Here is a 57,283-nt window from a genome sequence, read left to right on the forward strand (position 1 = left end):
CCCGCTTTTATCGTCCCAAGCTACACCGGTTTTATGTACAACACTTCCCGGGGCTTGGCCAATAATCGCAATTTTACTTTGGGCTGAAGCCGCCACAATGGGCCTGGGACCCAGGGGTAGATCTTCACATAACCGACAGGCCTTAATGTCTTGTAGTAAGGATTTCATCTAAAATGACTTTGGAATAGGATGATAAGACAACAGGACGGCCCTTTAAGGACCCTCCCGTTGTTAACAACCCATGAAGTTACTCATTTAACCTATAGACGGGCAAAGTGAGTTTTAACCCTTCTTTAAAGCGGTATCTTAGTTATAGGTCGCTTTAAGGTTTTTCCAATTGTTATTGGCCGTATTGACCAGTTTTTGGTGGTTCTTCTCGTTCAACCATAATTCTTGGGCATCTAATTCGATATTGTAGAGGTATAGAAAATACTTTCCATCCTTCACAATGAATTTATTGGGATCGGGCCTAAACTTGGCCCCGGCATACACCCCAAAGGCACAATAACCACCGTATTGGGGTAGGTACTTTTTCGGGTTTTTGTCAAAGCTAGCCTTCTGTTCGGCCGAGGTAAAATAGTACACCACTTTTTGGTACTCCGATTTGTAGGCCTTGTTGCCTTTTTGGGCAATGCCCAAATCTAGATAAGATACCGGGCTATAACCGGCCAATGCGATATTACTATTGTCGATATTGAAGGCTTTTTTGTCTTGGGCAAAAGCGGTAGAACCCACGAATACTAGTGCCATAATGGCAAATAAGGATACTTGTTTCATGATGAATTATTGAAAATTAAATGTTGAATTTTTGTTGGGATAATACCCTCCGTTAGGGGTTAGACTTCGCTACTTAGGGCTACTACCAAGAATACCACGGCAGCGTTTACCCAGTAGTAGTAGGCATCCAGACCTGAGAAACCGGCCGCAAAAGGTAGGATCATAAAGGTGATGGCTACCAAGAGATCAATAGCCAAATGACCTTCAAACGGAATGGTGCGTAGCAAACCTAGTTTATAATCGGTAAGTAGGCTGGCGGCTATTACGGCAATTCCTGTGAGGATCGAAAACCAAAGCGCCAAGGGTGCGCTAGTTCCTAGATTTAGCAGGAATGGGGCAGCTATAAGGCCTAAACCGGCCGAATAATCGGCTAGGCCGTGCATAGTAGGGTTAATAAAACGTAAGGTCATGATTAGGCTTTAAAGTAGGTTTCGGAGACAACTTTTCCGGCTGCATTCCATTGGCGTTTAATAATCTCGTGCCAAAGAATGTTTGAACCATCCTTCATTTCGAAATCGAAGGTGAACTCAGAGGTTGAGGTGTTTCCATGGACTAAGCTGTTATGATGGGTAATACCCCTTACCGTGGCTATAGCCCCTAAGAAGCCCTCCATTTTTTCAACCATTTGGGCCTTTCCCTGGGTCTTTACACCACTGAAATCGGAGGTAATGGCGTTGGCGTCGAAAAAGCGGTTTACGGCTTCTACCATGGCTCCTTCTGTTACCAAGGCGTCAATTTGTGTTACTTGTTGCTGTATGTTCATCTGTACATTGTTTTGATTTACAAGGCAAAGATGCGATGCTATAAGCGCTTAAAGGGTACACATTTGGAGCCGTTTCTGGTACTTTTTTTAAATCGGAAACCCCTGGCTATAAAAAGAAACCGTTTGATACTAGCCTATGTATTTTGTTTGATTTCTAAATACTGTGATGGACTTTTACCCATGTGTTTTCTAAAAAAAGCCGAAAAATGGTTGGCTTCGGCAAAACCCAAGGCAAAAGCTGTTTCTTTAACGGTGGCCCCTTGCGTTAAGAAAGACTTTGAAGCCGACAAAAGTTCGTAACGAATAAGCTGACCCAAACTGGTTCCAAGTTTTTCACGCACTTTTTTCTCCAAGGTTTTTACCGATATATGCATTTCTTCGGCATAAAATTGGGTTTGTCTATGTTGGTGGTAATGTTGTTGTAGCAAGGCCATTAGGTCATTAATAAAAGTGTCGCGTTGGGTATAATCGAATTGTTTGCGGAAAGATCGTGGACTCTGGCCCATAAGCTTTTTAAATTGGCGGTTAAAGTAAGAGGGGTCTTTAAATCCCATCTCATAGGCTACTTCCTGTACGTGCATATCGGTAAATGCCAAAGCTTTCTGACTTTCCAACAACCGTTTGTTGCCCAACATTTTTTTTACGGAAAGACCTATTTTGTCTTGAAACAGTTGTTGTACCGAATATCCTCGGGCCTGTATCAGGGCCACAATATCGGTCTGGCTGATGTGGTTGTTGAATTCGGTATCGATAATCTCCTTAACGTCGAATATAAGATGGTATTCCTCTTTTTCCGCTTCAAAGGGGTTTTGCCAAAACCATTGTTTGGTAGAAATATCGATTATATCACTGGGGCTGTGTTGTAGATCGACCATGTCTAAATACTTTTGGCAGTCTACACACTCGGCAAAATTGATGTAACCCAAAGAAACCAGATGTTTAAATAGTACCCGCACTTCCTTGTTCCTAAAGTATTCGGCTTCTTCGAATTCGATGCGCCTTAACACAAAACCTTCGGATAAAAACCTGATGTATTGCCCTTTTTCGAGATAGATGATCTTGTCTTGCCAATCCAGATAATTTTTAAAATCGACCTGTATCGGCCCTTTCCCTTCCAAAATATGAAAGAGCGTATAAGTATTGATAAAATATACGGTATGCGCCTTGGGCTCGAATTTGGTGACCATGCTTGGGTTTTCTATTTCCTTAGACGTGAATTTACCACGGGTATTACGTCCCAAATGAAGTATAAGGACTAGTCAAGTGTATTACTGGTTTCTAGAAAAAGCGCGTCACTTTAAGGGACTTTTCTGCCTTTGGTCGACGAACTTGTATGCTGCTACTAAGTTGTTTTTTTGGAAATTGGGACAAAAAACGTATTTGGTGGAAGAAGTGTTCTATTTCACCGGATCCATTCCTACATATGTAAGAAGCAAGCTAATTTTATGGGTCCAACGCTAACCTACACCAGTTATGAAAGATAAAACGCTCATGTACGGCCTTTATGGCATTTTTGCACTCTCTTTCCTCTCTTTGCTTTTGGCCACCTATAGACATTTAAATGGGGAAGATGCCATGGATGAGGGATTTATAGAGGCCTTTTTGTTCGCCGCCTTAAACATTGGTATAGCCGTTTTTCTCGCCATTGTTATAAAACTGTACTATAACCAAAAAAAATAGGGTATCCCTTATTTTGTGAATTGGAACCTTACCAATACAGGTAGGTGATCCGAAACCTGTAGCCCGTTCCCCCGGCGTTCGTCTATATGTGATTGTTGCAATACCTCAATGTTTTTCGAAGTGAAAATATAATCGATACGGGTAGCCGGACGAACCTTTTCCTTAAAACCATTGAACGTACTCGTGGGGCCGGATGCGATATTGTCTACAGCCAACCTACTGTCGCTTAAATGTTGGCTTAATAAACGTATGGCAGGTGAATGGGGTTTGGCGTTCAAATCGCCCATCACAATTACCGGTTGCGCCTCGGTATTTAGTGCGGTTACCTTATCTAAAATGACCTGAGCCGATTGTTTTCTGGCTTCGGCACCCCTATGGTCGAAATGGGCATTGAATACCCAAAAAACGATTCCATTGTTCTTTTCTTTAAGCTGGGCATAAGTACAAATGCGCTCCATGGCGGCATCCCAGCCAACGGAAATACTGTCGGGGGTAGGGGAAAGCCAAAACGTACCAGAGCTTTTTAGCTCGTATTTTTTAGGGTCGTAAAAAATTGCCGAAAACTCTCCTTTTTCTTTGGCGTCGTCCCTACCCACACCAACATAATCATATCCCAAACCGTTTTTTAAGGTCTGTACCTGATGTACAAGGCCTTCTTGAATACCTAAGACACCTGGGGCATAGGATTGGATCAAACTGATAAGCTCGGCTTTTCTTTGGTGCCAATTGTTTTCAGCATCTTTCGGGTTGTCGTAGCGAATGTTATATGACATTACCGAAATTTCTTGGGCGTAAACAGTACCCAAAGCAAGTAGTAAAATTGAAAGGAGTAATTTTCGGAACATAGTTTTGGTTTAGCTATGCACAAAAATAAGTAAGTAGCCCAATTATAAGGTTACTAAGGTATTAATTTGCCCGCTTTCAAAGGCTAGTCCTTCTTTTAGAAGGGAAGTGGTTATGTTAAAGATGCCTAAATATGCATACTGTTATGTATGAAAACCAAAAGGTCAATCTAATTTTTCATAGCTGAGCAATTCTTCTCCCCCTACATCCAAAAAGGCCAACTGACTACCCTGAATACGGTATTCGGTAATATGCTCGAGGGTTAGGGCATAGGTCTTTAGCGCTTCGGAATCGCATTCTTTTTGAGAGCTGATAAGCTTCCCGAATGCAATTTTAGAATCGCCTAGGCCCATGATTTTCCCATAGAGGTTTTGACAGGGATTTTGTCCTAGGATTTGCTTTTGAGGAATATTAATTTCCATGGACAGGGCTTCTTGACTAGTAGCTAAAGGCTTGCCTTTTATGGCTTTAAGCACCCACTTGTTATGTAGGGCCACTGCCGGATCTCGTTGCTTATCGACCACCTTGATCAATTTTAAACGAGTGTTTCTTTCGCCATAGGCATCCGTTGTGCCTTCACGTATTTCCCATAGCATAAGCTTGTATCTGTAGCCAGGTTCAAAATTGAATCCTTCTATGCTTTTGGGTAAGGCGTTCCATTGATCAAAGGCCCATCGATTACCTTTTTGATAGGCCAGGCAATTGCCATTTTCAGAGATGCTACAGTCCATTTCTTGGCTATTTACCCAATAGAAATGCTTGGTAGAAACATTTTGTAAATGTCTACCCGGAGAGCAACCCCAAAGAACGGCCATTACCAAAATAACGGTCATTCGGGTTAGGTTGTGCTTCATGATGTTTACATAATATAAAACTTGTCGGGCCTTATGGGTTCCGGCAGATCGTCTTCACCCAATAATTCCCTAATATTTATTTCAATGGTCCGTGCAATAGAGCTAACCGCCGTATCGGTTGGGCGGTTCTCAAACGGGTCCTGAATATCCATAGCTACCTGTTCCAATAAGAAAAACGGTATCGATATCAAGACCGATAACGGTATTTCCAGATCATAGGGCATACTCGTTAAAGAAAAGCCCAACAACAGCAAGAACAAATAAATGAAAAAGCGCATGGTCCATCTATAGGTTTTTGGAAAGGAGGTATTCTTAATACGTTCCGCTTTCCCCATAGAAGCACACAATCTAGTCAAGGTATCTTGAAGCGCGATTTCTTGAAAGGTATTGATTTTTCCATCACGTACCAAATGGCTTATTTCTTTGGCTTGTAGGTCTATTAGTCCAAGTGCCGGATGTTTGGCAGTTTTTAAGTGCTTCCACTCTTCTTGGTCTAACAGGGCTTTTTCGCCCTCTAAAATTTCAGTTTTACGTAATTGATGGCCTACGGTATAACACCAGGCTATCTGCCGGTACGACAATATTTTAATACTGTCGTGTTCTTTGGGTAAAAATGATTTTAGTTGTACCACCCAGGTACGGCTATCGTTCACAATGGCCCCCCATATCTTTCTAGCTTCCCACCAGCGATCATACGATTGGCTTAACTTAAAGGATAAAATTAAGGTTATGGCCGTACCCATAAATGCGGGCACCGAGAGGTTCAGTGTAATTTCTTGGAAATATTGAGATACCTTATCCAAAGTGAGGGTAAAGATGGTAATGGTCAACAATTCCCATCGGATCATTTTGAATAGATAGCTGATCGGTATGCGTTTCTCTAATATCATCTATCAAGCTGATGTCATAAATATACGGTATCCTATGAAAATCGACTAGGGCTTATCCAATAAAATACCTATCATGGTTTGTATCCCTTCCTTAAAATTGCCCAGTCTTAGGTTTTCGTTCGGACTGTGCTGGTTGTTGTCCTTCTGTACCGTGGGTACCCCAACTGCCGGGATGCCTAAGGTATTGACAAAAGGAGCAATGGGAATAGACCCGCCAGACATACGAATCATGACCGGAGGTTTCCCAAAAGTTTGTTTCAACGACCTAAATAACCAAGTACCCAAACCGGTATCGTAATCGGTACGGAATGCCGGATAGGATATCTCGTATTCGAACCGGGCGATTTTAGCAAATTGCAGCCTTTCTTCGCGTGTCGGTTCTTTGGAGGTTAGGAAATAACCTTGTGCTTTAATATAAGAACGCACTTTTTCGATAAGTATTTCAGGTTGCGATTCAGGAACCAGTCGAATATCGAGTTCGGCCTTGGCCCAAGCGGGTACAATGGTACGTGATTTTTCGTTGACCCAGCCCGATTGCAACCCTCGTATGTTTAATGATGGGTATTGTATTGATTCTTGATAATAACTACCCACACTATCAATAGCCGCGATCTGTAGTTTTTGGCGAATATAGTCTTCATTATCAGGTACGGCCCTTAAATGCGATTGGGTTTCGGGCGTTAAAGAAACCCCATCGTAAAAGCCGGGAAGTAACACGCGGCCATATTCGTCTTTCATACCGGCGAGTAATTTTGACATGCGCAAGGCCGGGTTAGGGGCGTAGTTACCAAAATGCCCGCTATGTTGGGGTACTATGGGACCGTATGTGGTAATACCCACCGTGGCTATCCCTCTGGCACCAAAAAGTAAAGTGGGTTGGTTAGAAACATGCCTGGGGCCATCGAAAATTACCATCATATCGGCGGCCAGTAGGGCTCTATTGTCCAATACGGCCTGGGGTAAACGTGGCGACCCCAGTTCCTCCTCAAAATCCATGATAACCTTAATATTGAACTTGGGGCGTAGGTTTTTTTCGGCCAATACATCTAATGCGGCTAAAAACATGACCACCGGCCCTTTGGCGTCGGAGGCCGAACGGGCAAAAACGCGCCATTCTTCGTCATAACCCTTATGGGCAGATTCCCATGGAATTTGTTCATACCCTCCCTGTCCGGTTGGTTTTTTTAGTACAGGTTTATAAGGGTTGGGTTGGTTCCATTGGGTAGTGTCTACGGGTTGCCCATCTATTTGCAGGTAAACCAATACGGTGGGCGCCTTTTTATCGTGTATATATTGGGCCAATAACAAAGGTGATACCGAGGTAGCAATTCTTTGGGTATGGAAACCGCGTTGCGAAAACTGGGCCTTACACCATACCACATTGGGTTCAATTTGCTCAGGATAGAGGGCATCATTAGCAATGGAGAGAAAATCGCGCAATAAAGGAAGCGATTTTTCACTGGCAGCTTGGGCATCAGATTCGTAGCGCGGTTGGGCCCAGAGTATACTTATACCTAGACAAAAAAATAAAATCCCCGATTTCATATATCTTTAGTTAAGAAGGTTTCTTACGGATAAAGATAAAAATGAAATCGGGGATTTCGAATGGATTTGTGTGAACGGATCAGTCTACGGTAACATAACCCCAGTTCTCACCTGTTTTGATACGGTATAATTGCATTTCGGAAATACCGAACTGTTTGGCGATCATTTTTAAACGGGTTCTACGGTTGGGATCGTTCAGTTTCTTTTTAATCAGTTTTACCTTGGTCTCGGTAAGTTTTGAATAAGAAACTTTAGAAGCCGCTTCGCGCCATGCCGGATTACTCAGTTGATGGTTTTCCTTTTCTTTTCGGGTAACCCATTTGAGGTTATCTACATGGTTATTCGTCTTGTCGTAGTCTTTGTGGATTACGTACTTCTGTTCGTCCGAATCTTTTTTGATAAAGTGTTGGGCCACCAGTTTATGTACATAGCGGGTAGTAGTCTTCTTTGAGACTTGGCGCACCGTAAGTTTAAGGTAACCACCTATGTACGAAGGTTTTGCCAAAGTGTTCTCGTCTGGGTCGATTTTGCAATTAAGCACTCGCCCGTAGTTCGAGATTTTGAATTTTTCGTGTTTCGAGATTTTCTCGTCGAATAGAATGGGCTTCCATTCCTCGTTCCAATAACTTTTGATCATTGTAATGGGTTTAGTGTTTAGCGTTATTTAATAACCAAGCTTCGGAAAAAGAATACATAAACGCCAATTCGTGTATCGCTTCTCCCAAAAACAGGGAACTTCAATATGTTGGTAGACGGGGCTTGGTTCGTATCAAATAGAATAGTTGGATTCGAAATAAATAAATACGCTCAAATCGTGTTAAAAGCTTCTTGATACGTGACTATTTATTGTAAATCGTAACCATTTTTATTGGATACGTGGCTAAAATAAATATTTTTTTAATAAAATGATTAAGCTTACCACCTATTTGTTATACCAAAGGCCAGAAATAGCCCAATAATTCAAATAAATGTGCGTAAATCGCGAATACTCGTATACAAACGTAGCATTTTCGTTATCACTTTGACTACAATTTTGATAAAAAGTAGGAAAAATAAGACAAAAAGTTGATTTTTAAGTTTTTAGGAAAAAAGGAAGGAAACGACGGCAAATGGCGATAACTAAGGCTGTTGGAATGTTAGGCTGGCATTACGAGTTATCTTTAGGGTATTTCCAATAGGCAATAACCCTACTTTGCCGTCATTTTTTTTCTCCTTCATTTGATGGGCGTACCATCTTATATTTTTAAGGCTTTCCGCTTACCGTAAAATTTGCGGTGCCCATTTCCGTTTCTAGCGGAATCGTTAATTCATATAATCCATCGGACACATTGGGAACCGAAAAAACCAAATCGCCTTTAGAGTCCTTGACCAAGGTGATAATCTCTTTCCCAAAAGTACCGATATAGGTTTCCCGATTAAATTTGGAACCTGTATCCGGAATGATCACAATTTCATACGGAAACACTTGTTTTTCAGTAGTCTCATGAAATAAAGAAACTTCACTGGCCATGGCCAGATTACGATCTTTCTCATGCGTACTACAAGAATACAGTGCCAACATACCTATTAGGAAAATGCGGGCCATGGGTTTGGCCATATTCCTTTGTGTGTTAAGCGTATCCATACTCCAGTGTTCATTCAGAAAGCCAAATTACAGTGGATTACTATGCGTGTCAATACCCATTAATGGGTATTTTTTGGCCGTTTTTGGCCTAAAAACCGTCTTATAAAGAAAAGTGGGCGTCGAATTCGGCTATGGCATAACCATTTTTTATAACCGTTTTGTATGGTTCGGACCCTGGCTCTAAAAGCAAGTTGGTATGGTTAAAATGAATAAAGTGGATCTTGCTTTTTTCGCTTGCATGTAATGTATGGAACCGTTGCATGCTTTCGATAATGAATGGATGGGGAATTTCGGCAATATTTCTGTGGCCAATTTCGGCGCCGTCATAAAAGGTGGCGTCCAAAAAAGCATAATCTACCTTTTTGATTAACGTTTCAATGGGGGTGTCCCACCGTTCCCATTTGTCTATGTCGGGAATAAACAGGGCTTTTTTGTTAGGCCCTTCTATGATAAACCCAACAGTTTCAGAATATTCATCCCTATGAGGTACTTTAATAGGGGTAACTTGAATGTTGGGGTTTAACCTAATGGCTTTTTCATTTTCTAATGGGACTATTCTAATGTTCTTTTGGTCTACCAACTGGCTCCAGGGGCCATTGGTTTCTAAGAATGATTTCATTTTTGGCATGGCAAAAACCGGAACTTCTTTGGCATTCAGGGCTTCCCTACCCAAAAACATAAGTCCCGTATAATGCCCAATGTGGGCATGGGTTAGAAAGATACCATCGGGTTCGGACTCTACACCAAAACCGGCCTTAACTTGCAGGTGTCTTAATTGTTTTGGAAAATCGGGTGTGGCTTCAAAAACATAGCGTTCTTGGTTGGTGTGGTCTATGAGCCCTAGGGAAACTACCCGTAGGCTGGGGTCTGGTGCCTTGAAACGATTTTGGCAACATTCTTTTTGGCAGGCTATTTGGGGTGCCCCGGCATCTTGTACCGTACCCAAAACCACAATTTCAATTTCTGGGGTGGCATGCTTTATTTCCCCAACTTTGGCCGCTATGGGTTCTGTGGTATTCTTTGTGGACTTGCTTTGTTCTTTACATCCCCATAGTATTAGTAAAAGTATAAGATAGCGCATAAAGGGGTATTATAAATGTTTGTAGACTTCGTTGAAAGGTACCCTAAACCGCGGTCCATAGATTCCTTGTTCTGAACGAATACCACAACCAATAACCATATTGATCTCTGCCTTGGCCGGTATACCCAAAATACGTTTTACCCTTTTGGTATCGCTGCCCTCCATGGGGCAGGTATCATAGCCGATGGCGGCCATGGATAACATAAAATTCTGTGCGGCCAATCCGGCACTTTTATGTGCAACGATACGCATATCTGAACGGGTAACCTGACGGTACATTGGCTTGAAAAGACCCATTATTCCGAAAACTACTTGCTTTATACGGCCCAGAATGCCCAAAAAGTCACTGTATAATGTGGGTATGAGTTTGCGGTAATAATTCAGCGCAAATTTTTCACGTTTACTAAAATCAGCTTCTTCTTTGTGCCCGTATTGGGCCTCGAGAAACCCAATATTGGCTTGGGCTCTTTTTTTCCATAAATCTTTACGCACCACCACCACGACCATTTGTTTTGCGGTTTTGGCCGCATTTTGGTCTAGGCAGGCAGTACTTAGTTGTTTAAGTAACCCAGTATCTTCGACATGGTAAAACTCCCATAACTGTAAATTGCTACTGGTTGGGGCCAAATGTGCATTTTCTAAACAAGTACGCACCTTTTCGGAATCTAAACTTTCGTCTGCTTCGAAAACCCTTACCGACCGTCTATAATGGATTGCTTCCGTTACCGTTTTTTCCATTTTGAAGTTTTCCCAAAGCTAACTATTATGTAGGTAAACAGGCGCAAAGCATCGTATAATTAGGCTCTCATTTGCTTTTAAGCACAACTTATGGTAACACTATGGGTATGACTATTGTCGGTAGAGCTTGTAACGGTTACACTTTTGTTCGATTTTAAATCGGTAAAATGGGCCGCAGTAACACGAATGGTATGATTGTGACCCGAACCCCCTTGTATGCTATAGGTTTTTTCGGAACCTGCCTCAACATCGGCCTTAGATACCGTTAGGGTATGGCCATGGTTCGAACCGATATTACTTGTGGTACCATTGGCTAAACAGTCTGCACCATTATTTCCTTCCCCATTTCCTGTGTTGGGTCCACTATCGCCACTATCACTGGAACAACTGATTATGGGTGCCACAGAAACACCTAGGGCAAGAACTGCCAATCCTTTTTGTAAAAATGATTTTCTATCCATTGCAATTGTTTTTAATAATTCAATGGCAGTTTGAAATGGTACTTAAATTTAGAAAAACCTATAGTAAAAGTGAGATTTACCTACCAGTTATACCATTTCAATTTTGAGGTTCAACCAATAAAAAAGCTGGAATTTTTTCTTTGGGCGAAAAAGAAATCGAAGATTCACGAACTCCTAGGAAAACAGACAAGATTGTGAGCTAATATCTAAGCATAGCCAAAGCTACGGTTCTATTTTATATTGATGACCAAAGGTAAAAAGAACCATTTTTTAGGTAGTATTTCAATGTTGAAATGGTATTATTTATAAACACAAAAAAGTGTCCTCAAAAATACTAAGGACACTTCAGCTAATGGTTAAATGAAAACCGCCGTGCGTAGCGGTCGGAATAGTGTTCACGTTTGCCACGATTTTAGTCGCGGAATGCCCTTGTTGGTTAGGACATGAATCATTTTTACTTCAATCCGTAGCGTTGGTCAACGGATTGAGATAAATGCGATCATCGCAAATGTGTAGGCTAAGAAGAACATGATTAGGGCAATGGTAAGCGTCGTTTTTGCTTTCATGATTAATGATTTTAGTGAAACAACAACTTAGCACTTCTTAGGTCTAATTAATTTACATTATGAAAGCGGTTTTCATACAATTGATAGTCTAATGTATCGATGAAATACCCAAATCATCGATATGTTGTGCTTTTTTATAGAATATTCCATAATATTTGAGGGAAAATCCCTTTAATAATATTGTGGGCGAATTCTGCTATGGTTTATATGATCCGGCTTTTACTTACATTTGAATATGGCCATATCTTTATTGTTCCTTCCTGATATTTCGGGTTATACCCAGTTCGTTCAAAGTACAGAAATAGAACATAGCCAGCATGTTATTGCTGAACTCTTAGAGGTGCTTATCAAAGCCAATACGTACGGAATGGAATTGGCTGAAATTGAAGGCGACGCCCTTTTCTTTTATTTGGAAGCTAAGGTATTGCCCCCAGCAGATATGTTACTTTTGGTAGAGCAAATGTTTACGGCTTTTCACAGTCATTTGGCCTTGTTACAACGCAATCGAATTTGCCCATGTAATGCCTGTAAAAAGGCCCCGGATTTAAAACTGAAGATCATCGCCCATGCCGGTAGCCTGGAGTTTCTGGACATAAGGGGTAACCACAAACCTTTTGGGCCCTCGGTAATTGAAGCACACCGATTAATGAAGAATTCGGTGCCCCACGATTCCTATTTTTTGATATCCGATGCCTTGGGTAAGGCCATGGAAACTACAATAAACGATACGGAACTATTTTCTTTTACAAGCGGTAAAGACGTGTATGATGGTGCGCCAATTGGATATACTTATGCCTTTATCGACGATCAAAGATTGAAACTTTACCCCCATGAATTGCCAAAATTCATGGCCTTTGATCGAAATGCCGACCATGTTTTGCATCAAGACTTTCCGGTTTCTGCCAATACGTTACTCGAATTACTTACCAATTATCGCTTTCGCGACGAGTGGTTGACAGGTGTAGATGAGTTTCGATATACGAATACAGAGGTTACCCGCTTGGGAACCGAGCACGTATGTGTAATTAATGGGAAGCACCTAAATTTCGTTACGGTTAGTAAGAAAGCCCCGGAAGGTGTTTTGGTATATGGCGAAGAAACACACGATACCCCAGTGGTAGATACCCTTTGGCAGTTCTACCTGATCCGTGCGGTCGATGAGCATAGTTGTGCGCTGACACTCGAGCTTTTTTGGGAGGTTCAGAACTGGGGGAAACGCCTGTTATTTAACTTGGCTTTAAAACGTTTGTTTAAAGCCAATGCAAAAAAAGCCCTAGCCGGTCTATTGTATTTTGCCGAGGGTTATAATGACTTGAAAATTGAAACGACCCTCAATTAAGCCCAGAAGCGTATTGAGGGCCGACACAACTATTTTTATTCACCGCCAATAGGAATTAATACCTCTAGGCTTTCCTGCCTAAAAGTGGGTTGGCCTGGCTCAAAATAGAAATCTAATTTTCTTCGGATGCCCTGAGTCATTATAGCTATCGAGATTGCACCTAGGTAGTTTACTTCTTGGCTACGACCACTGGAGATTCTGATAGTAAAAACCAATTTCCTTGACCATCCTTAACAGCAAGGATCAAGGAATTAAACTGCATTTGTTTACCGACAAATCGAACCTTGGCATAGGCGGTATTTCCATTTAATTTAGGTTCTTCAACGATAACTTTACGTTGATCGCCGCCAAACTCTTTACGTTTAATTTTATCTAGATAGGTCGATTTATCCATTATTGTCAATTCATGACTTCCGAATAAACGGTTCATAACAATGCGGTAATGCGGATGTAGATATTGGTCCAATTCGGCTGCATCTTGACGATCACCGGCTTCGGAAAAATTCTGGATCAAGGTTCTGATTTTTTCAGTATCCTGGGCATGCGATAGTGCTCCTAACATACAGAATACCAGTAAAGGGAATACAATTTTAAAATTCATAATGTGGATTTATAGGGTTATTTGAATAGAAGTTCTCATTATGGAATGATGTTTAAAATCGTCTTCTTGACTGTAAGCCAGAAGAAGGTGGTAGCTTTTACCCGGTTTTAGGTTTTTTTGATAAGGCGATTTAGGTTGATGCGGAAGTGAGAAGCGAACTGTCGAAAGTTTTTCGTTTTCGTGGCCCGCTGTTTCTGAAACCGAAATGGGTGCGCCAAAAGTTGTAAGGGGCCTGTAATCGCCCGGACGCAGGGTAAAATGCTCGACGATTTCGACTTTATGCCCATTGATACGACCCATGAGCAAGTAGGTACCCGATAAACCTGGCTTTTCATTGAAGCCAATAGCAACCCACCCCTGTGTTGGGGCTTGAATAACGAAATTAACACGTTCGGTTTCGTGGCTCCAATGTACCGTCATATTTTTGACTTGAACCGATTTGGGTTGTGCATATAAAAGAGGAAACGATAAACACATGAGTAATATGGTTTTCATAATATTGATATATCAACATATTGATTAAAAAATTTAAGTCATATTGTTGCGTATACGTTTCAAGTATTGACTAAGCTGTGTAATTTCCGCTATAGAAAAGCCGGCGATACTCTTTCTACGATGTCTTTGGATCATGTCTTGATGCTCTTTTTCGAAAGCCTTGCCTTTCTGGGTCAATACGATATGATGTATTCTTTTATTTTTAGCATCTATTTGTCTAATTATAAAACCCTTGCCTTCCAAAAGATCCAATGTTCTTTTAATAGAGGCGGGGTCGCGTTGCGAGCGTTGGGCCAATTCGCGTTGGTTAAGCCCGCTATATTGGGCAATAACCTTTAAAAGTACCCATTGATCAACCGTTATACCCAAACCCAAAGCATCGAACTCACGTTGTGAATATTTTTTGGCCACTTTTAAGGTTTGATCTATTTGGAACAATATGACTTCTTCTAGCTCTTGCATATAAAACGTTAACGCACTAAAAGTACAATTTAATGTTGATACATCAATATGTGTGTGTGAAATATTATTTCTAGAGTTTTAGTTTAGTATGTTTTTTTAATGGATACTGTCTTTGTACTGCACTTTTAATTCGTCCAATCTTTGGTGTAATTGGGTTCGGATGTCGGCAAAGGCTTCATTTTCGTACTCATTGCGCATCTCTTGGGGGTCTTTTTCAAGATCATAAAGTTCCCAATGGTCCATACCGTGGTAAAAATGGATCAGTTTGTAGCGATCGGTCCGAACCCCATAATGCCGGTGCACATTGTGTTCCGAAGGGTGTTCGTAATAGGTATAGTATAAGGCATCGCGCCAAGCTGTTTTGTCCCCTTTGGTAATATTACGTAACGAAAGTCCTTGGTTGTCTTCGGGTATGGGGGCACCGGCATAATCTAAAAATGTGGCGGCAAAATCTAGATTCTGTACCAAATCGCTCGAGCGGCTTCCGGCTTTGATCTCTTTGGGATACTTGATTAGTAGGGGCGTTCGGAACGATTCTTCATACATAAAACGCTTGTCGAACCAACCGTGTTCCCCCAAATAAAACCCTTGGTCGGAGGTATAGATGACAATGGTATTTTCTTCGAGTCCGTTTTCCTTAAGGTAATCGAGTACTTGGCCCACCCCATCGTCTACCGATTGAATGGTGCTTAAATAGTCTTGCATATAACGCTCGAACTTCCATTGGGCCAAATCGTCACCTTCAGGGGTATCGGCCAAAAATTTCTCGATAATAGGTTCGTAATGGGCATCCCAGTGGGCCCGTTGGGTACTGTCCATGCGGTCGTACATATTTTTGGCATGCTTACGACGGGGATCTTCGATGGTACCTTCTTTATCGAGCATTTTTAGATCATAAACCAAGCCCATATGTTCCATAATGCCCATTTCGTGTTGGGCGGCGGCAGGCCTACCCTCATAATCGTCTTTGTAATTGGCGGGCGGCGTGAAATTCTTAGTGTCGTAACGGTCTAAATATTTGGCCTCAGGCATCCAGGTACGGTGGGGTGCCTTTTGGTGGTAGAGTAATAAAAAGGGTTTGGTGGTATCGCGTTTGGTCTCCAACCAATCCAAGGCAATATCGGTGGTAATGTTGGTCACATAACCCGGTATACGCTTTTTTACCCCATTCTCTATAAAATCCGGATTGTAATACTGGCCCTGTCCGGGTAGTATATTGTAATAATCAAAACCCTGGGGGGTACCATGCAAGTGAATTTTACCTACCAAAGCGGTTTGGTAACCGTTGGCCTGAAGCTGTTTGGCCACGTTATCCTGATCCCAATTAAAAGGTTTGTGGTTATCTATTTTTCCGTTAATATGACTGTGTTTTCCCGTTAGCATAACCGCACGGCTGGGCGCACAGATCGAATTGGAAACAAAGGCCCTATCGAACAACATACCCTCTTTGGCGATCCGATCGATATGGGGTGTTTCGTTCAAGCCATGGCCGTAGGCACTTATGGCTTGGTAGGCATGATCATCGCTCATAATAAAAACGATATTGGGGGGTGGGCTCGATGGACTTGCTTCCTTGGGTTGTTGTTTACAACTCACCATAAAAGCGAGTGTTAAAACGATTAGGAATGGGTTGCAGAAAGTAGTAGCGGTGGTCATAGGGTTTGGAAATTTCTTAAAACTACACATTCCCCGTCTTTCCTAAAAATCAGTCCGCTAAATGATGATCGCACGGCCTTAAACATCGGTTTTTAGGCAATTTTCGGTTTTTTGGGTGACAAATACCGGTGCGTTTGTGTCTCAATGAAAAATAACTCACCAACATGGACACTATTACGCAATCTTTACAGAACTTTTATAATACCCTGGCCGAAGGCGCCGGGGATTGGGGGCTAAAGCTTTTAGGGGCTTTGGCCGCCTTGATCATCGGACTTTGGATTATCCGTATGGTCATGAAGGCTGTTTCTAAAGTGTTTCATAATAAACATATAGATGAAACATTACGCCCTTTTCTTTTAACCCTGATCGGATTTTCACTCAAAGTACTGCTCTTTATTTCCATTGCCGGTATCGTTGGGGTGCCCACTACATCCTTTGCCGCTATTTTGGCGGGTGGGGCCTTGGCCATAGGATCGGCCTTTAATGGTTCCTTGGGGCATATGGCCTCTGGGGTTATGCTATTGATCTTTAAACCCTTTAAGGTGGGCGATCTGATCCGTACCTCCGATGCCTTTGGCTTTGTTAAGGAAATCTCGGTCTTTGTGACTATAATCGAAACCTTTCAGAACGAGACCGTGATCATACCCAATTCAACCATTACCTCGGGTAAGATTACGAATTTGTCTACCATTGGCAACCTACGTATTGATATGCCTTTTGCCATTCGCTACGGGGCCGATATCCAAAAGGCACAGCAAGTGGTTTTAGAGGTGCTGAACCATGATCCCAATGTATTACAGGCCGGTGCCACTGCCCCTAGGGTTGCGGTGAATAATCTGGGTGAAAATGCCGTTGAATTAATGGCCATGCCCTATGTGGCCTGTGAACATTATTGGGACGTTTTTTGGGACACCCGACAAAAAATCGTGGAAGCTTTGGGCGCTTCCGGATACGAAGCACCGTTCCCGCAACGTGTAGTAACTATGAACGCATAACCTGACCCCCCTTTGTACTTAACCGCCACCAACACATTTCTTCCCCATTTTTAATAGAAAGGCCCGCTGGTAATTTGCCAACGGGCCTTTTCTAATAGAAGTATCGATTTTTTATCCCTTGGGCTTGCTGCGCATATATATATTGCCCGAAATGGTTTCCATTTTAACCATATCGCCCCCATTGTTTATGCTACCATAAACTTTGTTCCCATGATCGCCTTTACTGTTAAAGCTGATTTCTAGATCCGAGTAGATGGTTCCGGTGAGCGACTTGGCCCGCACTTCGGCCTTTTTTATAACTACATCTAAATTACCACTAATGGTCTTTAGTTTCAGTGGACCGTTGTAATTGGCCAGCTCTACATCGCCCGAAATAAGATCGGTAGTTAATTCCCCTTCGAAGGTTTGGGCACTTAAACTCCCCGAAATACTCTTTACCTTAAGTTTTATGCCTTTGGGCAGATAAACGACATACTCCAATTTGGTGGTGGAATGGCAATCGGTATAACTTCCCTTTTTCCCCTTTTTTTTGAAATAGTCGCCAAAATCGGAATAAATCTTTAACCCAGATCCCGATTTTTCGGAAACCAAGGAATATGAATCGTTTCCGGCGCCATCGTCTATATGTACCGTGGCCACTACCTTAATTTCCGATTGGTTCCAATGTTGCAATTGTATATCGCCGGCAAATTTAAAATCGACGAAGACTTCCTGTCCCCTGCTAAGCCTTTCCGTTTTTTCTACGGTGCGCTGTGCCATTACTGAAAGGCTTCCGAATAAAAGGGTGAGTGCGAATACGAATGAATTTTTCATAACTGTTCGTTTATTTAATGATGTAGATTGATAGTTTTAAAAGGCTATTTCTTCCTAAGGTATACATTACCAACACTAGATGATAGTTTTATCAAAACACCACCCCCGTTGATTTGGGTATCGATCTTACGATTGGCCCCAACTACTTTCATGCCTTCTTCTTGCTGGTATTTGACATCGAAATCGGTAAATACGTTCCCCATGGTCGATTTTAGCTCTAAATTGGCTTTGGTATTGGCCGGAAGACTAACGTCTACCGCCCCGGTAGAACTGCGTAAGGAGATGGGAGACGTTTGGTTTACCTCGGTAAAAACCACTTCAATGTTCCCTGTGGAAGTGCGGGCTGTAATAGGGCCTGTTACATTGGTCAAGACAACCCCGCCTACATTGGAGTTTACCTCTATATCCGAGTCGAAGCCGTTGACATCGGCGCTACCTAAGTTTCCGGTATCTATAGAAAGATCTATGCCTTTGGGTAGGGTAAACCGCAGTCCGCTACGCTGCATAAACGATTTTAAATCTTTCACTTTGAGTACATCGCCTTCTTTTTCAACAGAAAATCCAAAACCGTTGGTATTGTCGTTTCCTCCGGCATAAATAGGGGTAAGCCCCTTGGCGCGTTCGTCTATTTGATCGTCGTTATGGTCATGGTGTTGGTGCCCGTCTTTGGTTTCGATATGGCCAATGACAAGTTCGTTGCTGTTTCCGGTTTTGAATTCCATGGTGGTATTGCTACTTACCACAACTTTTTTGATCCCGGATAGGGAATGGGTATAGGACTTTTGTGCATGGGCCATTAGGCATACGGACAAAAATGCTATGAGGGTACTTACTTTTTTCATGATGCTAATTTTAATTGATGATTATATTAATTGGGTAATCCCGTTATTCAGTTGCTCTTTGACATAGATGGGGGTTTCTTGGGTCTCCAAGAGTTTTTTCATGGGCTCGAGCGCTCTTTTTTCCTGTAACCTTACCAATATGCCAATCAGTTCTATCTGTAAACTGGGATCTTTTTCCGTATTCAGGGCCTCAATCAAGGCAGCCCTGGCTTGTTGTGAACTTTTGAAGTTGCCCAGGGCCTCTGCAGCCGCCAAACGTACATTACTGTTGGCGTCGTAGAGTAGCCGATCGGCGAGGGCCTTGATCAATGTAGCGTCCGGTTGGGCGATTTCCTCGGTATAGTTTACGGCCTGTATACGCTTGCTGGGCGATCGGTTTTCCATGAGGGCCAACATCATTTGTTGTTTTAAGACTTTCGATTCTTGCTGTAGGGCACTGATCTGTTCTTGGGAAGTATCCCCAGATCTTAAACCGCCTAAAAAGAACCCACCCATGACCAAAGCGATACTGGCCGCGATCTGAAAGGCTGTTTTCCAAGGAAATTCTTTTTTGTGTGCCATATGCACCACTTGCGCTTGTTGTTCCTCGGCCAACATATCGAGAAAACCATCGCGTAAACGGTCGCTGGGGGTTTCTTGCGGAACCTGCCCGAACAACGTCATTAATTTTTGCTGGGCCTCCAGCTCGGCCTGACAGCTTGCACAACTTTGAAGATGGGCTTTGAACCGCTGCTTTTCTGCCTCGGCCAAACTACCGTCTAGGTAATCGAGTATGTTATTTTCAAACTGCTTACAATCCATAATTACCTCATTTGGTCCGGAAATTCATGCTCTGGTCGCCTAAGCGCTTTCGAAATAGATTTTCCTTAATTTTTTCACTACTCTATGGGCTTTTACTTTTACCGCTCCGGCGGTACTTCCCGTCATTTCAGCAATATCTTCATAAGAGATGCCTTGTAAACGGTGCATTATGATCAATTCTTTTTCGGCCACATCCAAACGCTCCATTACCTGGTACAAATGGGCCACTTCTTCATTCGGGGCCTGTACGCTTTCGGGCCGCTCCCCTAGGGCCTCTACATCTATATTTTGGTTCAACCGTTTCTGTTTCTCAAAATGATCGGCCAGATTGTTACGGGCGATCCTAAAGATCCAAGAAACGAATTTGCCACCGCGATACGAATGTTTGTACTTTATGGCCTTGTAAAAGACGTTTTGGGTAAGGTCTTCGCAAACCGCCCGATCGCCCACCATCTGTAACAGAAAGTTATAGATACGCTTGTGATAGCGTTCGAACAACTCCGCCATCAGTTGGAGTTCTCCTTGGGCCACGGCCATCATTATGTCTTCGTCGCTTCGCGTTTGCAATTCGCTTTTTTTAGGTTGGGTTGTTATAAAGACCGGCCATTTTTAAATGGGTTACATCAGGTATGGAATTTTTTTGTAACTAATCAGAGCCTCCTGTTTTGGCTACGAAATGGTCTTTTACGCTCTGTTTTTGTTATTTTTTTCTCACGTAGCGGTGCTACGCTTTGAAAAAAATCACTTCAACAGCGCTCAAAATCCCTATTTCTCGCTTCAAAACCTGCGACACTGATTAGTTACAATTTTTTCTATTTAGGTACCATTTGGTGAAACTATCCATTTTTTTCTAGCTCCCAACAAGCTACTCATTTCGCCTATTACTCTGGCTTCCTAAAAGAGGGAGAGTTTTCAACAATAGGCAAGAACTTGTTAACGGGTCTCCTCGAAATAAGTGCTATAAACAGCTGTAAATCAACACAAAGCTATTTAGAACCATTCCATTTTATGACATCCGTCATGTTTTTTATCTGCCAACGATCCGCTAACTTTAAATCTATTTTCAATCGATAACCATCCAAATTCCTTAGCAGATATGTCTACAAAAACCACTCGGATTCCCCATAAAACCTATACCCACCAAGAAGCCTACGATTCGTCTTTGGCCTATTTTAAAGGCGATGATCTGGCGGCCCAGGTTTGGGTGAATAAATATGCCTTAAAAGATTCCGATGGAAATTTGTACGAATTGAATCCCGACGAAATGCACAAGCGTATCGCCCGCGAAATACATAGGATCGAAAAACGCTATCCGAACCCCATGTCGGAAAAGCAGGTGTACGATTTGATCAAGAACTTTACTTATATCGTTCCCCAAGGCAGCCCTATGGCCGGAATCGGGAATCCGTTTCAGGTAGGGTCACTTTCCAATTGCTTTGTAATTGGTAGTGAAGGCGATTCGTATGGCGGCATTTTTAGGTCGGATCAAGAACAGGTACAACTTATGAAACGCCGGGGAGGGGTGGGGCACGACCTATCGAACATTCGTCCTAAAGGGTCACCGGTAAAGAACTCGGCCCTGACCTCAACCGGATTGGTGCCTTTTATGGAGCGTTTTTCCAATTCTACCCGGGAGGTGGCCCAGGATGGACGGCGTGGTGCTTTAATGCTATCGGTTTCCATTAACCACCCCGATGCTTCCGATTTTATTGATGCTAAAATGGAACAGGGTAAGGTTACCGGGGCTAATGTATCGGTTCGTATAGACGATGCTTTTATGAAAGCCGTGGCCGCCGGAAGCGATTATGAACATAAATTCCCCATACATAGTACCGACCCCACCTATACCAAAACCGCTCCTGCCCAGGAGCTGTGGCAAAAAATAGTACATAACGCCTGGAAATCGGCCGAGCCCGGTATCTTGTTCTGGGATACCATCATCCGGGAATCGGTACCCGACAGTTATGCCGATCAAGGTTTTAAGACCGTGTCTACCAACCCCTGTGGCGAGATTCCGCTTTGTCCGTACGATTCTTGTCGTTTGTTGGCCATCAACCTATTTTCTTATGTAGAACAACCCTTTACCGAGCAGGCCCGCTTCGATTTTACTAAGTTCAAGACCCATATTGGGGCGGCCCAACGCATTATGGACGATATCATAGACCTGGAACTCGAAAAGGTAGATGCCATTCTGCGTAAAATAGCATCAGACCCGGAAGATGATTCCATTAAACGGGTAGAACGCGAACTGTGGGAACAGATCAAGGAAAAGGCACAACAAGGTAGGCGAACGGGAATCGGTATTACGGCCGAAGGGGATATGTTGGCTGCCTTGGGCCTCAGATATGGCTCTGATGTGGCCAATGACTTTTCGGTAGAGGTCCATAAAACCTTGACCTTGGCCGCTTATAGGGCCTCTGTAGAGACCGCCAAAGAGCGTGGGGCCTTCCCTATTTTCGAATTGGAAAAGGAAAAAGAGAATCCGTTTATAAACCGTTTAAAAACGGCCGATCCCGAATTGTATTTCGAAATGAGCGAGCATGGACGTCGGAATATCGCTTTACTGACCATTGCCCCAACGGGTACTACCAGTTTAATGACGCAGACCACTTCGGGGATTGAGCCGGTCTTTTTACCCTATTATAAAAGACGAAGAAAGGTAAACCCCAACGACAGCAATGCACGGGTCGATTTTGTAGATGAGGTAGGCGATTCTTGGGAAGAATATGCCGTTTTCCACCATCGCTTTTCCCAGTGGATGGAGGTAAACGGATACAATCCGGATAAAAATTATAGCTCCGAAGAATTGCAGGCCATGGTGGCCGAATCGCCTTATTATAGGGCTACTTCGAACGATGTCGATTGGTTGAGCAAAGTACGTTTGCAGGGTGCCGTTCAAAAATGGGTAGACCATTCGATCAGTGTTACCATTAACCTTCCGAACGATGTAAGTGAAGCCCTGGTTGGTGAACTCTATTTAGAGGCCTGGAAAGTGGGCTGTAAAGGCATTACCGTATATCGCGATGGCTCACGTACCGGGGTTTTGGTGGCAGATACGCCTGAAAAAGAGGAAGAAACGGAATCCTTATCGCCCTTTCCCACTACCCGACCCAAGGTGTTGGAGGCCGATGTGGTACGTTTTCAGAACAATAAGGAAAAATGGATTGCTTTTATTGGTCTGGTCGATGGCCAACCCTATGAAATTTTTACTGGGTTGGGCGACGATGAAGATGGTATTCTCTTACCCCGATGGGTCGAGGGCGGACTAATCATTAAAAACAAGGACGAAGATGGAAAAACCCGGTACGATTTCCAGTTCAAGAACAAAAGGGGCTATAAAACCACGATTGAAGGCTTGTCGCATATGTTCGAGCCGGCCTATTGGAACTATGCTAAACTAATCTCGGGTACCCTACGCCATGGTATGGCCATAGAAAGTGTAGTAGATTTGGTAAACAGCCTTCAATTGGACGACCAAAATATTAATACCTGGAAAAACGGGGTGGCCCGTGCCCTAAAACGTTATGTGGCCAATGGGGCCAAGGCCAAAAACCAAGAATGCGACAACTGCCAATCTAAAAACCTGATCTACCAAGAAGGTTGCCTAAGCTGCCAAGATTGTGGCTCCTCTAAATGTGGATAGCTGGTTGTGTTGGGTTGTTTAATTGTGTAATCAAGGCAATTCAGCTGAATTGGATACGATTTATTACTTGCTCCCTCTCCCTCAGGGAGAGGGTTGGGGTGAGGGCTGGGGTTGTTCAATCGTCGAATCGTTTCATCCAAAACTCACCTTCCTTTCCAATAGGGTTCAACAAGAAACTTAGACGCCTTTAATCTATTTCATAAATGGGTAATTTATACCAAATACGCCCCTTGGATTATGCGACTTCTCCCTTAGGTCGAAGTGACATCATGTAGGTATTTGGCGATACGCACGAAGCACCATAACCCGTAACTCTTAACTCATAACTGGTTTGTTCAATCGTTTGGTCGTGGCTTCGTATCATCATTTAGTTTACCCTTACTTTGATACAAAAACACCTAAAAAACACCCTTACTTTGTAACAATCACTAGCCTTTCAGTTATAGTAGAGCTGCCGTATGGTCCCTTAAATCAACCTTCCCAATAATTTAACCCAATCCGTAGGCGGCCTATTTAGATTATTTCTTAGTTTTATCGCATGCGGGTGGATTTTAGACATCTCATAGTCGGATTGTTCCTAGGGGCTTTTGTTTTCCTAAGGTTGGGCAATCTGCATGCCTATACCCATGTAGAAGAAGGTACGCATTGTGAGGTCTGTGATATAATTACCACTTCCCAAGAAACCACTCCTTTTTTAAATGAACCCGTGGTCCATTTTGAGTTGGATCCCGTACTACCCAATGCCCAGCTTCATGCGATAGATTTGGGGTACCAACCGCCACGATACTGTTTTGTATTGCCCAGAACGGTGCACAATAAACCCCCACCGGTAGTATAATGGCTTAGGGGAATCTCTACCTACATATTTTTCCATAAAATCGATATCGGAACACTGCTGCCCAACATTGGGGTTGGTGGTATTTTTCGTATTGCTTCCTGTATGATTTTTATACGCATGGTATAGCCAGATTGGCTAGGGACCTAGGCTTTCCCCTAAGATTTACGGCATTCTTCTTTATTGATTCATTCCAATTTTAACCCTATGATAATTACAGATAACCTTACAAAAAAATATGGGGGCCATTTGGCACTCGACCGTTTAAACCTTCAGGTAAAAGAAGGCGAGATTTATTGCTTGCTGGGTGCCAATGGCGCCGGTAAAACGACCACGATTAATTTACTGTTAGGCTTTTTGGAGCCCAGTTCGGGCAGTGCTTTCATCAATCAGGTGAATGTGAAAGAAAATGCACAGGCCACCAAAAAATTCCTGGCCTATATTCCTGAAAACCTCATGTTGTATCCCAGTTTAACGGCATTGGAGAACCTGGATTATTTCTCTGGTATTGCTGGTAAAAAACTGGGTCAAGATGAATTGCGTAACTACCTTTCGGAGGCGGGCTTGCAAGAAGAGGCTTTTGGGAGGCGTATTTCCACCTATTCCAAAGGTATGCGTCAAAAGGTAGGTATCGCCATTGCCTTGGCCAAACATGCCAAAGTATTGCTGTTAGATGAACCTACTTCGGGACTAGATCCCCAAGCGAGTCATGAATTTGGACGCCTGTTGCGCCAACTGTCCAATTTAGGTGTGGCCACCTTAATGGCTACCCATGATCTTTTTAGGGCCAAGGAAGTGGCTACCAAGATCGGTATTATGAAAAATGGTCAGTTAAAACGGGAGTTCTATGCCAATGAGATCAGTCTGGCCGAATTGGAAGAGACCTATCTCGGACTCATGCAACCCAAAGCAGCCGCCCTATGATCTTAAGTACGTTTAAAAAAGAAAACCAAGGCTTTATGCGTAGCGGACGTATTCGTATTGCCTTGCTTACCGTATTACTGCTAATAGCCGTGGCCTTTTGGATAAGTTCGAAACATTACGAGGCCACGAATCGCATGTACGATTCGGCCAAAACCAGCGAACGTGCCAATTGGGATGGCCAAGGGGAAAAGAATCCGCATTCTGCGGCGCATTATGGTACCTATGCCTTTAAACCCAAGTATCCGCTTTCGTTGATCGATCAGGGAGTGGATAAATACGTGGGCAGCTCCATTTTTTTGGAGGCCCATGCCCGCCATGAAGCCCAATTTAGCGAGGCGGCCGATCAAACCGGTTTGGCCCGATTCGGTAATTTAAGTCCCGATTTTATACTGCTGTTTATTATGCCCTTACTCATTATTTTATTGGGCTATAATAGTTTTACCAAAGAGCATGAGATGGGTACCATTACCCTGCTACGTAGCGAAGGCGCGTCTTTTTATAAACTGGCCTTGGGCAAATGGTTGTCCTTGTTTTTTCCGATTCTTGTTATTACTTCCTTGCTCTTTCTAGGTGCCGGTTTGGTCTTGTCCCAATTACCCGATTATGGGGTGTTCCAATGGTCGGCTTTGGGGGACCTTTACGGGGTTTATCTGGTGTATTATATCATCTTCACCAATTTGGTACTATTTATTTCGGCCAAGTCGAAGCGTTCAGGCGTATCCTTGGTACTTTCCCTTTCGTTATGGATTTTAAGCTGTTTGGCCTTGCCCAAAGCGGCAAGTAATGTAGCCGGACATTTACACCCATACCCCACTAGGCAAGAGTTTGCCGCCGAGGTGCTAAAGGATAAGGAAAATGGCTTGGATGGCCATAATCCGTGGAACAAAAAGGCCCAAACCCTACAGGCCGAGGTTTTGGCCGAATACGGGGTAGATAGCCTGCATCAATTGCCATTTAACTTTGATGCCTATCGCATGCAAAAAAGCGAGGAACACGAGGCCGAAATCTACTATAAACATTACGATAAGCTCAAGGAACAATACCGTAAACAAGCTGAGGTCTACGACGGACTAGCCATGGTTTCGCCCTATTTGGCCACCCGTTTTTTGAGTATGTCACTTGCCCATACCGATTATGCAACCCATTGGGGTTTTGCCGATGCCGCTGAGCAATATCGGGTGGCCACCCAGGCTTTCCTAAACGGGAATTTTGCCGAAAATTCGAAATATGGGGAATGGGGGTATCGTGCCGATGCCGATTTCTGGAAAGAACTACCACCCTTTGAGTATGATCCGCCCGAACTGAGTACCATAGTATCCCAAAACCAGCGAAAACTTTGGGTTATGGCACTATGGTGTATCGGTTCTTTCGCTTTGTTGCTTTTCACCACTAAAAAATTGTAGTTATGTTTTCGTATAACCTTAAATATGAATTAAAACTCCTTTGGCGTAGCCGTTGGATCCAATTACTAGGGGTGTTGTTACTTGTTTTGATCGGTTTTGCCGTATACAACGGGCAGGTAAAAACGGACCAATGGGAAAACAGTATCCAAACCGCCCAACAAACTTTAAAGGCATCCGATGCCGCTATGGTCAAGGTGCTCGATTCCGTAGAACAGGGTCTAGAGGTTTCCTTGGCACCTTGGTTGGTGCCGACCAGCCCCATGGCTGTGGGTAATGTACACCCGCGTGTTGTAGCCAAAGACGCCCAGCCTTTATCGTATATCGCTACCGGTCAGTCCGATTTATTCACCCCATATGTTTCCCCTAAGGCTACGGGTGATGACTTTGCCATTGAATTCACCGAGATGACCAGTCCGGTGCAGTTATTGTTCGGTAATTTCGACTTGGCTTTTGTTATCATTTATCTGTTGCCCTTATTGATCATTGCGTTTTCGTACCATGTGCTTTCGGCCGAAAAAGAAAGGGGTTCTTTACGTATTCTAATGGCGCAACCCATTAGTATTCGGCAATGGGTATTCCAAAAATTGACTCTTCGGTTTTTGGTGCTTTCGGTTTTGGTCATCGTAGCCTTTGTGGCCGTAGCCCTTGGGTTTGGGTTGGATGTATGGGCGAATGCCCCATCATTTTTCATATTGATTGCACTCGTACTTACCTATATGCTCTTTTGGTTCGCTTTGGTTTTTTTGGTCAACCTTTGGGTAGGCCAATCGGCACGCAACGCGATATCGCTATTGGGCCTATGGATATTTTTCGTGCTATTGGTGCCTTCTATCCTTAACCAAATAGGTAGTGTGCTCTATCCCATGCCATCACGTACCCAAATGATCGGACAAATGCGAAGCCTAAAGGCTGAGGCTACCGAAAAACAAGATGAGATCTTGGATAATTTTCTACGCGATCATCCCGAATACGCGGTAAACGATAGTACGCAAAAACGCAATTTCTATCATCGCTATGTGGCTAGCCAACAACTGATTCGGAGTGAATTGGAGCCCGTGGTCAACCGCTATACCGAACAGTTACAGAAACAACAGGATCTGTTGGGCAATTTTAAATGGCTATCGCCGGCCATTGTAGTCCAACAGGCCTTAAATCGATTGGCAGGTAATTCTACGGCCGACTTCTTGAACTATAAATTCCAAGTGATGGGCTTTTCCGAAACTTGGCGTAACCATTTGATGCCGCTCTTGTACAATAACCAAGATTTTAGCCAAGAAGATGTACCCAAGCTACCGGTTTTCCAATACCAGCCCTTAAGCAGTTCGGCTACCTCGGCCTTGCTCGTTTTGTTAGGTTTGGTGGTCCTATTATTCGGACTCGGATTCGGTTTTACCAAGCGTATTTGGGCCAGCTGATATTTTATACACTACAGTTAATTCAAGACCTATTCCCCTTCCTAATTTAATTGGTATTGGGGAAGAGGTCCTTTTTCAACAACAACCATTTGTTATGAAAAATATTCCAATTACTATACTCATGCTACTGGGTTATATGTACAGCTCGGCCCAATCGGATTTGTTCGATATTGATGAGGTAAAAATCAGAACCCCGTTTAACCAAGCTAGTAAGCTAGCGCATTATCGCTACGATAGCATTAGTTACGAAAAAGCCCGGAGCCAGACCGACTTTATTTTCGAAAAATTCAGTTACCAGAGCGATGGCCATACCGTATCAGGTTTTAGTTGCCGACGGCGTGATACCCAAGGGCGAAAATGGCCTGTGATCCTTTACAATAGAGGTGGAACGGGTAATTTTGGCCGATTGAATGAAGAAGACTTGCCCGATTTTTACACCCTGGCACAACAAGGGTTTGCCGTATATGCCACAAACTATCGCTATATAGATGCCTTGGGGGCCCAAGATCAAATTGGTGGAGACGATGTAAACGATGTCATCCATTTGCTGGAAGCGGTAAAAAGACTCCCGCATATAGATCCAAAAAATGTTTTTATGATGGGGGTTTCCCGAGGCGGACAAATGACCTACCAAAGTCTGGCCCGAACCCAAGTGAATGCAGCAGCCGTTATTGGGGGTGTGGCCGATTTTCATATACAAATGGAAGCCAGACCCATCTTTTTAACTGGTTGGGACGACTTGGAACCCCACCAGAATTATAAGGGGCTGACCCAAGTGCTCCCCGATTTTGAAGCTAAAAAGACCCAATACCTAAACGAACGCTCGGCCACCTACTGGGCCGAAAAAATCAATAGTCCGATCTATATTTTACACTCCCGTCAAGATGGGCGGGTACCCGTGTCCGGAGCCTTAAAATTGGCCCAAAGGTTTACCGCCTTGGACAAGTCCTATAAGCTAAAAGTATTCGATAGAAAAAGCCACGGCCTGCCCCATTCCCTATTCGACACCTATACAGAGATCATCGCCTGGTTCACTGCCCATATGGAATAGTCTTGGTTATTGAATCGTATAATCGGAAGTAATTCAGTTGAATTGGTTACGTCGGATTACTTACTCCCTCTCCCTCGGGGAGAGGGCTGGCCTGTCCCGAAGCATTTCGGGGGGTGAGGGCTTTGGGTTTGTTGCATCGTTTAGTTGTAGAATCGTTTAATCGGAGGTAGTTCAGTATTACCATTAAATGTATTTTTAAGCACCTAATTATTAGTATGAATTTTAGATTGGTTTTTGAGAAGTATTTATTTTGGTTGTTCTTGATAAGTTTTCTTTTGATGACTGTTTTAGGAGAAAGTGAAACGGACAGTATTAACAAAACCATTGGCTGGATGTATGACTCCAGTAATTCTCCATATTTATTGGGATGGATTAATTGGGGCTCAGCCATATTGTTTTTGCTTGGTTATGGCATGGTTCTATTGGCTTCGAAAAAAACCCATTTTAAATTATCGGTTATACATTTTCTACTTTTTTTGACCCTTCATGGTTTGGGAAAATTTGGTGAACCTGGTTTCCAAGTAATCTGGTCACTTACTTTCGTATCCATTATGATGTTTGTATTGAATCTTAATCAATCTAGAAAGATTACTTAAAATCTTGGCTTATCTCTATTCTTATTAGGTTGTAGGTCGGAATGATTTTAACTAAGCTACAGATTACTTAGAATGACTATAAGGTGAGTAAAGGTTAGACCCCTCTGTGGTTCTCAGTGCTACTCCGTGAAACTCAGTGCAACAGACTTTTTTAACTCATAACACGGGGTTTTGCCGCGGAGCTGGATTCAATGGCTTTTAAAGGGCATCCTATAACCCAAAAACAATTTAAACGAAGGCATGCCCACTACCCAGAAATTGTATTAGGTTACCAAATCATCAACATGGGGTTAGCTTTCTTGTTTTCGTTCAGATCCGTATTGTCGATATGCAAAAAGATTGCGAAATTCACTTGGTTTTTTTTGGTAAGACGGATCATTTTTTAAGTATTTTTCAGTTTCCTTAAAAATTCATACCTTTTAAAGGCCCCAAAATCAGAGTGCTATACCGACCATGACATTTGTCATATCCGAGGGTATAAACTTATGTTAATTTCGGTCTCTGATAATGGATCCTAGTTGGGTCCAATGTTTAACATTTTGGAACCGCCCTATGAGAAAACCTATTTTCTCCTTGACCCTATTACTATGCTTGTTTATGGGGGTCGAGGCTATTGCACAACTTACGGTAGATGTCGACCTACGCGCTCGATTCGAATACCGTCACGGATTCAACAATCTTTTTCCAGACGATGCCGACCCGGCCGCCTTCGTTCAACAACGTTCGCGACTGAATATCGGATACCAGGCCGAACGCTATAAGCTGTTCGTAAGTGCCCAAGATGTCAGTACCTGGGGCGATACCCGCCAGATACTTCCCGTAGATGGGAACGATTCCTTTATGCTCTTTCAGGCTTGGGCCGAAGTATTTATGGATGAGGCCTGGGCCTTAAAAGCCGGACGCCAGGTAATCTCTTATGATAACCAACGTATTTTCGGTGGACTCGATTGGGCCATGCAAGGGCGTTTTCACGATGCGGCCCTTATCAAATACAAAAAAGACGGCTTTATCACTGACTTGGGCTTCGCTTTTAACCAGCCCAAACCTTCGGTAGAGGGCAATGTATACCCCATTCAAGGTTTTTTTAGCTATAAGGCCATGCAGTATGCCTATCTGAAAAAGAACTGGGAAAAGTCGGCAGCCAGCTTCCTCTTTTTAAATAGTGGCTTCCAAGATTTTATCGATGGCGATATCGACCGCCCTGACGGTGTTTTTTACAGACAAACGACAGGTACCTATTTTGAGTTCCCTATAGACCAATTCAACTTTTGGGGAAGTGCCTATTACCAATTCGGTAAGGCCGATGGCGATACCGATCTCAGTGCTTACCAATTGGCCTTGGAGGCTTCCATAAAACCCGGAAAAACGGTTTATGCCCTAGGTTTTGAAATGCTTTCGGGTACGGATCAGGCCGGGGACGATAAGAACAAATCCTTCTTCCCGCTTTATGGTACCAACCACAAATTCAATGGTTTTATGGATTACTTCTATGTGGGTAACCATGCCAATAATGTGGGTCTGAACGATATCTATGCCAAGGTAAAGGTGGCCACAGGCGAAAAATCGAGCCTGTTGCTTATGGGCCACTATTTTGCCGCCAATGCCGATCTGTTGAACAATGCCGATAAGTATTTGGGTACCGAGATCGATTTGGCCTTTACCCAAAAAATAACCAAAGGGGTGAAGGTAGATGTGGGCTATTCCCATATGTTCGCCGGTGAGAGTATGAGTTTGATCAAAGGCGGCCGACCCCACGACAATACCAACAACTGGGCTTGGGTACAGTTGGTGGTAAACCCCAATATCTTTACTTGGGATCCGAATAAAAACAACTAAAAGAAGCACCACATGAATCTCCTACCCGAAAAGAAAACAACATGGCGTACCGTGGCTACTTTGGCCATTGCCGTCATTGTGGGTATGGGGCTGTTCTTGGCCAAGGAGGCAGAGGTGGTTTCCTATATGTCAGACGACCCCCAGGCCTGTGTGAACTGTCATGTGATGACCTCGCAATACAATTCCTGGATGCATAGTTCGCACCGCGAATGGGCCAATTGTAACGATTGCCACGTACCCCATAACAATGTGGCCAATAAATACTTTTTTAAGGCTAAAGATGGCCTGTACCATGCTTCGGTCTTTACCCTAAGGGCCGAACCCGAGGTGATGTTCATGCGCGAAGAGTCGGAGGCCGTGGTACAGGACAATTGTATCCGTTGTCATGTGCAGCAGGTTACCCAGACCAAGTATGAAGGCTATTTGGCCGATCATACCGCCAACCGCACCGAACGCAAATGTTGGAGCTGTCACCAAGAGGTACCCCATGGTAGCCTCCACGGTAGCTCTACTATACAATATAACATTGCACCCTTACCCACAGATACCGGCGAATCCGTAATTCCGGATTGGCTAAAACAAGAATTAAAAAACGACCCAGATGAAGAATAAAGTCCTATTCCTAGTAACCGTAATCGTTGTCTTTTTGTTGGGACTCTTGGCTTCCAGCATTATCAACAGAAAAAACGAGGCACGCTATAAGTTCGTGCCCAAGGTAGATATTGCCGAAAATGAACCCCGAAATGAGGTTTGGGGCGAAAACTATCCGAAAGAATATCAATCATTCCTACAGACCTCCGAGACCGATTTTGCCACCTATCAAGGGGGCTCGGCCATGCGCGATATGCTGGAGGAAGATCCCCGTTTGGTGGTGCTCTGGGCCGGCTATGGTTTCTCTAAAGACTATAACCAAGGACGCGGGCACTACTATGCCGTAGAAGATCTGCAGAACAGTTTACGTACGGGCGGACCCACCGGTAAAGACGATGGGCCTATGCCATCGACCTGTTGGACCTGTAAAAGCCCCGATGTGCCCCGCCTTATGAACGAGATCGGACAAAAAGAATACTATTCGGGCAAATGGGCCAGTAAAGGCTCCGAAGTAGTGAACCCGATCGGTTGTGCCGACTGTCACGACGAAAAGACCATGAAACTGCAAATTACGCGTCCGTACCTGATCGAGGCTTTTGAGGCCATGGGGCAGGATATTGAAAAGGCCACCCACCAAGAAATGCGTTCGTTGGTCTGTGCCCAATGTCACGTAGAATACTACTTTAATAAAAACCTACCGGGTAAAGAGGGCGTGCCTTTTGTGGTATTGCCTTGGGAAAAAGGGACTTCGGTTGAGGAAATGGAGGCCTATTTCGACAATATCAACTTTAAGGATTGGACCCATAAAATATCGAAGGCGCCCATGCTAAAGGCCCAACACCCCGACTGGGAGGTGTTCAAGACCGGAATCCATGCCCAACGTGGCGTAAGTTGTGCCGATTGTCATATGCCGTATAAGAGTGAGGGCGGACAAAAATTTACCGACCACCACATTCAATCGCCATTGAACAATATGAACAACGCCTGCCAGGTGTGTCACCGTGAAGATGCCGACAAGCTTCGCGAGAATGTGTACGAGCGTCAGCGTAAGTCTACCGAGACCCGTTTACAACTGGAGGACATTTTGGTAAAAGCCCATATCGAGGCCGGTAAATGCTGGGAGCTTGGGGCCACCGAAGAGCAGATGCAAGCCATTCTTATGGATATACGCCATGCCCAATGGCGCTGGGACTATGCCGCCGCTTCGCATGGGGGATCTTTCCATGCCCCAGTAGAAATGGCCCGGGTAATCGGTACCGGACTGGTCAAGGCCCAAGACGCCCGATTAAAACTGGCCCGTTTGTTGGCCGAACTCGGACATAATGAACCTGTGGCCATGCCCGACATCAGTACCAAACACAAAGCCCAAGAATATATAGGGCTGGATATGGAAAAACTAGAGGCCGAAAAGGAGACTTTCCTCGAAAACGTATTGCCACAATGGTTGGAAGAGGCCAAGGCAAGGGAAGCCAAAATGCCGACCTCTAAAAAATAGATTGTCATGCTGAGCGCAGTCGAAGCAATTAAGAACAACCAATTGTTTTAGATGCCGGGCAGAATAATCAATTAATAAAACAACTGTTTCTTCCAAAGGATCCATCCGGGTTTTCACCAATCGATTAATCTGGATGGATCTTTAGTGAAGCACAGTTTTGAATACTTCCCGCAGTACGGCGGGATCTTTGGTAAAACAACTTAGGTTCATTACAACAAAGTGATGCTAAAAGCGACAAAAAATGCAACGCCATGGCATCGGTTCAAACGAAATTCCCAAATAGATGGGATTCCTCCTCGTTCCTCGTTCGGAATGACAACATAAATCACTAAAAAACATGGGTAAACTCTACCGCTTTTTTTCATCGTCTTCCTTGGCCTTGCTATTGCTTTTGGTCTTTGCCATCGCTATGGGTACGGCTACGTTCATTGAAAACGATTTTGGCATTGCCACTTCTTGGAAACTCATCTACAATGCCTTTTGGTTCGAGTTGGTCATGTTGGGCCTGGGCCTATGTTTTTTGTTCATTATTCCCAAATACCGGCTGTGGCGACGCGATAAATGGGCGGTTTTGCTATTCCATTTGGCCTTTATTCTGATCCTGATCGGGGCGGCCGTAACCCGCTACCATGCCGAAAGCGGACTTATGCGTATCCGCGAAGGGGCCCAGAGCAATTGGCTGATCTCCGATGCCGAATACCTGCAAGTGACCATAAAGGGCGGCGATCAAAACAAAACCTTAAAAAAGAAACTTGAATTCTCCCCTCTGGGGGATAATGAGTTTAGTCTCAGCTCCGACTATTACGGTACTCCGCTTACCGTTTCCTTTGCCGATTTTATAGCCGATGCGGCCGTAGAATTGGTCGAGGATGCCGAGCATGGCGAACCGCTATTGGAAATGGTGGTTTCGGACGGTAACGAAAAGACCACCCTAATCCTAAAGGAAGGGGAGGTAGAGGCCCTGGGCGACCATGGCCATAAGGTAGGTTTTGCCACCAGCGATACTACGGCTGTGGATATCCGCGCTACCGAATCCGGATTTAGCCTGTATTCGCCCGTTGTGCTCGACTTTTTTACCATGAGCACCCAAACGGCCGGAAAGATCAAACCCGATCGCTTGCAGCAAATGGAACTGAAATCGCTCTACCGCTGGCACGATGTTTCCTTTGTGCCCAACCGCTATTTCGAAAAAGGCAAGATTGATTTGGTCTCGGCCTCCGAAAAACCCAAGGAAAATGACCCTACCCGAGACGATGTGCTCAAAGTAAACGTACAATTGGGCGATACCCAAAAAGAAGCCACCCTGCTCTACCGCAAAGGCTTTTTGCCCGCGGCCCATAGCCTCGATTTTGGCGATACCCAAGTAGAACTGGCCTTCGGCTCCGATTCCATTCCGCTGCCCTTTGCCCTAAAACTGACCGATTTCCAGTTGGAGCGCTACCCGGGCTCTTCCAGTCCGTCTTCCTATGCTTCGGAGGTGGAGATTATTGATGGCGGACAACACACGCCTTACCGTATTTATATGAACCACGTATTGGACCATAAGGGCTATCGTTTTTTTCAGGCCAGTTACGATACCGATGAACAAGGTACCGTTTTGGCCGTTAACCGAGATGCCCTGGGCACTTGGATCACTTATGTGGGTTATTTTTTGATGAGCTTGGGGATGTTTTTTACCCTTTTTGGGAAAACCTCGCGCTTCCGTTTTATTCACAACAAACTGAAAAAACTGCAAAAGCAGTCGCAACGGGCCGCTGTACTTTTATTGCTGGGTATTGGTGTTAGCGCCGTTTCTGCCCAAAGTCCGACCGATTCCCTGGCCGTAACTCCCATTAACGAGATCCATGCGGAGGCTTTTGGCCGCTTGTTCGTACAGGATCTCGACGGGAGGATCAAACCCATCAATTCCTTGGCTTCCGAATTTTTACGGAAACTGTCCGGCAGACCTTATCTGAACTACGAAGACCAACGTTGGGATGCCAACCAGGTGTTTTTGGCCATGCATGCCGAACCCAATGCCTGGAAGCATATTCCGCTGATCAAAATGGATCCTGAAAAAGGGGGTGAACTGTTGCAAGATATTCAACAGCATGCCAACGGTCTCTCGGCTTTTTCCGATTTTCTTGGGGCCAATGGGGCCTACCTACTGGCCGAAGCCGTAGAAAAGGCCAACCAAAAGAAACCGGCCCTGCGTAGCGAACGCGATAAGGAACTGATCAAGGTAGACGAGCGTTTCAATATTATGTTCAACGTATTGTCGGGCAATTACCTCAAAGTATTCCCTAACAAAAACGATGCGAACGATAGTTGGTTTACCCATACCCATCATTTTGAGGATTTCCCGGCCGAGGATGCCCAATTCGCCCAAGGGATCTTACCCCTCTATTTTCGCGATGTATTGAACCAAGACTATGCAGCGGCCTATGAAAAGCTAAATTATATCGCCGTTTATCAAAATACCTTAGCGGCCCATATCGTACCCTCAGAGGCCAAGCTGAACGCAGAGATCTGGTACAACAAACTCAACCTGAATTTTTGGATGTTCCAGATCTTTTTTACCCTGGGCGCCCTCTTGCTTATTTTGTCCATTGTAAAGGTCTTGGTACAGAAAAAAGGGGTCGATACCCTTTGGTTCGTGGGTTTCTTGGGCATTTTTATTGCCTTTTTGGCCTTTACCGGCAACCTGATACTGCGTTGGTATATCTCGGGCCATGCGCCTTGGAGCAATGGGTACGAAATGCTGGTGTTCGTGGCCTGGTGTCTGGCCCTGTCCGGTTTACTTACCCACCGCAGTTCGGTCTTTATACTGCCGCTGGCCACCCTATTTTCGGGGGCCCTGCTCTTTGTAAGTTACCTCGACTGGCTTAATCCCGAGATTACCAATCTGATGCCCGTACTCAAATCGTATTGGTTAAAGATCCATGTGGCCACCATTGTCAGTAGCTATGCCCCCTTGGCCTTGGGCGCCCTACTCGGACTTATGGCTTTGGTGCTTATCGCTTTGCAAAACCCCAAGAACCACCAACGGCTGCAAAAGCATATTCTGGAGCTGACCTATATGAACGAGCTGCTGCTTACGATCGGACTCTTTTTACTGGCCATAGGGACCTTTTTGGGTGGGGTTTGGGCCAATGAATCCTGGGGCCGCTATTGGGCATGGGATCCCAAGGAAACCTGGGCCCTGATCAGTGTGATTGTCTATGCCATTGTACTACATTTGCGCTTTGTGCCTAAACTGAACAACGCCCTAACCTTTAATACTGCCAGTATGTGGGCCTTTTGGTCCATTATCATGACCTCTTTTGGGGTGAACTACTACCTCACCGGCCTGCATAGCTATGCCACCGGAGACCCCGTACCCATACCCACCTTTATCTACGTCTTGGCCGGCATTATGTTGGCCCTGACTGTGCTAGCCGTGGCCAGGCACCGCAAGCAGCGCGTTTAGTTGTGGAGTTGTTTAGTCGTTGACTCCCCCTCGATCCCCCTCAAGGGGGAAGCTAACTACCTAGGTGGCCCACTCGGGTTTGGTTACTGGTTCCAAGGTCTTATCTAGAACTGAGTACAAATGCCCAAAGGAAGCAGTCGGTCCAAAATTCCCCCTTTGGAGGGGGATTAAGGGGGTGGTTTCCCAGCTGATTTTTTCTAGGACTTTTCGACATTTAGCTTTCGATTTTATCTGGTGTTTAGTTGTGGAGTTGTGTTAGGGTTTAATCGGAAGTTGGGTGGTCATATCGACCCTGAGCGTTTGGGGTAGACATCTCATTATTTAGACAAGCTCACCGTCATAACCCTTAACTCTTAACTGGTTACTTATGCGAATCAAGGATTAATGTAATCTATTGAAAACCAGATGTATATTCTCAGTGTAACTCTGCGTATTCTCGGCGTGCCTCTGTGTAACTTGAGCTTTATGTGTTGTTGCACAGAGTTTCACGGAGTAGCCCAGAGGACCACAGAGAGTTCAACTCTTGATTCACGTTACTTATTAGCTAGTACAAATGCCGAATTGAAGTAAGCTGTCCATAATTTCCCCTTTTGGGGGCTAGGGGGTCTTACACATTTCCGTAAGGAGGCCCTAGTTCCTTTCCCTAGTTTTAAGCCATCGTTTAATTAAAAGGAAAAACCATGCTATTAGCCATAGGAGCACCACAGATTGCATTACTCGTACTAATATCCATCGGCCTTTTTGTATTGGGGTATACGATGGGCAAAAAGGCGGGTTATATAAAGCGTATACAGGAAGAAGAAAAGGGGCTTTGATTCGGTATAAAACCTAAGTCCGATCGATAACACCCTAATAAGTCCCCCCTTTGGGGGTTAGGGGGCCAGTATTCTCCTACAAAACAACTATTTAACCGCCCAAAACACTCAAAAAATACCCATTAGTGGGTATTGTACCCCATGTCGGGAAGGCCTAGTTTTAGGGATGAAAACAGAACCTAACAAAACCAATTTAAATCTACTTAACAAATGGTTGTTAAGGGAAAGTAGGTTTTTGGGTATTAATAGATGTGAAAAAAAAGGAAATGAAAATAACCAAATTCAAAATAGTAAATTATAGAGCAATTGAGAATATAGAATTTGCCCTAAACTTTTCAATTAATCCTATAATAGGAATAAATGAAGCTGGGAAAACATCAGTTTTAAAAGCAATATTAGCCTTTGACAAATCAAGAGATCGGCACAATGGAGGGAAGCATTTAGAATATGAAAACAACTATGCAATAAAACAAAGAGATTGTAGAATTTCAGCATTCATAAAGTTAGATAAAAAGGAAAAAGATGAGCTTGTTGAAAAAATAAAAATAAACACAGAATCAGAGGATTATAAAATTATCAATTCATTAAGCAAAGACTACATATTTGTGCTAGAACGTTCTCTTTCTAAAGAGAAAAAACCTTATAAATGTGAAATTGAAGATGTCTCTGAAGTAACTTTAAATAAAATATCAAGATACTTAGTATCGAAACTACCTTATATTTTATACTTCGATGATTTTGCAGACAGAGTTCCAAGTTCAATACAATTCCCAGATGATTATAGAGAAAGTGGTAAAATTGGAAGAGTTAAAAATCGTGAATGGAATGAGATTATAGAAGAAATTTTTAAGCGAGCAGATACAGAAGGTATTGACGAAGATGAAACAGAGACTCCTTTAATTTCTTATCTAAAAATTGAAGATAGAGATAAAAAATCTGACATACGCTCAGATGTTGAAGATACGCTTAACGAAGAAATAATACAGGAATGGAAGAGAATCAAAAAGAGTGGTGAAAGCTTTGCAGATGATAGTGACAAACTTGAATTAGTTATTGTAAATACTGATAATACTTTTGAATTTAAAGTAAAAGACAAATCACATAAAGGTAAAAAAAGAACTTTCGATATTTCAGAAAGAAGTAAAGGATTCCAATGGTTTTTCAATTACATGGTTAAGTTAAAATTTAATCCTAACTATAAGGGAAAATTAGAAAACTCTATATTCCTACTTGATGAACCTGGCTCCTATTTACATTCTTCTGCTCAAAGTGAATTATTAAAGGAATTAGAATCTGTCTCAAAGAAAAATACAATAATTTATTGCACACACTCTCAGTATTTATTAAATCCAGACATTATCAAACTTGGAAGCATAAGAATTGCAGAAAAGAAAAATTCTAAAATTAATTTGCAAAACTTCGGTAGCTATAAATCGAAAAAAGATAAAGGAGCATTATCTCCTATTTATCAAGCCTTAAACTTGAATTTTGCTCATGACTTTGTTGGAAAAATAATAATAACCGAGGGAATAACTGATTTTTATTTTTTTAATATCTTACAAAAGCATACAGATTTTATAAAAAAAGAATTGAAGTTTATTCCAAGTAGCGGAGCAAGTCAGTCCACGACATTGATAAGTTTTGCATATTCGTTTGCAGATAACTTCATAGTATTTCTTGACAATGATAAAGCAGGGAAAGACGCTAAAAGAAAGTACCTAAAAGAATTTGGAAGCGAATTTGAAAAGAAAATTTACACTTATGGTAACCAAAGTGACAAGTTTGAATTGGAAAACTTTTTGTGTGAAAAAGATGCGGAAAACTTATTACAAATAACAAAGTCGGATGATTTAAAAAGAGCATTAGGCTTTTTGTTTTATGATTATTCTAAAAAACAAAATGAATTTTGTAAAAACCTATCAACTAAAACAAAAGAGGGTTTAAGTGATTTGTTTAAAATACTTGAAAAAATATAAATGTATTACCCCCGCTACCGCACGATTTAATCGTGTGGTATAGCTTCTCGATGACCACAATGAACCCCCCGCTGGCGCTAACGTCTGTTAGTGCCATCTTCTTTTTAAGCCCTTCGCTGGCTCGTGCCTTGTTGCTTTACGTATCGATCGCTACGGGTAGCACTGGGTGGTAGGGCAGTCCAATCCATCAATCCATCGTTTTTGCAAGATAGGTCCGGTAAAATATTCCCATCAAAATAGTATCAAAACCACGGTATCCCATTTGTCAAGGGAACCCTCCGGGCTTTTGATCTCCAATTTGAGCTGAAATTTTCCCTTGACCAAAGTACTTCCCAAACGATTGTTCAATTTAAAAGCATTTATTTATGAAAATGACGGAGTTTGCCAAGAGCATAGGAAACTTGCCGAAAAAAGAGAAATTGGCTATCTTGGAAATCATTGACTTAAAAGTTGATAGCGATATGGACAGGGTACTTGATAGATTGGATACAATAAATTCCAGAATAGATCGCTTAGACTCAAGTTTAAAGTGGAGTATTGGAATCGGATTTACCCTTCTTGGCATTTTAATCACCATTTTAAACTTCTTAGAATAGCCCGAGGGCTATTTTTTTTATTTCTTTCGTAGCAATGCCCCCGCTGGCGCCAGGTTCCGCCTCGTGCCACTCACGCTAACCCCCGTTAGTACCATCTTCTGTTGTTAGTCCTCTGCCTCGTGCCTAGCCACCACACCTACCAAAAGCTGTCAGTAACTTCTTGTGGTATTGCCGCAACAAAAGCCTATCTTCCTTAGCTAAAACCGAGGTATACCTATGAAACATATATTGATCGCCGGAGCCAGTGGTATGGTCGGGGGCGAATTGTTGGCCCTGGCCTTGGCCGATACGCACATTACCGGCATAACCTCTTTGGTGCGTAGGCCATCGGGGCAGGCGCATGCCAAACTCACCGAGGTGGTAGTCGCTGATTTTTCGGACTATACGGCCCATTCTGAGGTGTTCCAAAATATAGATGCGGCTTTTTTCTGTATTGGGGCCTATACGGGCCAGTTGCCCGATGCGCAGTTTAAAGCCCTCACCGTAGACTATGCCGTGGCCTTTGGTAAGCAACTGCAAATGGGGAGTCCGCAAGCACGTTTATGCCTGCTTAGTGGGGCTGGGGCCGATCGTAGCAAAAAAAGCCGTACCGCCTTTGCCCGTTATAAGGGCATGGCTGAAAACCAACTCAGCGCCCTCGATCTCGAATTTTACAGTTTTCGACCAGGCTATATCTATCCGGTACGACCCAGAAACGAACCAAACCTGATGTATAAAATCAGCCGCGGCCTATACCCCTTAATCAAAATGTTCGGTATAAAATACAGTATTCCATCTACCCACTTGGCCCAAGCCATGCTCACGGTGGGCCTAAACGGTCACGGCCAAGAAATCTTGGAGAATATCGATATAGCAGACTTGACAGGGGGTTGATGATTGTTTATTTACGATTGATTATTAGGTAATTGTTTTGGTGTGGCGTTGTTTAATCGAGTATCCTAGATTTAATCGAAACCAAGATAATGCGACTTCTCCCCTCGGTCGAAGTGACATGTGGCAGCTATTTTAGGGGACATTTGATTTGTAACATTCGACTTTCGACTTTTTGTATCTTCATCCCATGAAAACCGTACTATCCTTTTTATTCCTGTTTTTAGGGGTATTTTCCATATCATCTGATAAAGCACAATTGGTTCGCGATTATATTGCGGCCGGTAATACGAATACTTTTAGTGAAGTGGCGCCTTTTCTAGATGCGGGTTATAAAGAGCTGTTTATCGACGGGAGCGAAGAGGTTAAAAACCTGGCCCATTTACAAGAAATGATGGCCTGGCGTAAGGTAATGCAATCGCAGATTGAGTTGTTGGATATAAAATCGAAGGGCGATACGGTGGTTACCACCGAAAAACACCAAAACCTACTCGATTCTTACCTCAAACGCATGCCCCGTACCTTTAAAATAAAGTATGTGGTAGAAGCGGGAAAAATACAACAGGCCCTTATAGATACGGTTCCGGGTTATGGGCAGATCTTACGAAGCAACGGGGAGAAACTAATGGCCTTTCATACCTATTGCCATAAGAATAATCTAAACGTCGACTTCTCCCGGAAACCCGAAGGGGCCCGGTCGGTATTGGAAGCTTTAGAACAATATAGTAAACGCTAAACGTTATGGGAAATCGTTTGAAACTGCTTCAATTCATTCATATTGCCCTTTGTGCAGGGGTATGTTTCGCCTATTTTGATCTTGGCCTATATGTTTGGCATAGATCCCGCCCGATTGCCCGAAATAGACGGAAGTAATGCGGTGTATTTGGCGATTCCGTTTATAGCCCTTTTAGTTGGGCAATGGTTGTTTAAAAAGTTGGTTAATGGGGTAGACCCAAAACTAAGTTTTGAAGATAAACTACCCACTTATACAACCGCTGCTATAGTGCGATGGGCTATGTTGGAAGGCGGTGCCCTTTTGCTGGTTATTTTGGCCCCGGAATTCTTTTTGATCGGCCTGTTGCTGATTCTTTATATGGTCTGGTTAAGACCCACCCGTTTTCGAATCGAGAGTGAGTTGGTATAACCGTCGGGTCTTTGGTGTGGAGGTGTTTGATCGTACTTCCGGTAGCAAGTATGTTCAACGATTGCCCGTGGGTTAATAGGTCATCAAAACAATCCCCATCTTGTTTTCTTATCTTTGATAAAAAGGGGATATGGATTTACAGCAATCTAAAATAGCATTGGCCAAACTAATTTTGGATATTGATAGTCAGGAGCTTATTGATAAAATCCTAAGGGTGGTGCAACAAGATTCCCCTGATTTTTGGGATAGTTTAAGTGAAGCTGAAAAGGAAGAAATCGCCTTAGGAATCAAACAATTGGATCAAGGAAAAGGAGTACCCCTTCAAAAGGTGCTTAAAGATATTTCGTGATGGATGTTTTCCTATCACCATTGGCCATTACCAAATTAAAAGATTTGGTGGATTATCTGGAAATGGCTTGGGGGCAAAAAGTAAAACAGCGCTTTCTACAAAGGCTTGAAGCAAAAATCGAGCAACTAAAACAACATCCCAAGAGTTGCCCAAAATCCAAGGTGTATAAGGGCATTTACAAATGTGTTTTAAGTAAACAAACCAGTTTCTTTTATCGAATCAATACTGAATTGAAGGCCATTGAAATCATTTCTATTTTCGATAATAGACAAGACCCGGACACTATTTCTCTAACAGATAAGTAACTGAGGTGAGAAATAGATGTATGAAAAACCATGCGACCTCTCCCCCCGAATGCTCTGGGTCGAAGTGACAGCCTGCTAATGTTTAGGGGTTCACCGACATTAGACTTTCGACTGACTCTCTAAAACTTTACCTCTTCGGTCAGAAGTTTGATTAATTCGGGATCGTCCTTGAATTTTTCCTCAAAATTAAAGACTACCCTTTTAAAGGGGTTATAGCCCAACTCGACCAGTTTGCGATTTCTAAAACCGTCGATAAAGCGGTAGACGATGAATTGGTTCGCATCTGGATTGGCTTCAAAATAGGCTTCCAGTTTTTGGGCGAGTTCGTCGCGCCATTGTAGGGAGGTCATTAAATCTTCGCGGCTTACCTCGTCGAGTCCGGGGGCCTTTTCCAGTTGCTCTATTTGGGCTGGACTATACCAGCTTTGGGCCATTAGGCTTTTCCATTCGGCCACGGCATGATTTTCGTTATTCGCGGCCAGGGCCTTGGCTTCATTCCCCATTTCTACAGGGATAATGTCCAAACGGGAACCGTCTTCGGCTTCGGCCAATTGAAAAAGGATGTATTTATTGGATTTCTTTTCGCTTTTGACCAAGATCAGGTTGTTGTCGAGTCGCTTTTCCACGCTCATTTTTTCCGTCATTTTGGGGTCGCCTTCGCGGCCTACATATTCAAATAGAACGGCGTCTTTGCTAAATGTGGCTTTTCTTAGATCGCCACCCATGGTGTGCATAAACCAAGTGTCGGCCGTTGGCAGTTGTCCGAAGCCATAAAGGGAAACGAATAATAAAGCGATTAGGGCTAGGCGAGATGGTCTGGTTGGTAGTTTGTACATTGGATTTGTTTATTGATGCGGCAATAATAACAACATAATCCAGCGGCTTACCCCAAAATTGTATGGTTGTCACTATTTCCGGTTTAATTGGAAATTTTTGAGCTCTTAAATTGAATTGGAACCTCAATTATCGAAAAGAAAGGCAGGCCTGCATAGCTTATGATACGACAGGCTAGTATGCATAAATGTTGCGCAATGAGGTCTGATATTTAGTGGGTAGTAACTCTAACTAAGTTCGTGAATCAAGAGTGGAACTCTCTGTGATGCTCTGTGCTACTCCGTGAAAATCTGTGCAATAGCACAAAAGACTCAAGTTACACAGAGTCACGTCGAGAAGACGCAGAGTTACACTGAGAAAATACGTCAGGGTTTCAATAGATTACATTAAACCTTGATTCGCATTAAGTTTTTAAGGTTACCCTATCGATATATGTAGTTGTTTGCCAAGCCCAATCTCGATTAACTTATAATAAGTTGAAATTTGGATATCACTAATACCCCTTTCAATTCGGGAAATATAACTTTTTTTGGTACCCGTTTTTTCGGCCAATTCCTCTTGGGTCATATTGGCTTCTTTACGGGCTTCTTTAAGCATGGCGCCTAACCGAAAGGCTAAAGAATCGGCATCGAATGTATCGCGTTGGGCCGTTCCTTTTTCGCCGTATTTATCAATAAGGATATCTTCAAAATTCGTTATATCGTTCAAAATCAAATGTTTTTAGTTTTTAAATATTCTTTTTTAAGTTTTTCGGCAAGCTTGATTTCGCTTTTAGGCGTTTTCTGTGTTTTCTTGACAAAACAGTTCGTTAATACCACAAGGCTCCCCTCATCAAAAAAACATAAAATACGGATACTTTTAAAAGTCGTAATTACCCTTACTTCGTAAATACCATCTGTACTTTCGAGGGCTTTAAAGAATTTTCTTGGTACACGTTTTTCAAAACGGATGAGGTCCAGCACGTATTCAATCTTAAGCTGTACTTTTTCATCTTGGGACTTATAAAACGAAATAAAGTAATGTTTATATGCAATAATCCTTCTTACCACAACACAAAGTTAACTAATTAGTTAACAAATGAAGCACGGTTTGATGGTTTTGTATATAAAAACTATTAGCGGTTGTGTGGTTCTAGTAGCTTGGCTGTAAGGTGGTTTACTCTAATAGTTTGTATAAGGCCTCAGCAAATTGCTGACCCAAATCGATATAACCGGCGCTGTCGTAGTGCCAGGGGTCAGAGTAGGCATAGTAGCGGGTAGATCTGACAATGGCTGCCCTTTCGTCGGAACGGACAAAGGCTTCTTGGGCGTGCTGCACCAGTTCGCCATACTTCCAGACCTTACCTTCGGTATTGTTCCAAGAATCCGAGATCTTGCCGATGACCACCGGAATATCGTCTTGGCGCAAAGCGGCCCGGATCAAATCCATCAGCCGTTTTAAGTGGACCTCGTACTTGCGGGCCACTTCTTCATTGGCAGCATCACTTTCCCCTTGCATCCAAACGATGCCCGAGGGAATGATGTGGTCCGTGATACCATTACCATCGATATCCGTATCGGCCAAGGCTTGGTTTAGGGTCTTTAGAAAATGGTCGTATTGGTTAAGGCCATTCTTTCCTCGAAAATCCGGTTCCCATGATCCAAAATGCCGGGCTGCCGTACTATCTAATGAGGTACCTCCGCGCGAGTATTTGATAAAAGCGATTTTTTCTCCCGGATATAGGGCTTGTAGGCGTTTGGCCATACTTAACTCTACGCCAAAACGATCGCCCAGGGTATTCTGTTTTCCGTTCGATGCAAAGCCGCGGCCATGGCCGGGTTTAAGGGGCTCCCAAAACCCGTGCCCACCGTCTAGCGCTTCATCCGGTGCCGGGTTACCATGGAAAATATAAACGTTTTCGTAGCCGGTCTTGAGGGAATCGGGCAAATCTTTGGTATAGCCAAAACCATCCATATTCGATTGGCCACCCAAATAGAACAGCCGGATGTTTTCGGTTTTTTGGCCCAAGGCCAATAGTGGGAGTAGGGTGAATAGCAGACGGAGTTTCATGGTTTTTGGTGGCATTGGTTGTTATAAAAAGCGATGACTTCGTTGGGCAAATTCAATCGTTTGTCGTTGATATCCTTTACCAAATTGGGGCAATCGGAAAAGAAACGCGACAACACCTTCTTTTTTAATCCGAATACACCTTGGGTAACCCGGACAAGCTCGGGTTGATTGGCTTTTCTAAAATAATCTATAGTGTCGATATAACCCGATTCGTGATCCCGATATTCTATTTGGTAATGTATGGCCCTTCCGGTGCAGAGTTGTTTTACAAAGGCAAACTCTCCACTGGAGTCTATGCGATACGCTTCATTAAAAAAGCTACCTGAAGGTTTTAAAGCCAGCCTGACAAAAAGATCGTTACCCCGTTTATAGGCCTGGATTTTTTTAGAGGCGAAACGTTTTTTCCCTGCTTCCCCCTGGTAACGGATCTTGGTCAATAGCCCGCCAAAGGGCTCGGCTTTGCGATCCATAATCTTGCCATACAGGGTATCGCCATTATTCAAAACCACAAACCCTTCTTTGTATCCGTCCTGGGCCGTAACCGACAGCAGTACAAACAAAAAGAAGGGTATTACGGAACCGAAGTTTTTCAAGGTTTATACTTTGATAAATATTTTCTTTTTATACATCCAGGCAGCCAAGAACATATAAAAGGCTACTACCGTGAGACCGTATAACAAAGAGGATAGTTTAACCGCCATAAAATCGTGTACATAAATGGTGTTGAACAACCAACCATGTAAAGAGGTGTCGCCCACTTTGATCAAGCCCATGATCTTGGAGATGAAACTGCTCAAAAAGTATACCGTAATGGCATTGGCACCCACCTTTTTGAAAATGGTACCAAAAACAATATCCTTAACATCGGTAAGGTAATAGATCAGGGCCAAAAAGAGGTTGGCCCAACCGGCGGTAACCAAAACGAAAGAGCTGGTCCAAAGGGCTTTGTTGATCGGAAAGACCATATTCCAGAGATAGCCCAATACCAAGAGCCCAACCCCTAAAAGCAGCATATCCTTTACCTTGTTTTCGCGTTTCGACAATAAAATAAGACCGGTAAAAATACCCAAGAGGCTACTACAAATGGCGGGTAAGGAGCTTAAAAGCCCTTCGGGATCGTAGTCGGGTTGCCACATATGGGTACCTAGTACGTTCAGATCTATATAATTGGCCCAGTTGTGTGGGGCACGATCAAAGGTGGGGGCCATACCGTTCAGGGGTACATAACCCATAAACAACCAATAACCGACCAAAATGGCCACACAAATACCTAAAATGGTTTTCCAATTGCAGTTTAAAAAGAGGATGGCCGCAAAAAAGAAAGAGATACCGATACGTTGCAATACCCCTGGGAAACGGATAAACTCAAAGTCTTTGATAAAAGGAAAACTCAGCGTAAAGGCGCCTAAAAAGAGTCCGAGCCCAATGAGTTTTAAAGTACGGATGCTTATTTTCTTATAGGTGCCCGCATTAGGGGTACGCCCTTTATAGGCGAATACGATAGAGGTACCTACGATAAAGAGGAAAAAGGGAAACACCAGATCGGTTGGGGTGTAGCCGTGCCATTTGGCATGTAAAAAAGGGGCATACACATGGCTCCAGGTGCCTGGGGTGTTCACCAAAATCATTAGAGCAATGGTGAGCCCGCGAAAGATGTCTACGGAAATAATGCGTTGTTTCATGGTCGTTTGGTTGTAGTGGTTTTTAGTTGTTTAGAGAACCTACACAAAACGGTAGGTTCCTTTTCCTTTTTGGTTTACCAAGGAAAAGGCCAAACAAGATACGCAATAGCCCTGATCGATAAAAACGGATTTTTACCCATTTCCCATGATAGTTTGCCATGGCCGGGTAAAGCGGTGGAAAAAGGAGTGGGTTCAAAACAAAAAGGCCCCGAATCCGGAGCCTTTTAATCATTATCTATAGTCTTTTTTCTATGGTCTATTCTCCATATTCTGGACTAAAGTATATCTTTTCGAATCTTTTTCCAGGCTCGGGCCAATAAGAATCCGGATACAATAGCGGTTGCCGTTAGGGCCATGGCTGCCGTGGTTTTTCCATAGATCCAATAACCTGTGGCGAACATACAGGAATAAATGAGTACACAACCCAATAGCATGGCCGAAATACCTGCGGGTACACTCCATTTTTGACCGGGTTCTACCACCTCTACGGCATCTACACGGGCATCGTCTACCACTTTGGCCCAGCCAGGACCTCCGGGCTGTATCTTTTTATAGAACGAACGTAATACTTCGTTCGATTCGGGTTGGGTCAGAAAAGTGGCGGCCAACCATATAGCGGTGGTTATGATCACGACGAACGGAATCTCGGCCCAAGCGGGCATCATTCCGGCATCGCCGAACAATAGTGGCCCCAAGGCGGTGGTCTTGAGTAAAATGGATAAGATACCCGAGGCGAACATGGCCGTAATCTCCGACCAGGCATTTATACGCCACCAGAACCAACGCAGGATAAAGATAAGTCCGGTACCAGCACCGAACACTAGCAATAGGCTGAACAACTGCATGGCGTTTTGCATCAATAGGGCAAGACCGGCACTGAGTACCATTAAGATTACGGTAGAGATTCGACCCACGGCTACCAAACGCTTTTCGGAAGCATCTGGGTTGACTTGTTTTTTATAGAAATCGTAGACTACATAAGACGAACCCCAGTTCAATTGGGTAGAAATCGTACTCATATAGGCGGCCACCAAAGAGGCCAAAACGATACCCAATAAGCCGCTGGGTAGCTTGGTCAGCATGGCCGAATAGGCCAAATCATGACCCAATTTCCCTTCTTCTACATTCGGAAAGGCTTCGGCTATACTGGCAACATCTGGATATACTACCAAAGAGGCCAAAGCGACCAAAATCCAGGGCCAAGGTCTTAGGGCATAGTGCATGATGTTAAAGAAAAAGGTGGCTCCAATGGCATGGTTTTCGTCTTTGGCGGCCAACATACGCTGGGCGATATAACCCCCACCGCCAGGTTCGGCACCGGGGTACCACGAGCTCCACCATTGTACGGCCAACGGTATCACCAATAAGGTAATCACTGCCTCGGTATTACTGAATTCGGGTAGTATCGATAATTTTCCGGCTACGTTTTCGTGGGTCAATAGGGCTTCGATACCGCCAACTTCGGGCAGATTTACCAAATAAACCGCAGCACCTATGGCACCTCCCATGGCTACGAAGAACAACAAGAAATCGGTATAAACCACCCCTTTAAAACCGCCCAAGGCACTAAAGGTTACGGTAATTAAACCAGCACCTACAACGGTTTGCCAAGGATCCAAGCCTAACATTACCCCACCGATCTTAATAGCGGCCAAGGTCACGGCACTCATGGTAATTACGTTAAAGATTACCCCTAGGTATATGGCCCTAAATTTACGCAGAAAACTTGCCGGGGCACCCCCATAGCGCAATTCGTAAAACTCCAGGTCGGTATTTACGTTCGATTTACGCCAGAGTTTGGCATAGACGAAAACGGTTAAAAGTCCCGTGATCAAAAAGGCCCACCAGACCCAGTTACCCGACACCCCATTACTACGAACGATATCGGTTACCAAATTGGGTGTATCGGTAGAAAAGGTAGTAGCCACCATAGAGAGGCCCAAAAGCCACCAAGGCATGGTACGACCCGAAAGGAAATATTCAGAAGAACTCTTACCAGACGATTTGGAGACATAGATCCCGATGCCCAGCACCAGGGTAAAAAAGATGATTATCAGACTGTAATCTAAGGTTGATAACTGCATGGGTTTGGATTTTGGTAAGCGTTAAAGATATTATTTTTTTTGGATTGCCTCCGGGCCCTTCGCTAATTGGTTTATCTTGGCCCATTAATGGAAATCTCCACCACTTCTTGGATCTTGGCCAACCTGGGTATTTTTATACTCGGTATCTCTAAATCGGGGCTTAAAGGTATCGGTATCGTTATCGTGACCTTAATGGCATTGGCCTTTGGGGCCAAGGCCTCTACCGGGTTGATCGTACCGCTGTTGGTGGTGGGTGATATTTTCGCGGCCGCGTATTATCGCCGGCATGTAGAGTGGAAATATATGTGGCGTTTTCTCCCTTGGATCGTAGTGGGCCTATTGATCGGAACCGCTATCGGAAAAGATTTGCCCGAAGCCCTTTTTAAATGGTGTATGGCCGCTATTATTTTGTTAAGTGTGGGCCTTATGTGGTGGTGGGATCTACGCAAATCTAAAAAAGTCCCAACCCATTGGACCTTTGGGGGTGTCATGGGCATTGTAGCCGGAACCACCTCAATGATCGGGAATTTGGCCGGGGTGTTTTCCAATATTTTCTTTTTGGCCATGCGCCTGCCCAAAAATGCCTTTATAGGTACCGCGGCCTGGGTGTTTTTGGTCGTGAATATTGTTAAGCTGCCTTTTCATATTTTTATTTGGGAAACCATTAGTTGGGATACCTTGGTAATCAATGCCAAATTGTTACCGGCCTTGATTATTGGGTTGTTATCGGGGGTGCGCATCGTTAGGGCCATTGCCGATACCCACTATCGTAAAATGATCTTGATCCTTACCGCCTTTGGTGCCTTAATGTTGTTGTTGCGGTAACCCGGAACTTGACAGGATTTTGAAACCTGTCAGGTTTGGCAGACTAACATTCAAAAAACACACAATGGACACCGATACTATACTGGGTTTACGAACCACTATTTACAAAGTACCTGATTTAGAAAAGGCCAAAGCTTGGTATGCCAAGGCCTTTGCGACCCCACCTTATTTTGACGAACCTTTTTATGTAGGTTTTAATATAGGTGGGTACGAGTTGGGGTTGTTACCTGAAGAAAAGGCTAAAACAGAGAAAGGCGATAATGTGCTTTCGTATTGGGGGGTTACCGACATTCAAAAACAATACGAAAATCTGTTATCGCTAGGGGCAAGGGAACATGAGGCGCCCCACGGGGTAGGTGGTCCGTTACAAGTAGCCACCGTATACGACCCTTGGGACAATGTTATAGGGTTGATTTTTAATCCCACCTTTAAGGCACAACGGCAATAACCCTATTATGTCTGCACAATTCAGTTGGTTCGATCTTATTGTAATTGTCGGTATCGTTCAAGGTATAGTTAGCACTGGTCTTTTACTTTTTCGACGGAAGGGAAATACGGCTAGATTGTTCCTGGGGCTAGCCATTTTGGCCTTTTGTCTTTTAAGTTTTAAAATACTATTGCTTACCCTTGGCTTATGGGAAATACCTTTTTGGCGCTACTTTCCTTTAGGGGTCGATTTGTCCATTGCTCCATTATTGTACCTCTATACCCTGGCCTTGGTAAGACCGAACTTTAGTTGGAAAATGAAGCATCTATGGCTTTTTGCACCGTTTTTCCTTTTTGAATTGTTTGCCCTTTGGGTTTATGTTAGTTTATGGCCGTTGGAAGATATAGTTGCAAAAGACTTACGGGCTGCTTCATTTTATTTTGAGGTGGTGAAAGACTTTGAAGACCTATTAACACTCTTAACGGCATTATTGGGCATTGGTTTTAGTCTTAGGGAAGTGGCTACCTATCGAAAACTAATCAATTCCGATACCTCGGATACCTCAATTACACAGTTAAAATGGCTGTTTAACGTATTGGTCATTATGTGCCCTTTGGTGGCTATTATGTTGGTCAATACAATTTTAGATGATGTGTTCGATTATGGTAATAGCAAGTTCTTTCGTTGGCAACTGTTCTATCTTGTCGTGGCAGCTTTGGTGTATTATCTCGGTTTTGAGGGGTATAGAAGACATTCGGCTTGGCCCAAACTGAAATTTGTCACTCCTAAGGGTAAGGGTAAACCCAAAATTTCTGTAGATCGTATGAACGATATCCAATCGCGCTTCCTTCAACTAATGACGAAAGAAAAATGGTACCTAAACGCTCAGCTTAGCTCCAAAATGGTCGTCGATGCCTTAGGAATTGATGCAAATGATTTGTCCCAAACCTTAAAATATCGCTTTAATAGCAACTTTAGGGAGTTGATCAACCAATATCGTGTTCAAGAGGTAAAAGGGTTATTGATGGATCCAGAAAAGAAACATCTTTCCATTCTTGGGAAAGCCTATGAGGCCGGATTTAATTCGGAGGCCAGCTTTTACCGCATTTTTAAAAAGGAAACTGGGCAATCTCCCAAAGCATTTATTGCGAAAAAGAACTCTCAAAAAGAAAAATAAGAGGTTTGGCAACAGAAAATGCCACTACTTGTGCCCATCAAAAAACGAAAATGATGGAATACAAGAACATGGTAAAACGTGGCTTGGCCCTATGTGGCCTACTTAGCCTTTTAAGTTGTGGGGGTCATAAACCTCAATTCGTGGGCAAACCTTTACTTAAACACGATTCGGTACAACAAACAGGTTATGATACCACGAAATTAAGTGCCCTAAGCCAATTTATTAAAGATAGTTCCCGTACTACCGGAATGGTTGTTTTATACGATGGCAAAGTGCTATTCGAATATGGCGATGTATCGCAAGTAAGTTATTTGGCATCGTGTCGCAAGAGTATCTTAAGTATGCTCTATGGGAAACATATAACCAATGGTACTATAGATCTAAATGAAACCATTGGTAATCTAGGTATAGAAGAAGACGATGGTCTATTACCCATAGAAAAACAGGCAACCGTAGATCATATTATTACGGCGCGCTCCGGTGTATTTCATTTGCCCGCCAATGGGGGTTACGATACCCGAAATGTAAAAACGCGGGGTTCTGTAAAGCCGGGTTCTTATTTTCTGTACAACAATTGGGATTTTAACGTTGGCGGGGCCATTTTGGAACAATACACGGGCCAGTCTGTCTATAAAGAGCTTCAGGAACAGTTGGCCATTCCCCTGGGTTTTGAAGATTGGAACCTGAAAAACCAAAAGAAAAAATGGAATAAACGCAAATCGCGTTATGCGGCCTATCATATCTATGTTTCGCCACGCGATTTGGCTAAAATGGGGCAATTGATGCTAAACAAGGGTAAATGGAATGATGAACAATTAATCCCAAAATCATGGGTAGACCAATCTACATCCATGGTTACACCGGTTGATACCGTAAACGCTAGAAATGGATGGACACATAACGATATGCCCCAGTTATCGTATGGTTATATGTGGTGGTTGTTGGAATCCTTTAAAGATAACGCCGATTACGAAGGTGCCTTTAGCGCCACCGGTTGGGGAGGGCAATTTCTCACCGTGATCCCAAAACGAAAACTAGTGATCGCCCATATGACCAAGATGGACAAACTTTCGTTATGGGGCTTTCACTACAAGGGTGTTAGCGACCTAACCTATTGGAAAATTGTTGATAGATTAATGCAATCGCAAACTACAAAATGACCTTTAAATAGTTAAAAATAAAGGGGTTTAGGTATCTGGAGTCGTTTTATTCTAAATCCAATGCCTTACCTGTCATTCCCGCCGAGGGTTTTAACCTAAGGGCCTGTAATACGGTTGGGGCAATTTGATTGGTATAGAACTGTTCTTGGACTTTGATTTCGCCTTTTGCACTTACATTTTTCCCAAATGCAATTAACCACACTTGCCCGGCCCCTTTGATATCACTTCCATGGCTTTTCCAGGTTTTAAGCGGCTGGGTTCCCCTACCATGATCGGTAGTGATTAAAAAGAGGGTGTTGTCTTTGTAAAAGGGGTCGTTTTGGGTAAAATGCCACAGTTCTTTGATGAGGCCATCGGTCTTGCGGGCCGATCGCAAATAGGCATCGTATTCGCCATCGTGGGCAAAGTCGTCGGTCTCGCCATAAGCGATATAGACCAAACTGGGGTGTGCCTTTTTCATATGTTCCAAGGCATAGTGATGGGTAAAGGCATCGAGGCGGACAGAACCCCAAGGGCTTGGGATCTGGTCTTGTAGCTGGTTTAAGAACCGCTCTTTATCGCTAAGGTCTTGGCCGCTGGCCTTACGGAATCCGGCATTGACGGGAATACCCGCTCGTTTTTCGTTTACGATGGATGGAAAAACGTCCCAGCTACCAAAAGCAGCTACTTTTCCGGTATAGCGGGCATCGTTTTGGGCCAATTCCAATAGGGTGGTATTCGGATTCGGAATCTTGTCGTTGCTGGTAATACGGGCATCATCGGCCTGGCCTGATAAGATCTCGTTATAACCCGGGTAGGAGAACCACATACTATTGGTCAGATCCATTTTAGAACCCAAGTTTCGGTTGCCATGCAGTTGTCCCATTTTAGAAACCTCTTGCCAAAGGAAGGGAAAGAGGGCCTCGCGACGACTTTGGGCATCTTCGCGCCAGAAATCGGCCTTGAGTCCGTCGGTATCGTGCACATAGTCTTTGTTGCCGATCAATTGGGCGTCGGCCCCACCAAATAACTCTTGCCATCGTAGGCCATCCAACGTAATCAGGACCACTTTGGTGTCCTGGGCCCAACTTGGGTTGCTTAGTGTTAGCAGAAAAAGAAAGGGTAAAAGGTAAAAGGATGATTTTCGACATCCATGAAAGACGGATACTTTGCTAAGTTTTAATACCATGTTATTTGGTTTTTGCGGAGGTTCGGAATTCTTGTGCATCGCTCCAGTGACTCCAATTTAAATGTTGATCTCTATAGCGAACACGCCAGTAGTAGGTGGTGTTGGGCGATAGGCGGTGTACTTTTTCATCCCTAAGGTCGTCGTCTTTTTGACGGTTTTCGTTATAGTACCAGTTCTCGAACTGTTTCCAGCTTTCGAACACCATTTTCTTAAAATCGGTAGTGGCCGAAATTTGCCAGTGGGCCGCCCCATGAAATGCATGGGGCATACTAGAGGCGAAATCACCGGCTTTGAGTACGAAGCCTTTAAAATCTACAGATTCATCTACCGGAAACACTGCTTTTGGTGTATCGGGTAACACGGCCTTGCGGTAAACCGTGATACTGTCGGTACGTACGTTATCTTCAGGCGTTATGGTATTGCCCCTTGAAATTCGCTTTAAAGTGAATTTGGGGTTATCGCGATCGCCATCTACCTCAACCAGTACAAAACCGTATTTGTCCTCAGAAATACTGAATTCTTCATAATCGCGGCCTTCAAATTCACCCCAGTTGTCTATGGCACCACCGGCACTGGCTACGTTTACCATTAGGTGTTTGTGGTCGCGCGACTGGCCCCTCGAATAGCCGTGGGTATGCCCATAAAAGTGAATGCTGGGTTTGCCCGAATCGTTTGTGAATTTTTCCAATAATTTAACCACTTTGGTGCTGAACTCTTCTTCACCCGGAATCCATAACTCCGATTTATGCGGATGGTGCAATTGGGCAAAAACAAAGTCTATTTCCCCGTTTTTGGCTGTTTCTTTCAACACCCTTTCCAACCAAAGCATTTGCTGTTTGAGGTTGCGGTAACCGTCGTTGGAATCTAACCCGATGATTCGTACGTTACCATGGTCTTTATACCACCAATGTTCGGCATAGGCAGGGTGGCCGTTTTTGGGTAATTCGAAATAGCGGAAATAAAAATCGGAATTATGTTCGTGGTTTCCGGGGGCTGGATAAACGGGAACCTTAGAGAATAATTTTTGGGCCGGATTAAAGAAATGATCTTTCCACTGATGGAAAACCGAACCGCTCTGTACCAAATCGCCCGGTACCATAACAAAGGCCAACTCTTCTTCCAATTTTGGGCCGTATTCCTTTTCTACATAGGGTAAAATTCCCTGATTGACGATTTCATGGAATTTTCTGGGTTCATGGCTATCGAACTGCATATCGCTCATGGCCACTAGGCGGAAATCTTTTTCATCTTGAACAAAGGGAGGGGTCTTGAACTGGAAAATATCCGAGCGGGTCTTGCCCGTCTTTACCCGATAGTAATAGGTGGTAAAGCGTTTTAGATCTTCTAAGACTACTTTGTGGATCTTGCGTGCGCTAAAATCAATCTCGTAATCGCGTCCACTGGCTTTTTTTCCCAATTTTGGGGTGAGGCCGTATTCTACCACCGATTCACCACCGGTATTGGTCTGCCACATGATCGTCATACGGTGGGGTTCGGCATCTTGCAGATAGGGTTGTATTTCAATTTCAGTGGTGTTCTGGGCCCAAAGCCCGCTTTCAAGGCCCACTAGGGCACATAGAAGTATGAGGTAATTCGTTTTCACTGCTAGTTTATTTTATTGGTGTTCTTGGTTCGATACGTTTGCAATACTTTCTTCAACATAGTCTAGGGCCCGGGCCAAGTCGGGTCTGGAAATGGTCAATGCGGGCGACAATTGGATGACGTTGCCGGCCGAAACCTTAAAGCTTAAGCCTTTTTCGAGACAGCTATACATTACTTTTTCTGCGGCTTCTACGGCTTTTTCCTTGCTCAGTCGGTCTTTTACCAATTCCACGCCCCATAATAGCCCTTTTCCACGTATATCTCCAACGATATTATACTTGTTTTGTATGGTATGTAAGCGGGTTTTGATGAATTCTCCATCATTTTGGGCTTTTTGTACTAGGTCTTCGGATTCAATGATCTCTAAGGTAGTGAGTCCGGCGGTAGCCCCGAGCGGACTTTTCTCATGGGTATAATGACCGAGGGAGATATGGGCGAATTGGTTATAGGCATCCCTACATACCAGGGCCGCTTGTGGAAAAATGCCGCCGCCCAATCCTTTACCCAAACATAAAATATCGGGTTGTATACCGTAATGTTCAAAGGCGAAAAGTGCTCCGGTACGCCCCAATGCAATGGGAATCTCATCCAAGATCAGTAGTACCCCATGGGCATTGCAAAGGGCACGTGCCTTTTTCCAGAAATTTTCTGAAGGAAATTGGGCATCGGTATTTCGGATGGTCTCGGCCATAAAGGCCCCGATGTCGCCTTCTTTGGTAAAGACGTATTCTAAATATTCCAGGCATTTTTCTTCTTGGCCTTCAAAAATGCCCCGGTAGGTAATCGGGGGAGGTATACGCTCTACACCAGGCATCAAGGGTCCCATATGTTCGCGAAACACCGCCTCGCCCCCAACACCTATGGCATCTAAAGAGGCCCCATGGAAAGAATCCCAAAAAGAGACGACCTTGTGTTTTCCGGTAACGGCCCGGGCCAGTTTTAAGGCCATCCCGATTACGGCCGTACCACTGGGTGCCAAAAGTACCCGGTTGAGGTCCCCGGGTAAGGATTCGGCCAATTTTTGGGCAAAGTTGATGGCCGGAATGTTGGTGTACCTACGGGTGCTAAAACTGAGTTGCTGCATTTGTTCGTATAGGCGTTGTACCAACTTCGGATGCGAAAAACCCAATTGATGTACATTGTTCCCATGAAAATCG

57 protein-coding genes (2 of these 57 running past the window's edge) are annotated in these 57,283 nt (G+C 43.7%); 25 read left to right on the forward strand and 32 right to left on the reverse strand.

Features of this window, described 5'->3' with window-relative positions; genetic code table 11:
- From B7P33_RS11665 to B7P33_RS11685, 5 genes are all read right to left on the reverse strand, one after another.
- A protein-coding gene (locus tag B7P33_RS11665) for a uracil-DNA glycosylase family protein (RefSeq protein ID WP_097442135.1) crosses the window boundary here: on the reverse strand, positions 1 to 168 show its start. 405 nt of this gene lie to the left of the window's left edge; the window shows 168 of its 573 coding nt (coding positions 1-168); its start codon is at positions 166 to 168; the stop codon falls past the left edge of the window.
- A 138-nt stretch (positions 169 to 306) separates the two neighbouring features.
- Positions 307 to 777 (reverse strand): YHS domain-containing (seleno)protein, encoded by a 471-nt coding sequence (locus B7P33_RS11670; protein WP_097442136.1) that lies wholly within the window; start codon positions 775 to 777, stop codon positions 307 to 309.
- Between the two features lie 59 nt (positions 778 to 836).
- On the reverse strand, positions 837 to 1,187 hold the full coding sequence (locus B7P33_RS11675; RefSeq protein WP_097442137.1) for an SPW repeat domain-containing protein: 351 nt from the start codon (positions 1,185 to 1,187) through the stop codon (positions 837 to 839).
- A gap of 2 nt (positions 1,188 to 1,189) precedes the next feature.
- Positions 1,190 to 1,540, reverse strand: coding sequence for a hypothetical protein (locus B7P33_RS11680; RefSeq protein WP_097442138.1), 351 nt, complete (start codon positions 1,538 to 1,540; stop codon positions 1,190 to 1,192).
- A 134-nt stretch (positions 1,541 to 1,674) separates the two neighbouring features.
- Complete coding sequence (locus B7P33_RS11685) at positions 1,675 to 2,727, reverse strand: AraC family transcriptional regulator (RefSeq protein ID WP_097442326.1); 1,053 nt, start codon at positions 2,725 to 2,727, stop codon at positions 1,675 to 1,677.
- 286 nt (positions 2,728 to 3,013) lie between these two features.
- On the opposite strand from B7P33_RS11685, the gene B7P33_RS11690 reads away from it, so the two are divergent.
- Positions 3,014 to 3,220, forward strand: coding sequence for a hypothetical protein (locus tag B7P33_RS11690; RefSeq protein ID WP_097442139.1), 207 nt, complete (start codon positions 3,014 to 3,016; stop codon positions 3,218 to 3,220).
- An 8-nt stretch (positions 3,221 to 3,228) separates the two neighbouring features.
- Here B7P33_RS11690 and B7P33_RS11695 read toward each other — a convergent pair whose 3' ends face one another.
- The 9 genes from B7P33_RS11695 to B7P33_RS11735 all read right to left on the reverse strand — a co-directional run bounded on the left by B7P33_RS11695 (position 3,229) and on the right by B7P33_RS11735 (position 11,256).
- Entirely contained in the window at positions 3,229 to 4,065 is an 837-nt protein-coding gene (locus B7P33_RS11695) for an endonuclease/exonuclease/phosphatase family protein (RefSeq protein WP_097442140.1), read from the reverse strand.
- Positions 4,066 to 4,227: 162 nt separating this feature from the next.
- Positions 4,228 to 4,917, reverse strand: coding sequence for a DUF4377 domain-containing protein (locus B7P33_RS11700; RefSeq protein WP_097442141.1), 690 nt, complete (start codon positions 4,915 to 4,917; stop codon positions 4,228 to 4,230).
- Between the two features lie 5 nt (positions 4,918 to 4,922).
- Entirely contained in the window at positions 4,923 to 5,807 is an 885-nt protein-coding gene (locus tag B7P33_RS11705) for a bestrophin family protein (RefSeq protein WP_097442142.1), read from the reverse strand.
- A gap of 45 nt (positions 5,808 to 5,852) precedes the next feature.
- Complete coding sequence (locus tag B7P33_RS11710; RefSeq protein WP_097442143.1) at positions 5,853 to 7,352, reverse strand: M20/M25/M40 family metallo-hydrolase; 1,500 nt, start codon at positions 7,350 to 7,352, stop codon at positions 5,853 to 5,855.
- A 79-nt stretch (positions 7,353 to 7,431) separates the two neighbouring features.
- Entirely contained in the window at positions 7,432 to 7,989 is a 558-nt protein-coding gene (locus B7P33_RS11715; protein WP_097442144.1) for an HNH endonuclease, read from the reverse strand.
- A gap of 606 nt (positions 7,990 to 8,595) precedes the next feature.
- Positions 8,596 to 8,976, reverse strand: coding sequence for a hypothetical protein (locus B7P33_RS11720; RefSeq protein WP_097442145.1), 381 nt, complete (start codon positions 8,974 to 8,976; stop codon positions 8,596 to 8,598).
- A gap of 100 nt (positions 8,977 to 9,076) precedes the next feature.
- Positions 9,077 to 10,057: an MBL fold metallo-hydrolase gene (locus tag B7P33_RS11725; RefSeq protein ID WP_097442146.1), complete on the reverse strand. Its 981-nt coding sequence runs from the start codon at positions 10,055 to 10,057 to the stop codon at positions 9,077 to 9,079.
- A 9-nt stretch (positions 10,058 to 10,066) separates the two neighbouring features.
- Positions 10,067 to 10,795 carry a nitroreductase family protein gene (locus B7P33_RS11730; RefSeq protein ID WP_097442147.1) on the reverse strand — a complete coding sequence of 243 codons (729 nt, stop codon included), beginning with the start codon at positions 10,793 to 10,795 and terminating at the stop codon, positions 10,067 to 10,069.
- 77 nt (positions 10,796 to 10,872) lie between these two features.
- A complete protein-coding gene (locus B7P33_RS11735; RefSeq protein ID WP_097442148.1) occupies positions 10,873 to 11,256 on the reverse strand; it encodes a hypothetical protein in 384 nt (127 codons plus the stop codon).
- Between the two features lie 801 nt (positions 11,257 to 12,057).
- On the opposite strand from B7P33_RS11735, the gene B7P33_RS11740 reads away from it, so the two are divergent.
- Positions 12,058 to 13,161, forward strand: a complete 1,104-nt coding sequence (locus B7P33_RS11740; protein ID WP_097442149.1) for a DUF2652 domain-containing protein — start codon at positions 12,058 to 12,060, stop codon at positions 13,159 to 13,161.
- Between the two features lie 169 nt (positions 13,162 to 13,330).
- Here B7P33_RS11740 and B7P33_RS11745 read toward each other — a convergent pair whose 3' ends face one another.
- From B7P33_RS11745 to B7P33_RS11760, 4 genes are all read right to left on the reverse strand, one after another.
- Positions 13,331 to 13,762: a nuclear transport factor 2 family protein gene (locus B7P33_RS11745; RefSeq protein WP_097442150.1), complete on the reverse strand. Its 432-nt coding sequence runs from the start codon at positions 13,760 to 13,762 to the stop codon at positions 13,331 to 13,333.
- Between the two features lie 9 nt (positions 13,763 to 13,771).
- Positions 13,772 to 14,257, reverse strand: a complete 486-nt coding sequence (locus tag B7P33_RS11750; protein WP_097442151.1) for a DOMON domain-containing protein — start codon at positions 14,255 to 14,257, stop codon at positions 13,772 to 13,774.
- A gap of 33 nt (positions 14,258 to 14,290) precedes the next feature.
- Positions 14,291 to 14,719 carry a MarR family winged helix-turn-helix transcriptional regulator gene (locus B7P33_RS11755; protein ID WP_097442152.1) on the reverse strand — a complete coding sequence of 143 codons (429 nt, stop codon included), beginning with the start codon at positions 14,717 to 14,719 and terminating at the stop codon, positions 14,291 to 14,293.
- Positions 14,720 to 14,815: 96 nt separating this feature from the next.
- Positions 14,816 to 16,375, reverse strand: a complete 1,560-nt coding sequence (locus B7P33_RS11760; protein WP_097442327.1) for a sulfatase family protein — start codon at positions 16,373 to 16,375, stop codon at positions 14,816 to 14,818.
- Between the two features lie 164 nt (positions 16,376 to 16,539).
- On the opposite strand from B7P33_RS11760, the gene B7P33_RS11765 reads away from it, so the two are divergent.
- A complete protein-coding gene (locus B7P33_RS11765) occupies positions 16,540 to 17,370 on the forward strand; it encodes a mechanosensitive ion channel family protein (protein ID WP_097442153.1) in 831 nt (276 codons plus the stop codon).
- A 111-nt stretch (positions 17,371 to 17,481) separates the two neighbouring features.
- Here B7P33_RS11765 and B7P33_RS11770 read toward each other — a convergent pair whose 3' ends face one another.
- The 4 genes from B7P33_RS11770 to B7P33_RS11785 are packed head-to-tail and all read right to left on the reverse strand — an operon-like array spanning position 17,482 to position 20,393.
- Complete coding sequence (locus tag B7P33_RS11770) at positions 17,482 to 18,183, reverse strand: DUF4097 family beta strand repeat-containing protein (protein WP_141402461.1); 702 nt, start codon at positions 18,181 to 18,183, stop codon at positions 17,482 to 17,484.
- Positions 18,184 to 18,227: 44 nt separating this feature from the next.
- Positions 18,228 to 19,025 (reverse strand): DUF4097 family beta strand repeat-containing protein, encoded by a 798-nt coding sequence (locus tag B7P33_RS11775; RefSeq protein ID WP_141402462.1) that lies wholly within the window; start codon positions 19,023 to 19,025, stop codon positions 18,228 to 18,230.
- 21 nt (positions 19,026 to 19,046) lie between these two features.
- Positions 19,047 to 19,826, reverse strand: a complete 780-nt coding sequence (locus tag B7P33_RS11780; protein WP_097442156.1) for a HEAT repeat domain-containing protein — start codon at positions 19,824 to 19,826, stop codon at positions 19,047 to 19,049.
- Positions 19,827 to 19,865: 39 nt separating this feature from the next.
- Positions 19,866 to 20,393: an RNA polymerase sigma factor gene (locus tag B7P33_RS11785; protein ID WP_141402463.1), complete on the reverse strand. Its 528-nt coding sequence runs from the start codon at positions 20,391 to 20,393 to the stop codon at positions 19,866 to 19,868.
- Between the two features lie 529 nt (positions 20,394 to 20,922).
- Here B7P33_RS11785 and B7P33_RS11790 point away from each other — a divergent pair.
- The 18 genes from B7P33_RS11790 to B7P33_RS11875 all read left to right on the forward strand — a co-directional run bounded on the left by B7P33_RS11790 (position 20,923) and on the right by B7P33_RS11875 (position 43,118).
- Positions 20,923 to 23,469 carry an adenosylcobalamin-dependent ribonucleoside-diphosphate reductase gene (locus B7P33_RS11790; RefSeq protein ID WP_097442158.1) on the forward strand — a complete coding sequence of 849 codons (2,547 nt, stop codon included), beginning with the start codon at positions 20,923 to 20,925 and terminating at the stop codon, positions 23,467 to 23,469.
- Between the two features lie 538 nt (positions 23,470 to 24,007).
- On the forward strand, positions 24,008 to 24,307 hold the full coding sequence (locus B7P33_RS11795) for a hypothetical protein (protein WP_097442159.1): 300 nt from the start codon (positions 24,008 to 24,010) through the stop codon (positions 24,305 to 24,307).
- Between the two features lie 204 nt (positions 24,308 to 24,511).
- Positions 24,512 to 25,228 (forward strand): ABC transporter ATP-binding protein, encoded by a 717-nt coding sequence (locus B7P33_RS11800; protein ID WP_097442160.1) that lies wholly within the window; start codon positions 24,512 to 24,514, stop codon positions 25,226 to 25,228.
- Positions 25,225 to 26,631: an ABC transporter permease gene (locus tag B7P33_RS11805; RefSeq protein ID WP_097442161.1), complete on the forward strand. Its 1,407-nt coding sequence runs from the start codon at positions 25,225 to 25,227 to the stop codon at positions 26,629 to 26,631. Before B7P33_RS11800 ends, B7P33_RS11805 begins: the two co-directional genes overlap by 4 nt.
- 2 nt (positions 26,632 to 26,633) lie before the next feature.
- Positions 26,634 to 28,046, forward strand: a complete 1,413-nt coding sequence (locus B7P33_RS11810; RefSeq protein WP_097442162.1) for an ABC transporter permease subunit — start codon at positions 26,634 to 26,636, stop codon at positions 28,044 to 28,046.
- Positions 28,047 to 28,140: 94 nt separating this feature from the next.
- The gene (locus B7P33_RS11815) at positions 28,141 to 29,097 is read left to right on the forward strand and encodes an alpha/beta hydrolase family protein (RefSeq protein ID WP_097442163.1); all 957 of its coding nucleotides are present in this window, start codon (positions 28,141 to 28,143) and stop codon (positions 29,095 to 29,097) included.
- A gap of 215 nt (positions 29,098 to 29,312) precedes the next feature.
- Positions 29,313 to 29,693 carry a hypothetical protein gene (locus tag B7P33_RS11820; RefSeq protein WP_097442164.1) on the forward strand — a complete coding sequence of 127 codons (381 nt, stop codon included), beginning with the start codon at positions 29,313 to 29,315 and terminating at the stop codon, positions 29,691 to 29,693.
- Positions 29,694 to 30,245: 552 nt separating this feature from the next.
- Positions 30,246 to 31,529, forward strand: coding sequence for an alginate export family protein (locus B7P33_RS11825; RefSeq protein WP_097442165.1), 1,284 nt, complete (start codon positions 30,246 to 30,248; stop codon positions 31,527 to 31,529).
- 12 nt (positions 31,530 to 31,541) lie between these two features.
- Positions 31,542 to 32,141 (forward strand): cytochrome c nitrite reductase small subunit, encoded by a 600-nt coding sequence (gene nrfH, locus B7P33_RS11830; protein ID WP_097442166.1) that lies wholly within the window; start codon positions 31,542 to 31,544, stop codon positions 32,139 to 32,141.
- Positions 32,131 to 33,615, forward strand: coding sequence for an ammonia-forming cytochrome c nitrite reductase (nrfA, locus tag B7P33_RS11835; protein WP_097442167.1), 1,485 nt, complete (start codon positions 32,131 to 32,133; stop codon positions 33,613 to 33,615). Before nrfH ends, nrfA begins: the two co-directional genes overlap by 11 nt.
- A 337-nt stretch (positions 33,616 to 33,952) precedes the next feature.
- Positions 33,953 to 37,063: a cytochrome c biogenesis protein gene (gene ccsA / locus B7P33_RS11840; RefSeq protein ID WP_097442168.1), complete on the forward strand. Its 3,111-nt coding sequence runs from the start codon at positions 33,953 to 33,955 to the stop codon at positions 37,061 to 37,063.
- A gap of 1,081 nt (positions 37,064 to 38,144) precedes the next feature.
- Positions 38,145 to 39,854, forward strand: coding sequence for an ATP-dependent nuclease (locus tag B7P33_RS11845; protein WP_097442169.1), 1,710 nt, complete (start codon positions 38,145 to 38,147; stop codon positions 39,852 to 39,854).
- A 365-nt stretch (positions 39,855 to 40,219) separates the two neighbouring features.
- Positions 40,220 to 40,450, forward strand: a complete 231-nt coding sequence (locus tag B7P33_RS11850) for a hypothetical protein (RefSeq protein WP_097442170.1) — start codon at positions 40,220 to 40,222, stop codon at positions 40,448 to 40,450.
- Between the two features lie 216 nt (positions 40,451 to 40,666).
- On the forward strand, positions 40,667 to 41,323 hold the full coding sequence (locus B7P33_RS11855; RefSeq protein WP_097442171.1) for an NAD(P)H-binding protein: 657 nt from the start codon (positions 40,667 to 40,669) through the stop codon (positions 41,321 to 41,323).
- A 187-nt stretch (positions 41,324 to 41,510) separates the two neighbouring features.
- Positions 41,511 to 42,056 (forward strand): hypothetical protein, encoded by a 546-nt coding sequence (locus B7P33_RS11860; RefSeq protein WP_097442172.1) that lies wholly within the window; start codon positions 41,511 to 41,513, stop codon positions 42,054 to 42,056.
- A 42-nt stretch (positions 42,057 to 42,098) separates the two neighbouring features.
- Positions 42,099 to 42,464 carry an MFS transporter gene (locus tag B7P33_RS11865; RefSeq protein WP_141402464.1) on the forward strand — a complete coding sequence of 122 codons (366 nt, stop codon included), beginning with the start codon at positions 42,099 to 42,101 and terminating at the stop codon, positions 42,462 to 42,464.
- A 130-nt stretch (positions 42,465 to 42,594) separates the two neighbouring features.
- Complete coding sequence (locus B7P33_RS11870) at positions 42,595 to 42,813, forward strand: hypothetical protein (protein WP_097442174.1); 219 nt, start codon at positions 42,595 to 42,597, stop codon at positions 42,811 to 42,813.
- Positions 42,813 to 43,118 carry a type II toxin-antitoxin system RelE/ParE family toxin gene (locus tag B7P33_RS11875; RefSeq protein ID WP_097442175.1) on the forward strand — a complete coding sequence of 102 codons (306 nt, stop codon included), beginning with the start codon at positions 42,813 to 42,815 and terminating at the stop codon, positions 43,116 to 43,118. Before B7P33_RS11870 ends, B7P33_RS11875 begins: the two co-directional genes overlap by 1 nt.
- A 119-nt stretch (positions 43,119 to 43,237) precedes the next feature.
- Here the strand turns inward: B7P33_RS11875 and B7P33_RS11880 are convergent, their stop codons facing one another.
- The 7 genes from B7P33_RS11880 to B7P33_RS11915 all read right to left on the reverse strand — a co-directional run bounded on the left by B7P33_RS11880 (position 43,238) and on the right by B7P33_RS11915 (position 49,767).
- Positions 43,238 to 43,954, reverse strand: coding sequence for a hypothetical protein (locus tag B7P33_RS11880; RefSeq protein WP_097442176.1), 717 nt, complete (start codon positions 43,952 to 43,954; stop codon positions 43,238 to 43,240).
- 415 nt (positions 43,955 to 44,369) lie between these two features.
- On the reverse strand, positions 44,370 to 44,660 hold the full coding sequence (locus B7P33_RS11885; protein WP_097442177.1) for a helix-turn-helix domain-containing protein: 291 nt from the start codon (positions 44,658 to 44,660) through the stop codon (positions 44,370 to 44,372).
- Positions 44,661 to 44,662: 2 nt separating this feature from the next.
- Complete coding sequence (locus tag B7P33_RS11890; RefSeq protein ID WP_097442178.1) at positions 44,663 to 45,001, reverse strand: type II toxin-antitoxin system RelE/ParE family toxin; 339 nt, start codon at positions 44,999 to 45,001, stop codon at positions 44,663 to 44,665.
- 106 nt (positions 45,002 to 45,107) lie between these two features.
- On the reverse strand, positions 45,108 to 46,001 hold the full coding sequence (locus tag B7P33_RS11895; protein WP_216359383.1) for a sialate O-acetylesterase: 894 nt from the start codon (positions 45,999 to 46,001) through the stop codon (positions 45,108 to 45,110).
- The gene (locus B7P33_RS11900; RefSeq protein ID WP_097442180.1) at positions 45,998 to 46,594 is read right to left on the reverse strand and encodes a hypothetical protein; all 597 of its coding nucleotides are present in this window, start codon (positions 46,592 to 46,594) and stop codon (positions 45,998 to 46,000) included. The genes B7P33_RS11895 and B7P33_RS11900 overlap by 4 nt, the downstream gene beginning before the upstream one ends.
- Before the next feature lie 3 nt (positions 46,595 to 46,597).
- Positions 46,598 to 47,683, reverse strand: coding sequence for an acyltransferase family protein (locus B7P33_RS11905; protein ID WP_097442181.1), 1,086 nt, complete (start codon positions 47,681 to 47,683; stop codon positions 46,598 to 46,600).
- A 275-nt stretch (positions 47,684 to 47,958) separates the two neighbouring features.
- A complete protein-coding gene (locus B7P33_RS11915; RefSeq protein WP_097442183.1) occupies positions 47,959 to 49,767 on the reverse strand; it encodes a sodium:solute symporter family protein in 1,809 nt (602 codons plus the stop codon).
- Between the two features lie 87 nt (positions 49,768 to 49,854).
- Here B7P33_RS11915 and B7P33_RS11920 point away from each other — a divergent pair, with 87 nt between their 5' ends.
- The 4 genes from B7P33_RS11920 (at position 49,855) to B7P33_RS11935 (ending at position 53,356) form a co-directional block, all read left to right on the forward strand.
- Positions 49,855 to 50,592, forward strand: coding sequence for a sulfite exporter TauE/SafE family protein (locus B7P33_RS11920; protein ID WP_097442184.1), 738 nt, complete (start codon positions 49,855 to 49,857; stop codon positions 50,590 to 50,592).
- Positions 50,593 to 50,656: 64 nt separating this feature from the next.
- Positions 50,657 to 51,040 carry a VOC family protein gene (locus tag B7P33_RS11925; RefSeq protein ID WP_172435927.1) on the forward strand — a complete coding sequence of 128 codons (384 nt, stop codon included), beginning with the start codon at positions 50,657 to 50,659 and terminating at the stop codon, positions 51,038 to 51,040.
- Between the two features lie 7 nt (positions 51,041 to 51,047).
- Positions 51,048 to 52,196, forward strand: a complete 1,149-nt coding sequence (locus tag B7P33_RS11930; protein ID WP_097442185.1) for a helix-turn-helix domain-containing protein — start codon at positions 51,048 to 51,050, stop codon at positions 52,194 to 52,196.
- A gap of 5 nt (positions 52,197 to 52,201) precedes the next feature.
- The gene (locus tag B7P33_RS11935) at positions 52,202 to 53,356 is read left to right on the forward strand and encodes a serine hydrolase domain-containing protein (RefSeq protein ID WP_097442186.1); all 1,155 of its coding nucleotides are present in this window, start codon (positions 52,202 to 52,204) and stop codon (positions 53,354 to 53,356) included.
- 46 nt (positions 53,357 to 53,402) lie between these two features.
- Here the strand turns inward: B7P33_RS11935 and B7P33_RS11940 are convergent, their stop codons facing one another.
- The 3 genes in view from B7P33_RS11940 to pbfA are tightly spaced (at most 12 nt apart) and all read right to left on the reverse strand, a layout consistent with a single transcriptional unit that may run on beyond the window.
- The gene (locus B7P33_RS11940; protein WP_141402465.1) at positions 53,403 to 54,524 is read right to left on the reverse strand and encodes a sulfatase-like hydrolase/transferase; all 1,122 of its coding nucleotides are present in this window, start codon (positions 54,522 to 54,524) and stop codon (positions 53,403 to 53,405) included.
- A 1-nt stretch (position 54,525) separates the two neighbouring features.
- Positions 54,526 to 56,127: a purple acid phosphatase family protein gene (locus B7P33_RS11945; RefSeq protein WP_097442187.1), complete on the reverse strand. Its 1,602-nt coding sequence runs from the start codon at positions 56,125 to 56,127 to the stop codon at positions 54,526 to 54,528.
- A gap of 12 nt (positions 56,128 to 56,139) precedes the next feature.
- Positions 56,140 to 57,283: the 3' portion of a (R)-1-hydroxy-2-aminoethylphosphonate ammonia-lyase gene (gene pbfA / locus B7P33_RS11950; RefSeq protein WP_097442188.1), read on the reverse strand. Its footprint extends 218 nt past the window's final position; 1,144 of the gene's 1,362 nt are visible here — the last part of the coding sequence; the start codon falls outside the window, past its right edge; it ends in the stop codon at positions 56,140 to 56,142.

Source organism: Sediminicola luteus (assembly GCF_002514735.1).
Taxonomy (GTDB): Bacteria; Bacteroidota; Bacteroidia; order Flavobacteriales; family Flavobacteriaceae; genus HQA918.

What these genes read in the sequence shown, in the direction of transcription:
- B7P33_RS11930 (WP_097442185.1), top strand. Translation starts at nt 51,048, where the DNA reads ATGTCTGCACAATTCAGTTGGTTCGATCTTATTGTAATTGTCGGTATC.
- B7P33_RS11925 (WP_172435927.1), top strand. Translation starts at nt 50,657, where the DNA reads ATGGACACCGATACTATACTGGGTTTACGAACCACTATTTACAAAGTA.
- B7P33_RS11845 (WP_097442169.1), top strand. Translation starts at nt 38,145, where the DNA reads ATGAAAATAACCAAATTCAAAATAGTAAATTATAGAGCAATTGAGAAT.
- nrfH (WP_097442166.1), top strand. Translation starts at nt 31,542, where the DNA reads ATGAATCTCCTACCCGAAAAGAAAACAACATGGCGTACCGTGGCTACT.
- B7P33_RS11760 (WP_097442327.1), bottom strand. Translation starts at nt 16,375, where the DNA reads ATGACCACCGCTACTACTTTCTGCAACCCATTCCTAATCGTTTTAACA.
- B7P33_RS11790 (WP_097442158.1), top strand. Translation starts at nt 20,923, where the DNA reads ATGTCTACAAAAACCACTCGGATTCCCCATAAAACCTATACCCACCAA.
- B7P33_RS11715 (WP_097442144.1), bottom strand. Translation starts at nt 7,989, where the DNA reads ATGATCAAAAGTTATTGGAACGAGGAATGGAAGCCCATTCTATTCGAC.
- B7P33_RS11670 (WP_097442136.1), bottom strand. Translation starts at nt 777, where the DNA reads ATGAAACAAGTATCCTTATTTGCCATTATGGCACTAGTATTCGTGGGT.
- B7P33_RS11875 (WP_097442175.1), top strand. Translation starts at nt 42,813, where the DNA reads ATGGATGTTTTCCTATCACCATTGGCCATTACCAAATTAAAAGATTTG.
- B7P33_RS11680 (WP_097442138.1), bottom strand. Translation starts at nt 1,540, where the DNA reads ATGAACATACAGCAACAAGTAACACAAATTGACGCCTTGGTAACAGAA.
- B7P33_RS11905 (WP_097442181.1), bottom strand. Translation starts at nt 47,683, where the DNA reads ATGAAACAACGCATTATTTCCGTAGACATCTTTCGCGGGCTCACCATT.
- B7P33_RS11690 (WP_097442139.1), top strand. Translation starts at nt 3,014, where the DNA reads ATGAAAGATAAAACGCTCATGTACGGCCTTTATGGCATTTTTGCACTC.
- B7P33_RS11815 (WP_097442163.1), top strand. Translation starts at nt 28,141, where the DNA reads ATGAAAAATATTCCAATTACTATACTCATGCTACTGGGTTATATGTAC.
- B7P33_RS11740 (WP_097442149.1), top strand. Translation starts at nt 12,058, where the DNA reads ATGGCCATATCTTTATTGTTCCTTCCTGATATTTCGGGTTATACCCAG.
- B7P33_RS11880 (WP_097442176.1), bottom strand. Translation starts at nt 43,954, where the DNA reads ATGTACAAACTACCAACCAGACCATCTCGCCTAGCCCTAATCGCTTTA.
- B7P33_RS11795 (WP_097442159.1), top strand. Translation starts at nt 24,008, where the DNA reads ATGCGGGTGGATTTTAGACATCTCATAGTCGGATTGTTCCTAGGGGCT.
- B7P33_RS11800 (WP_097442160.1), top strand. Translation starts at nt 24,512, where the DNA reads ATGATAATTACAGATAACCTTACAAAAAAATATGGGGGCCATTTGGCA.
- B7P33_RS11850 (WP_097442170.1), top strand. Translation starts at nt 40,220, where the DNA reads ATGAAAATGACGGAGTTTGCCAAGAGCATAGGAAACTTGCCGAAAAAA.
- B7P33_RS11675 (WP_097442137.1), bottom strand. Translation starts at nt 1,187, where the DNA reads ATGACCTTACGTTTTATTAACCCTACTATGCACGGCCTAGCCGATTAT.
- B7P33_RS11940 (WP_141402465.1), bottom strand. Translation starts at nt 54,524, where the DNA reads ATGGTATTAAAACTTAGCAAAGTATCCGTCTTTCATGGATGTCGAAAA.
- B7P33_RS11810 (WP_097442162.1), top strand. Translation starts at nt 26,634, where the DNA reads ATGTTTTCGTATAACCTTAAATATGAATTAAAACTCCTTTGGCGTAGC.
- B7P33_RS11915 (WP_097442183.1), bottom strand. Translation starts at nt 49,767, where the DNA reads ATGCAGTTATCAACCTTAGATTACAGTCTGATAATCATCTTTTTTACC.
- B7P33_RS11725 (WP_097442146.1), bottom strand. Translation starts at nt 10,057, where the DNA reads ATGCGCTATCTTATACTTTTACTAATACTATGGGGATGTAAAGAACAA.
- B7P33_RS11730 (WP_097442147.1), bottom strand. Translation starts at nt 10,795, where the DNA reads ATGGAAAAAACGGTAACGGAAGCAATCCATTATAGACGGTCGGTAAGG.
- B7P33_RS11825 (WP_097442165.1), top strand. Translation starts at nt 30,246, where the DNA reads ATGAGAAAACCTATTTTCTCCTTGACCCTATTACTATGCTTGTTTATG.
- ccsA (WP_097442168.1), top strand. Translation starts at nt 33,953, where the DNA reads ATGGGTAAACTCTACCGCTTTTTTTCATCGTCTTCCTTGGCCTTGCTA.
- B7P33_RS11820 (WP_097442164.1), top strand. Translation starts at nt 29,313, where the DNA reads ATGAATTTTAGATTGGTTTTTGAGAAGTATTTATTTTGGTTGTTCTTG.
- B7P33_RS11705 (WP_097442142.1), bottom strand. Translation starts at nt 5,807, where the DNA reads ATGATATTAGAGAAACGCATACCGATCAGCTATCTATTCAAAATGATC.
- B7P33_RS11720 (WP_097442145.1), bottom strand. Translation starts at nt 8,976, where the DNA reads ATGGATACGCTTAACACACAAAGGAATATGGCCAAACCCATGGCCCGC.
- B7P33_RS11870 (WP_097442174.1), top strand. Translation starts at nt 42,595, where the DNA reads ATGGATTTACAGCAATCTAAAATAGCATTGGCCAAACTAATTTTGGAT.
- B7P33_RS11920 (WP_097442184.1), top strand. Translation starts at nt 49,855, where the DNA reads ATGGAAATCTCCACCACTTCTTGGATCTTGGCCAACCTGGGTATTTTT.
- B7P33_RS11755 (WP_097442152.1), bottom strand. Translation starts at nt 14,719, where the DNA reads ATGCAAGAGCTAGAAGAAGTCATATTGTTCCAAATAGATCAAACCTTA.
- B7P33_RS11805 (WP_097442161.1), top strand. Translation starts at nt 25,225, where the DNA reads ATGATCTTAAGTACGTTTAAAAAAGAAAACCAAGGCTTTATGCGTAGC.
- B7P33_RS11780 (WP_097442156.1), bottom strand. Translation starts at nt 19,826, where the DNA reads ATGGATTGTAAGCAGTTTGAAAATAACATACTCGATTACCTAGACGGT.
- B7P33_RS11775 (WP_141402462.1), bottom strand. Translation starts at nt 19,025, where the DNA reads ATGAAAAAAGTAAGTACCCTCATAGCATTTTTGTCCGTATGCCTAATG.
- B7P33_RS11685 (WP_097442326.1), bottom strand. Translation starts at nt 2,727, where the DNA reads ATGGTCACCAAATTCGAGCCCAAGGCGCATACCGTATATTTTATCAAT.
- B7P33_RS11750 (WP_097442151.1), bottom strand. Translation starts at nt 14,257, where the DNA reads ATGAAAACCATATTACTCATGTGTTTATCGTTTCCTCTTTTATATGCA.
- B7P33_RS11745 (WP_097442150.1), bottom strand. Translation starts at nt 13,762, where the DNA reads ATGAATTTTAAAATTGTATTCCCTTTACTGGTATTCTGTATGTTAGGA.
- B7P33_RS11765 (WP_097442153.1), top strand. Translation starts at nt 16,540, where the DNA reads ATGGACACTATTACGCAATCTTTACAGAACTTTTATAATACCCTGGCC.
- B7P33_RS11770 (WP_141402461.1), bottom strand. Translation starts at nt 18,183, where the DNA reads ATGAAAAATTCATTCGTATTCGCACTCACCCTTTTATTCGGAAGCCTT.
- B7P33_RS11700 (WP_097442141.1), bottom strand. Translation starts at nt 4,917, where the DNA reads ATGAAGCACAACCTAACCCGAATGACCGTTATTTTGGTAATGGCCGTT.
- B7P33_RS11735 (WP_097442148.1), bottom strand. Translation starts at nt 11,256, where the DNA reads ATGGATAGAAAATCATTTTTACAAAAAGGATTGGCAGTTCTTGCCCTA.
- B7P33_RS11710 (WP_097442143.1), bottom strand. Translation starts at nt 7,352, where the DNA reads ATGAAATCGGGGATTTTATTTTTTTGTCTAGGTATAAGTATACTCTGG.
- B7P33_RS11895 (WP_216359383.1), bottom strand. Translation starts at nt 46,001, where the DNA reads ATGAAACTCCGTCTGCTATTCACCCTACTCCCACTATTGGCCTTGGGC.
- B7P33_RS11855 (WP_097442171.1), top strand. Translation starts at nt 40,667, where the DNA reads ATGAAACATATATTGATCGCCGGAGCCAGTGGTATGGTCGGGGGCGAA.
- B7P33_RS11695 (WP_097442140.1), bottom strand. Translation starts at nt 4,065, where the DNA reads ATGTTCCGAAAATTACTCCTTTCAATTTTACTACTTGCTTTGGGTACT.
- nrfA (WP_097442167.1), top strand. Translation starts at nt 32,131, where the DNA reads ATGAAGAATAAAGTCCTATTCCTAGTAACCGTAATCGTTGTCTTTTTG.
- B7P33_RS11860 (WP_097442172.1), top strand. Translation starts at nt 41,511, where the DNA reads ATGAAAACCGTACTATCCTTTTTATTCCTGTTTTTAGGGGTATTTTCC.